Annotated in this window: 52 protein-coding genes, 4 tRNA genes and 1 pseudogene (1 of these 57 running past the window's edge); 33 read left to right on the forward strand and 24 right to left on the reverse strand. The window is 52.6% G+C overall.

The features are described 5' to 3' along the window. Positions 1-73 precede the first annotated feature (73 nt). The 7 genes from ABVT36_RS04400 to ABVT36_RS04430 all read right to left on the reverse strand — a co-directional run bounded on the left by ABVT36_RS04400 (position 74) and on the right by ABVT36_RS04430 (position 9,365). Entirely contained in the window at positions 74-925 is an 852-nt protein-coding gene (locus ABVT36_RS04400; protein WP_368455451.1) for a hypothetical protein, read from the reverse strand. Between the two features lie 117 nt (positions 926-1,042). Next, positions 1,043-1,435, reverse strand: a complete 393-nt coding sequence (locus ABVT36_RS04405) for a hypothetical protein (RefSeq protein ID WP_368455452.1) — start codon at positions 1,433-1,435, stop codon at positions 1,043-1,045. A gap of 19 nt (positions 1,436-1,454) precedes the next feature. Continuing rightward, positions 1,455-3,488, reverse strand: coding sequence for an RHS repeat domain-containing protein (locus ABVT36_RS04410; RefSeq protein WP_368455453.1), 2,034 nt, complete (start codon positions 3,486-3,488; stop codon positions 1,455-1,457). A gap of 95 nt (positions 3,489-3,583) precedes the next feature. Next, on the reverse strand, positions 3,584-4,018 hold the full coding sequence (locus ABVT36_RS04415; RefSeq protein WP_368455454.1) for a hypothetical protein: 435 nt from the start codon (positions 4,016-4,018) through the stop codon (positions 3,584-3,586). Then, entirely contained in the window at positions 4,018-4,668 is a 651-nt protein-coding gene (locus tag ABVT36_RS04420; RefSeq protein ID WP_368455455.1) for a hypothetical protein, read from the reverse strand. The genes ABVT36_RS04415 and ABVT36_RS04420 overlap by 1 nt, the downstream gene beginning before the upstream one ends. A 22-nt stretch (positions 4,669-4,690) precedes the next feature. Further along, positions 4,691-5,260, reverse strand: coding sequence for a hypothetical protein (locus ABVT36_RS04425; RefSeq protein ID WP_368455456.1), 570 nt, complete (start codon positions 5,258-5,260; stop codon positions 4,691-4,693). A 73-nt stretch (positions 5,261-5,333) separates the two neighbouring features. After that, complete coding sequence (locus ABVT36_RS04430; protein ID WP_368455457.1) at positions 5,334-9,365, reverse strand: RHS repeat domain-containing protein; 4,032 nt, start codon at positions 9,363-9,365, stop codon at positions 5,334-5,336. Between the two features lie 104 nt (positions 9,366-9,469). On the opposite strand from ABVT36_RS04430, the gene ABVT36_RS04435 reads away from it, so the two are divergent. From ABVT36_RS04435 to ABVT36_RS04445, 3 genes and pseudogenes are all read left to right on the forward strand, one after another. After that, positions 9,470-10,244, forward strand: a protein-coding gene (locus tag ABVT36_RS04435; RefSeq protein ID WP_368455458.1) for an IS5 family transposase whose coding sequence is annotated in 2 segments (ribosomal slippage) — positions 9,470-9,789 and positions 9,788-10,244 — 777 coding nt in all. Because the reading frame shifts where the segments join, the coding sequence is not laid out codon by codon here. Next, a pseudogene (locus ABVT36_RS04440) lies at positions 10,237-10,689 on the forward strand (IS5 family transposase); the annotation flags it as partial. The gene ABVT36_RS04435 and the pseudogene ABVT36_RS04440, both read left to right, overlap by 8 nt. Before the next feature lie 39 nt (positions 10,690-10,728). Beyond that, positions 10,729-11,046 (forward strand): transposase, encoded by a 318-nt coding sequence (locus ABVT36_RS04445; protein ID WP_368455459.1) that lies wholly within the window; start codon positions 10,729-10,731, stop codon positions 11,044-11,046. A 78-nt stretch (positions 11,047-11,124) separates the two neighbouring features. On the opposite strand, the gene ABVT36_RS04450 is transcribed toward ABVT36_RS04445, so the two are convergent. Continuing rightward, a complete protein-coding gene (locus ABVT36_RS04450; protein ID WP_368455712.1) occupies positions 11,125-11,328 on the reverse strand; it encodes a hypothetical protein in 204 nt (67 codons plus the stop codon). Positions 11,329-12,214: 886 nt separating this feature from the next. Further along, entirely contained in the window at positions 12,215-15,271 is a 3,057-nt protein-coding gene (locus tag ABVT36_RS04455) for a TonB-dependent receptor (protein WP_368455460.1), read from the reverse strand. 1,133 nt (positions 15,272-16,404) lie between these two features. Here ABVT36_RS04455 and ABVT36_RS04460 point away from each other — a divergent pair. Both ABVT36_RS04460 and ABVT36_RS04465 read left to right on the forward strand, forming a co-directional pair. Next, entirely contained in the window at positions 16,405-17,811 is a 1,407-nt protein-coding gene (locus ABVT36_RS04460) for a sodium-dependent transporter (protein ID WP_368455461.1), read from the forward strand. Between the two features lie 17 nt (positions 17,812-17,828). Beyond that, positions 17,829-18,419 carry a carboxymuconolactone decarboxylase family protein gene (locus ABVT36_RS04465; protein ID WP_368455462.1) on the forward strand — a complete coding sequence of 197 codons (591 nt, stop codon included), beginning with the start codon at positions 17,829-17,831 and terminating at the stop codon, positions 18,417-18,419. Between the two features lie 178 nt (positions 18,420-18,597). Here the strand turns inward: ABVT36_RS04465 and ABVT36_RS04470 are convergent, their stop codons facing one another. From ABVT36_RS04470 to ABVT36_RS04480, 3 genes are all read right to left on the reverse strand, one after another. Continuing rightward, positions 18,598-19,470, reverse strand: a complete 873-nt coding sequence (locus ABVT36_RS04470; protein WP_368455463.1) for a TolB family protein — start codon at positions 19,468-19,470, stop codon at positions 18,598-18,600. A gap of 351 nt (positions 19,471-19,821) precedes the next feature. Continuing rightward, positions 19,822-21,012 (reverse strand): M12 family metallo-peptidase, encoded by a 1,191-nt coding sequence (locus ABVT36_RS04475; RefSeq protein ID WP_367150870.1) that lies wholly within the window; start codon positions 21,010-21,012, stop codon positions 19,822-19,824. Positions 21,013-21,058: 46 nt separating this feature from the next. Next, positions 21,059-21,556: a hypothetical protein gene (locus tag ABVT36_RS04480; protein WP_368455465.1), complete on the reverse strand. Its 498-nt coding sequence runs from the start codon at positions 21,554-21,556 to the stop codon at positions 21,059-21,061. Positions 21,557-22,618: 1,062 nt separating this feature from the next. Here ABVT36_RS04480 and ABVT36_RS04485 point away from each other — a divergent pair. From ABVT36_RS04485 to ABVT36_RS04505, 5 genes are all read left to right on the forward strand, one after another. After that, the gene (locus tag ABVT36_RS04485; protein WP_367150872.1) at positions 22,619-23,191 is read left to right on the forward strand and encodes an RNA polymerase sigma factor; all 573 of its coding nucleotides are present in this window, start codon (positions 22,619-22,621) and stop codon (positions 23,189-23,191) included. Between the two features lie 1,258 nt (positions 23,192-24,449). After that, positions 24,450-27,485, forward strand: a complete 3,036-nt coding sequence (locus tag ABVT36_RS04490) for a TonB-dependent receptor (RefSeq protein ID WP_368455466.1) — start codon at positions 24,450-24,452, stop codon at positions 27,483-27,485. A 166-nt stretch (positions 27,486-27,651) separates the two neighbouring features. Next, a complete protein-coding gene (locus ABVT36_RS04495; RefSeq protein ID WP_368455467.1) occupies positions 27,652-29,646 on the forward strand; it encodes a sulfotransferase in 1,995 nt (664 codons plus the stop codon). 71 nt (positions 29,647-29,717) lie between these two features. After that, a complete protein-coding gene (locus tag ABVT36_RS04500; protein WP_368455468.1) occupies positions 29,718-31,172 on the forward strand; it encodes a sulfotransferase in 1,455 nt (484 codons plus the stop codon). A gap of 98 nt (positions 31,173-31,270) precedes the next feature. Next, positions 31,271-31,564: a helix-turn-helix domain-containing protein gene (locus ABVT36_RS04505; RefSeq protein ID WP_368455713.1), complete on the forward strand. Its 294-nt coding sequence runs from the start codon at positions 31,271-31,273 to the stop codon at positions 31,562-31,564. Positions 31,565-31,663: 99 nt separating this feature from the next. Here ABVT36_RS04505 and ABVT36_RS04510 read toward each other — a convergent pair whose 3' ends face one another. After that, the gene (locus ABVT36_RS04510) at positions 31,664-32,254 is read right to left on the reverse strand and encodes a cytochrome b (RefSeq protein ID WP_368455469.1); all 591 of its coding nucleotides are present in this window, start codon (positions 32,252-32,254) and stop codon (positions 31,664-31,666) included. 76 nt (positions 32,255-32,330) lie between these two features. Beyond that, the gene (locus tag ABVT36_RS04515) at positions 32,331-32,921 is read right to left on the reverse strand and encodes a TetR family transcriptional regulator (protein ID WP_368455470.1); all 591 of its coding nucleotides are present in this window, start codon (positions 32,919-32,921) and stop codon (positions 32,331-32,333) included. A 696-nt stretch (positions 32,922-33,617) separates the two neighbouring features. On the opposite strand from ABVT36_RS04515, the gene ABVT36_RS04520 reads away from it, so the two are divergent. The 3 genes from ABVT36_RS04520 (at position 33,618) to ABVT36_RS04530 (ending at position 36,294) form a co-directional block, all read left to right on the forward strand. Then, positions 33,618-34,466 (forward strand): SDR family NAD(P)-dependent oxidoreductase, encoded by an 849-nt coding sequence (locus ABVT36_RS04520; protein ID WP_368455471.1) that lies wholly within the window; start codon positions 33,618-33,620, stop codon positions 34,464-34,466. 1 nt (position 34,467) lies between these two features. Then, positions 34,468-35,538: an MBL fold metallo-hydrolase gene (locus ABVT36_RS04525; protein ID WP_368455472.1), complete on the forward strand. Its 1,071-nt coding sequence runs from the start codon at positions 34,468-34,470 to the stop codon at positions 35,536-35,538. 303 nt (positions 35,539-35,841) lie between these two features. Beyond that, on the forward strand, positions 35,842-36,294 hold the full coding sequence (locus tag ABVT36_RS04530) for a hypothetical protein (RefSeq protein WP_368455473.1): 453 nt from the start codon (positions 35,842-35,844) through the stop codon (positions 36,292-36,294). Positions 36,295-36,345: 51 nt separating this feature from the next. Here the strand turns inward: ABVT36_RS04530 and ABVT36_RS04535 are convergent, their stop codons facing one another. Next, entirely contained in the window at positions 36,346-37,188 is an 843-nt protein-coding gene (locus tag ABVT36_RS04535; RefSeq protein WP_368455474.1) for a glutaminyl-peptide cyclotransferase, read from the reverse strand. On the opposite strand from ABVT36_RS04535, the gene ABVT36_RS04540 reads away from it, so the two are divergent. Next, a complete protein-coding gene (locus tag ABVT36_RS04540) occupies positions 37,170-37,793 on the forward strand; it encodes a DUF502 domain-containing protein (RefSeq protein ID WP_368455475.1) in 624 nt (207 codons plus the stop codon). The two genes, ABVT36_RS04535 and ABVT36_RS04540, sit on opposite strands and share 19 nt — an antisense overlap. Positions 37,794-37,837: 44 nt before the next feature. On the opposite strand, the gene mnmC is transcribed toward ABVT36_RS04540, so the two are convergent. The 4 genes from mnmC to ABVT36_RS04560 form a co-directional block, all read right to left on the reverse strand. After that, positions 37,838-39,826: a bifunctional tRNA (5-methylaminomethyl-2-thiouridine)(34)-methyltransferase MnmD/FAD-dependent 5-carboxymethylaminomethyl-2-thiouridine(34) oxidoreductase MnmC gene (gene mnmC / locus ABVT36_RS04545; protein WP_368455476.1), complete on the reverse strand. Its 1,989-nt coding sequence runs from the start codon at positions 39,824-39,826 to the stop codon at positions 37,838-37,840. After that, the gene (gene fldB / locus ABVT36_RS04550) at positions 39,823-40,350 is read right to left on the reverse strand and encodes a flavodoxin FldB (RefSeq protein WP_368455478.1); all 528 of its coding nucleotides are present in this window, start codon (positions 40,348-40,350) and stop codon (positions 39,823-39,825) included. The genes mnmC and fldB overlap by 4 nt, the downstream gene beginning before the upstream one ends. A gap of 8 nt (positions 40,351-40,358) precedes the next feature. Next, positions 40,359-40,823 carry a tRNA (uridine(34)/cytosine(34)/5-carboxymethylaminomethyluridine(34)-2'-O)-methyltransferase TrmL gene (gene trmL, locus ABVT36_RS04555; protein WP_368455714.1) on the reverse strand — a complete coding sequence of 155 codons (465 nt, stop codon included), beginning with the start codon at positions 40,821-40,823 and terminating at the stop codon, positions 40,359-40,361. A gap of 104 nt (positions 40,824-40,927) precedes the next feature. Continuing rightward, positions 40,928-41,464, reverse strand: a complete 537-nt coding sequence (locus tag ABVT36_RS04560; protein ID WP_368455479.1) for a glycine cleavage system protein R — start codon at positions 41,462-41,464, stop codon at positions 40,928-40,930. 191 nt (positions 41,465-41,655) lie between these two features. On the opposite strand from ABVT36_RS04560, the gene ABVT36_RS04565 reads away from it, so the two are divergent. The 4 genes from ABVT36_RS04565 to ABVT36_RS04580 all read left to right on the forward strand — a co-directional run bounded on the left by ABVT36_RS04565 (position 41,656) and on the right by ABVT36_RS04580 (position 44,032). Continuing rightward, positions 41,656-41,958 carry an MTH1187 family thiamine-binding protein gene (locus tag ABVT36_RS04565; RefSeq protein WP_368455480.1) on the forward strand — a complete coding sequence of 101 codons (303 nt, stop codon included), beginning with the start codon at positions 41,656-41,658 and terminating at the stop codon, positions 41,956-41,958. A gap of 98 nt (positions 41,959-42,056) precedes the next feature. Continuing rightward, complete coding sequence (locus ABVT36_RS04570) at positions 42,057-42,875, forward strand: class I SAM-dependent methyltransferase (RefSeq protein WP_368455481.1); 819 nt, start codon at positions 42,057-42,059, stop codon at positions 42,873-42,875. Between the two features lie 209 nt (positions 42,876-43,084). Next, a complete protein-coding gene (locus tag ABVT36_RS04575) occupies positions 43,085-43,306 on the forward strand; it encodes a YheU family protein (protein ID WP_368455482.1) in 222 nt (73 codons plus the stop codon). A 42-nt stretch (positions 43,307-43,348) separates the two neighbouring features. Continuing rightward, a complete protein-coding gene (locus ABVT36_RS04580; RefSeq protein ID WP_368455483.1) occupies positions 43,349-44,032 on the forward strand; it encodes an alpha/beta family hydrolase in 684 nt (227 codons plus the stop codon). Between the two features lie 2 nt (positions 44,033-44,034). Here ABVT36_RS04580 and ABVT36_RS04585 read toward each other — a convergent pair whose 3' ends face one another. Further along, positions 44,035-44,328 (reverse strand): antibiotic biosynthesis monooxygenase, encoded by a 294-nt coding sequence (locus ABVT36_RS04585; protein ID WP_368455484.1) that lies wholly within the window; start codon positions 44,326-44,328, stop codon positions 44,035-44,037. 176 nt (positions 44,329-44,504) lie between these two features. Between ABVT36_RS04585 and tusA the strand changes: the two genes are divergently transcribed. Beyond that, a complete protein-coding gene (gene tusA / locus ABVT36_RS04590) occupies positions 44,505-44,744 on the forward strand; it encodes a sulfurtransferase TusA (RefSeq protein WP_367150920.1) in 240 nt (79 codons plus the stop codon). Positions 44,745-44,845: 101 nt separating this feature from the next. On the opposite strand, the gene ABVT36_RS04595 is transcribed toward tusA, so the two are convergent. Next, the gene (locus ABVT36_RS04595; RefSeq protein ID WP_368455485.1) at positions 44,846-45,532 is read right to left on the reverse strand and encodes a hypothetical protein; all 687 of its coding nucleotides are present in this window, start codon (positions 45,530-45,532) and stop codon (positions 44,846-44,848) included. A gap of 227 nt (positions 45,533-45,759) precedes the next feature. Here ABVT36_RS04595 and ABVT36_RS04600 point away from each other — a divergent pair, with 227 nt between their 5' ends. The 5 genes from ABVT36_RS04600 to ABVT36_RS04620 are packed head-to-tail and all read left to right on the forward strand — an operon-like array spanning position 45,760 to position 50,458. Continuing rightward, a complete protein-coding gene (locus ABVT36_RS04600; protein WP_368455486.1) occupies positions 45,760-46,341 on the forward strand; it encodes an elongation factor P hydroxylase in 582 nt (193 codons plus the stop codon). After that, positions 46,338-47,243, forward strand: a complete 906-nt coding sequence (locus ABVT36_RS04605; protein WP_368455487.1) for a 5'-3' exonuclease H3TH domain-containing protein — start codon at positions 46,338-46,340, stop codon at positions 47,241-47,243. The genes ABVT36_RS04600 and ABVT36_RS04605 overlap by 4 nt, the downstream gene beginning before the upstream one ends. After that, entirely contained in the window at positions 47,240-48,385 is a 1,146-nt protein-coding gene (locus ABVT36_RS04610; RefSeq protein WP_368455488.1) for a 4-phosphoerythronate dehydrogenase, read from the forward strand. Before ABVT36_RS04605 ends, ABVT36_RS04610 begins: the two co-directional genes overlap by 4 nt. Further along, positions 48,372-49,508 carry an ATP-NAD kinase family protein gene (locus ABVT36_RS04615; RefSeq protein WP_368455489.1) on the forward strand — a complete coding sequence of 379 codons (1,137 nt, stop codon included), beginning with the start codon at positions 48,372-48,374 and terminating at the stop codon, positions 49,506-49,508. Before ABVT36_RS04610 ends, ABVT36_RS04615 begins: the two co-directional genes overlap by 14 nt. After that, positions 49,508-50,458 carry a class I SAM-dependent methyltransferase gene (locus tag ABVT36_RS04620; protein WP_368455491.1) on the forward strand — a complete coding sequence of 317 codons (951 nt, stop codon included), beginning with the start codon at positions 49,508-49,510 and terminating at the stop codon, positions 50,456-50,458. The genes ABVT36_RS04615 and ABVT36_RS04620 overlap by 1 nt, the downstream gene beginning before the upstream one ends. Before the next feature lie 63 nt (positions 50,459-50,521). On the opposite strand, the gene ABVT36_RS04625 is transcribed toward ABVT36_RS04620, so the two are convergent. Further along, complete coding sequence (locus tag ABVT36_RS04625; protein WP_368455492.1) at positions 50,522-50,920, reverse strand: hypothetical protein; 399 nt, start codon at positions 50,918-50,920, stop codon at positions 50,522-50,524. A 20-nt stretch (positions 50,921-50,940) separates the two neighbouring features. Continuing rightward, on the reverse strand, positions 50,941-52,155 hold the full coding sequence (locus tag ABVT36_RS04630; RefSeq protein ID WP_368455493.1) for a pyridoxal phosphate-dependent aminotransferase: 1,215 nt from the start codon (positions 52,153-52,155) through the stop codon (positions 50,941-50,943). Positions 52,156-52,238: 83 nt separating this feature from the next. On the opposite strand from ABVT36_RS04630, the gene msrB reads away from it, so the two are divergent. The 9 genes from msrB to queF all read left to right on the forward strand — a co-directional run bounded on the left by msrB (position 52,239) and on the right by queF (position 57,183). Beyond that, complete coding sequence (msrB, locus tag ABVT36_RS04635; protein WP_368455495.1) at positions 52,239-52,646, forward strand: peptide-methionine (R)-S-oxide reductase MsrB; 408 nt, start codon at positions 52,239-52,241, stop codon at positions 52,644-52,646. Next, complete coding sequence (locus ABVT36_RS04640; RefSeq protein ID WP_368455496.1) at positions 52,643-53,395, forward strand: DUF1499 domain-containing protein; 753 nt, start codon at positions 52,643-52,645, stop codon at positions 53,393-53,395. The genes msrB and ABVT36_RS04640 overlap by 4 nt, the downstream gene beginning before the upstream one ends. Before the next feature lie 198 nt (positions 53,396-53,593). Then, positions 53,594-53,669 (forward strand) — tRNA-Glu (locus ABVT36_RS04645). A gap of 2 nt (positions 53,670-53,671) precedes the next feature. Next, a tRNA-Gly gene (locus tag ABVT36_RS04650) sits at positions 53,672-53,747 on the forward strand. Between the two features lie 107 nt (positions 53,748-53,854). Next, a tRNA-Glu gene (locus ABVT36_RS04655) sits at positions 53,855-53,930 on the forward strand. A gap of 40 nt (positions 53,931-53,970) precedes the next feature. Then, positions 53,971-54,046 (forward strand) — tRNA-Gly (locus tag ABVT36_RS04660). Between the two features lie 590 nt (positions 54,047-54,636). Continuing rightward, positions 54,637-55,563: an ABC transporter ATP-binding protein gene (locus ABVT36_RS04665; RefSeq protein WP_367150905.1), complete on the forward strand. Its 927-nt coding sequence runs from the start codon at positions 54,637-54,639 to the stop codon at positions 55,561-55,563. Positions 55,564-55,567: 4 nt separating this feature from the next. Then, positions 55,568-56,341 (forward strand): ABC transporter permease, encoded by a 774-nt coding sequence (locus tag ABVT36_RS04670; protein ID WP_367150906.1) that lies wholly within the window; start codon positions 55,568-55,570, stop codon positions 56,339-56,341. Between the two features lie 11 nt (positions 56,342-56,352). Continuing rightward, positions 56,353-57,183: an NADPH-dependent 7-cyano-7-deazaguanine reductase QueF gene (gene queF / locus ABVT36_RS04675; RefSeq protein WP_368455497.1), complete on the forward strand. Its 831-nt coding sequence runs from the start codon at positions 56,353-56,355 to the stop codon at positions 57,181-57,183. 96 nt (positions 57,184-57,279) lie between these two features. Here the strand turns inward: queF and ABVT36_RS04680 are convergent, their stop codons facing one another. Beyond that, positions 57,280-57,671 carry the 3' portion of an adenylate/guanylate cyclase domain-containing protein gene (locus ABVT36_RS04680; RefSeq protein ID WP_368455498.1) on the reverse strand. It continues 1,006 nt past the right edge of the window, so 392 of the gene's 1,398 nt are visible here — the last part of the coding sequence; its start codon lies off the right edge, out of view; its stop codon occupies positions 57,280-57,282.

The following is a 57,671-nucleotide window of genomic DNA, read 5'->3' on the forward strand; positions in this document are numbered from 1 at the left end:
TGATAGTGTATTCGGCTTCGGCGAAGGTCAGTTGGCTCATGATTGAATCTGTGTATGTTGGAAATGGGGTAAATTATGCCAGACTGAAGCAGTTTTTCAGAGGTTCCCTAGCTATTCGAGTAGCCTGCCTTTGAGATACAGTTCTTCCAAAACCACCTGATTTCCAAAGAGCTTGGTTGTTGGGTTCCATATGAAATATCTCATGCGCAACTGTATCTAAAGCAATCTCAAATGTTTCGGCCCCACCTCTGAAGACGGTAGCCCCAGTGTAGTTATATATATCCATCTCTGCCAACCTATCATCAGCTACTACATCAACAAACTTAAAACTCAACGCCTTGTTATCAAGTCCGCCTTCTAGATTATCAATAAATTTAAATTCTTCCGGCAGAACTCCTTTTTCATATAGCCTCCTAAATTCTTCCTGCGCAAGCTTCAAATTGGCTTCTTCAAGCGCAGCTTGACTTTCTGAATTTTTTGAGACTTCTTCTTTTGCTGGACCACGACTTTTTTCAAACCCACCCATCACATGCCGGGCCGCAGCGCCCAACAGCCCTCCGGCAAAACCATCCTTAAACCGCCCGCCCAGAGCCTTGCCCGCCACACCTCCGGTCAGACCACCGGCCAGATAATGGCCGGCCACGCCCAGCGAATTGGAGAGACTGGCGCCAAGGGCGCCTCCGATCCCGGAGGTGACCATCCCCACCGCAAAGCCCATAATCACATCCCCCAGGGGCGCCCCGTTGGCCAGACTGATGGCGACATTTAGCCCTGCCATTTCCTTAAAATAAACTCCGGCGGCGGCCGGTGAGGCGACGACGGCGATGGCGATACCAACGACAGTGGAGAGTCCGGGTATCGCGTTGATGAGTTTCCCGACCGCCTGAAGCTGGCGCTTGACGCTTTTAACGACGCCCTTAACCACTTTCTTTACGCCTTGCCAGACCTTTTTACCAGTTTTCTAATTCTTAAAAAATTCCACGGAAATCTGTCGAATTTGAGGATTACTTACATTAAAAATATCCCAAGCCGACCTCACTAGTTATGATATTTTATCAAACAACCATAAAAAAATAGAAAGCCATAAAACAATCACGACTGTAACGATTTTAATATATATTGAAATTCTTGAGCTAAAAACAGTAAAAACTACCAGCAGAAGCGATACTCCTGCAAGCATGAGATGCGCAGTTGTCATTTGGTTAAAAAAATTTGTCGATCTATATAAAAGAATATAAATCAAATTCTCTATTTCAGCATTTGATTTAGAAAATAACTCTAGATTATTCTTCAGCTGGAACACATCTAAATTAATTCTAGAGATTCTATCACACCAAGCTTTGACAAGCGCAGAAAATAAGGCGGAAAGAATCGATATAATCGGCAAGCATAACTGCTGAAAGTTAATACCTCTTTTAAAAGCTTCAAAATTCATTATAAAAATCCTGCATATTTTATTCTCCGTATCTAATTTTTACTTTCTGAGCTTTCAGATGTATTCTCTCGTGCATTGGACCATATCCTATATCATTAGGAATATAGGTATCTTCAAAATTAGTTCGGATTATTCCCCACGTTCCAGATGCACGATGGCCCAATTCGTGAGCGACTGTACCAACAAAGCTTTCTTTCGATGCATAAGCCCTGGCTAATCGAATTTTTAATGACCAAGGAGCAGTATCTCCAGCATTGGAATTAACGAATTCAGATAATCCATCAAATGTAATATTTGGGTTTTCCAATGAGGTATTGTTCAGTAATTCGGGAGAATCCTGTGAAATAAATTTCATAGCATCATTCAAGTCTTGTTGATTTACGGCTTCTAAACTCGAACACGCATTTTCATCCCCACCTTCACACGCTCTCCATAACTTCCAGGTTCCACCCTCATTATCGACCTCAACATTCTGATCCTCTGATACATGCTCAAACCCATCGATCACATGCCGGGCCGCAGCGCCCAACAGCCCTCCGGCAAAACCATCCTTAAACCGCCCGCCCAGAGCCTTGGCCGCCACACCTCCGGCCAGACCACCGGCCAGATAATGGCCGGCCACGCCCAGCGAATTGGAGAGACTGGCGCCAAGGGCGCCTCCGATCCCGGAGGTGACCATCCCCACCGCAAAGCCCATAATCACATCCCCCAGGGGCGCCCCGTTGGCCAGACTGATGGCGACATTTAGCCCTGCCATTTCCTTAAAATAAACTCCGGCGGCGGCCGGTGAGGCGACGACGGCGATGGCGATACCAACGACAGTGGAGAGTCCGGGTATCGCGTTGATGAGTTTCCCGACCGCCTGAAGCTGGCGCTTGACGCTTTTAACGACGCCCTTAACCACTTTCTTTACGCCTTGCCAGACCTTTTTTACCAGTTTTTTGAGCTTCTTGAACAGCTTTTTAAAGAAATAACCGCTGGGATCGGTATAGCTCAGGGGGTTGTTGAGTACATAGCTGTATCGGTTCAGCGCCTGGAGGTTGCTTAGGTCCTGAACAAAGGGGTCGGCGCTGAGAAAGCGCCCGATTTCAGCATCGTATACCCGGCCGTTCATATGGATGAGACCCACGCCATCCAATTGCTCGTGGCCGGTAAAGCTCTTGTTGGTGATGGCGGAGGCCAGGTCCCAGGGATTGAGGGTCAGGTTGTCTTTCTCATAAGACGTCATGCTGGCCCAGGGTTTGTTGAGCAGCTGTTCCAGTTTTGCCAGGCTGGGCGCCCGGCGCTTGCCCCAGGCATCGAAACTGAACTCCTCCAGCAGGTTCATCTGCGCATCGGTGATTGCGGTGATGGATCCCAGGTGGTCTTTGTGCAGGTAGCCGGTATCAGTTGTACCAGGGCTGCTGGTGCTGCGGTCACTGACGGTGACAATCACCGATCCACCGATAAAGTGGCGCTCCTCGACCGCGCCACCGGGTTTTTCCACCTTTTCGTAAAGACCCCCGATATAGGTTGTGGTGGTGGTGTTGCTACCCTCCTGGTCGATGCGCTGATAGCGGCTGCGACCGGGTCCGTATTTGATGGCGGTGCTTTTATTTCCCTTACTAATCAGAGTGGGCTTGTCGAAATAACTGTACTGGATGGTGCGGCCATCACCACTGGTCATATTGCCATTGGCATCGTAGCAGTAGCTGCTGGCTTTGGGGGCGCTGATGGTGGTGACCGCGTGGGGTCCGGCCCGTCTACCGCAGGTGGTGCCGCCGTAGCTGTAGTTGCCCACTCCGGTTTTGCTGAGGATATTGCCCAGGGCGTCATAGGTGACTTGGGTCAGGCGGATATCACCATTGCCGAAGTCGCTGTTGCTGCTGCGCAGGCGGTTGAGATTGTCGTATGTAAAGTTTTCGCTGAAGTTTTGCAGGTAGTCGTTACGCTGGGTCAGGTTGCCGACGGCATCAAAATCAAACTCCAGATACTGCACACTGGGACTGCCGACATCCAGTGGCCGGTAGGTGCCTATACCTTTGACAGCTTTGGAAGTTTCTGCACAACTCAAAGTCAGTGGATATCAGCAAAGCTTCCGGGACTCTTCACTTAATGTGAAATTTCAAAATCTGAATTCTTCGCCCTTGCCACCCCCCCTTTTGTACATCATCTATAAACGGTTTGAACAGCCCACCCGTCTATGGTTTTATGCACTTCAACTTTATCACCTTCATATTTGCCATCTGATCGGAAAGTAAGTTCGGTGATTTTATCTGACACTATACTCGGTCTGCTCAAGCCTAGTGAAACTCTATAGTCTAATTTCTCTTGAGGGTTAAATCTGACATATCTAAATCTCCTCCCTTCAATACCCGACCCTGGTATTGATTGAAGCAATTTAATGGACACCAACTCATCTAGTGACCTTGGCAAGTCATTTTTTTGTTCTTTGTATAACTCTATTGCTTTTACAATTTCATTCCCCGATGCAACAGCTTGTTTAAGTTTATTTTCATCTACTTCAGCTTCATTACAAGCTGAAAGATTTAAAACCAGAATACTGATGGAAAAAGCTATCACTAATCTATGAAATATCATCATTAATTACCTATCGGGTTATTGCAACCGCAACTATGCCTGCTTACAGCATCTGAAAAGGGCACATTTCGAGCACCATCGACCGTAATCGCAATGTCATAATATGAGTCTTTAAAATAGTTTACGCTAAACGTGCTATATCGATCCCCAGTAACACTAACACCAAGTGCATGAAGGAAATTTTTTCCTGTGTACTGAAAAAATTGTCCAATTTCGCCGAGTGTTCTCAAGGTTCCCACTAGCCCCGGTGAACCTACATATTTTCCGTATTGATAAGCCGCTTCTTCATGAGCGTAAGCATTGTAACCAGCCTCGTGGGGCTGATCGGTATCAAAAGCTCTTTCTTGCAGTTCACCAATTTTATCTATATCCCCTGCACGCTTTAACTTATCAAGGAATCCATCCTTTTGTGCACCATCTTCACCGGCCTGATCTTGCCCACCTTCCTGCTCTGCAGGCTCCTGTTTAAACCCACCCATCACATGCCGGGCGGCAGCACCCAACAGCCCTCCGGCAAAACCATCCTTAAACCGTCCACCCAGAGCCTTGGCCGGCCACGCCCAGCGAGTTGAATATACTTGATTTGCTCCCTGAATACCTCTGTTCGGCTGGCAGGATGTTGGTAACAATTTTATCAGCAGCCAGATAGGCATCCTATTGATACAACTGCAACACTTACTGCCTGTGCATCAACTCTATTTCACCATCTTCTTTCATAATCGCTTCAATATTCTTAAGATTGGAAGATTTGTAATTTTTGGGAAACAACCAAGCTTGCATATCAAATAAAATTTTAGAATCATTTACAGGAAATTCGATAGTATTCTCTGAATCAACCGTGTAGCTTTGGATAAATTGATCGCTACTAGTTAAAATTTCTCTTTTCCCATAGACACTATCCGTTTTAGTAACATAAAACATCGTACGGTCGGATTCCCCTGACCACTCCACCGCTGTCACCTTCACAATCCAAAATTCATATAAGTTAGCTCCTATCTTTGTTCTATCTAAGTTCAAAATTTCATAGTTAATTCCTCTAGCTTTAACCGCAAATCTAGCTAGATAAACGTCAGTCTCAACCCAAGGATCAACCCAAAGTTGAACACCCCATTCATCAATCAATTTTTTAAAAATAGCTTCTTTTCCTCTTTGTGAGAAAGTTCGTATACCTTCCTCGATCACCCACACCGAAGCTTGCTTTAGGCTTTCTATCGACTTCTGCTTATAAAATTCGTCATCTTTCATGTCGCTATTACCAGAAGCTGTGACTAACGTAAAAATAACCAGGAATAATTTTTTAACTATGCAATTCATTACGTTAATTCCCCCATTTCAAATAAGGATCAACGTCTGCTAGTTTGTGTGCCGAGGCATTGCTAGGGCCGTAGAAATTAAACGTTCCTCCATACCTATTAGAAACATCAATAGTTCCACTACGACGATTATATACGCCTTCTAGATGCCCTCCAGGCCCAACCCATTTGGAATTACTAGCTGGATTATGAAATAAACTTTTAAAAAAACCTAGCTTTCTAAATCCTGCAGCCTGAGCAGCAGCACTAGTTTGGGGGACATTGGAATTCAATATACGTCGATAGATCGTATGCAGATTTTTATTCGCTAATAATTGTTCGTTTGCATACTGGGGATCGCTGAAAAGGCGTTGGATTTGATCAAGTGTGAGCGTTTCACCAGTCTGTGCCTCGTAAAGTGCAATAGAGTCCTCAACCGTCATCCCTGTAGTATCTTGAAATCGCTCCTCAAAACTCTGTTGCGCATCAGCTTCACCGGCCTGATCTTGCCCACCTTCCTGCCCTGCAGGCTCCTGTTTAAACCCACCCATCACATGCCGGGCGGCAGCACCCAGCAGCCCTCCGGCAAAACCATCCTTAAACCGCCCGCCCAGGGCCTTGGCCGCCACACCTCCGGCCAGGCCACCGGCCAGATAATGGCCGGCCACGCCCAGCGAATTGGAGAGACTGGCGCCAAGGGCGCCCCCGATTCCGGAGGTGACCATCCCCACCGCAAAGCCCATAATCACATCCCCCAGGGGCGCCCCGTTGGCCAGACTGATGGCGACATTTAGCCCTGCCATTACCTTAAAATAAACTCCGGCGGCGGCCGGTGAAGCTACAACGGCGATGGCGATACCGACGACAGTGGAGAGTCCGGGTATCGCGTTGATGAGTTTCCCGACCGCCTGAAGCTGGCGCTTGACGCTTTTGACGACGCCCTTAACCACTTTCTTTACACCTTGCCAGACCTTTTTTACCAGTTTTTTGAGCTTCTTGAACAGCTTTTTAAAGAAATAACCGCCGGGATCGGTATAGCTCAGGGGGTTGTTGAGTACATAGCTGTATCGGTTCAGGGCCTGGAGGTTGCTTAGGTCCTGAACAAAGGGGTCGGCGCTGAGAAAGCGCCCGATTTCAGCATCGTATACCCGGCCGTTCATATGGATGAGACCCACGCCATCCAATTGTTCGTGGCCGGTAAAGCCCTTGTTGGTGATGGCGGAGGCCAGGTCCCAGGAGTTGAGGGTCAGGTTGTCTTTCTCATAAGACGTCATGCTGGCCCAGGGTTTGTTGAGCAGCTGTTCCAGTTTTGCCAGGCTGGGCGCCCGGCGCTTGCCCCAGGCATCGAAACTGAACTCCTCCACCAGATTCATTTGTTCGTCGGTGATTGCGGTGATGGATCCCAGGTGGTCTTTGTGCAGGTAGCGGGTATGAGTTGTACCAGGGCTGCTGGTGCTGCGGTCACTGACGGTGACAACCACCGATCCACCGATAAAGTGGCGCTCCTCGACCGCGCCACCGGGTTTTTCCACCTTTTCGTAAAGACCCCCGATATAGGTTGTGGTGGTGGTGTTGCTGCCCTCCTGGTCGATGCGCTGATAGCGGCTGCGACCGGGTCCGTATTTGATGGCGGTGCTTTTATTTCCCTTGCTAATCAGAGTGGGCTTGTCGAAATAACTGTACTGGATGGTGCGGCCATCACCACTGGTCATATTGCCATTGGCATCGTAGCAGTAGCTGCTGGCTTTGGGGGCGCTGATGGTGGTGACCGCGTGGGGTCCGGCCCGTCTACCACAGGTGGTGCCGCCGTAGCTGTAGTTGCCCACTCCGGTTTTGCTGAGGATATTGCCCAGAGCGTCATAGGTGACTTGGGTCAGGCGGATATCACCATTGCCGAAGTCGCTGTTGCTGCTGCGCAGGCGGTTGAGATTGTCGTATGTAAAGTTTTCGCTGAAGTTTTGCAGATAATCGTTGCGCTGGGTCAGGTTGCCGACCGCATCAAAATCAAACTCCAGATACTGCACGCTGGGACTGCCGGCATCCAGTGGCCGGTAAGTGCCGATACCTTCGACACGGCCGGTAACGGCATCGTAAACCCGGAATGTATTCAGGCCGTTGCCGAGGTTTTCCTCCAGTACATTGCCGCGGGCATCGGTTTGGGCAACCCTGTAGTAGGTCTGGTTGCTGGCGGCATTTTTGATTTCCACCGGAAAGCCGGCGGTATTGTAGAGCGTTTTCACCCGCAGGGGATTAGTTGCACCCGGGTATGTGACTGTCTCGGGTCGATGCAGGGTGTCGTACTGGGTTTTGACCTTATAGGTTTCCCCGGCAACCACCCGCTGGGTTTCGATTACACGGCTGTAGTGGTCATAAATATGGGTTTCCTGGTAATCGGAATGACCAATAACACGGTGCAACTTGCCCAGCCCATTGCCCGGCGCTGTGTCGTATATCCAGGTGGCTGTCTGGCTGCCCGAACCCGGGTTGGTGCAGCCGGCGCTGGCATTACTGGCTAGACCCAGCCCGGCGGGCAGGCCACCCTTGTAGTTGTCCACCCGCTTCACCATGCGGCCAAGGAGATCATAGGCGTTACAGGTGACTTCGCCCCTGGCATTGGTTTGGGTGAGCAGTTCACCCAAACCATTGTAGGTGTAACGCCAGATCCCCTTGTCGGGGTCGTCCATGGAATCCTTTCGACCCAGGGGATCGTAATCGATGCGGGTAACGTGACCGACGGCATCGGTGACCGAAGTCATACTGCCGGAACTGTCATACCGGTATGTGATGCGCTGGCCCGCATTGTCCCTGACTTCAATCAGGTTGCCCAGTCCATCGCGAATTTCTATTTTTTCCTGGTTAAGGCCGTGAATGTCGTTGCGGGAGGTCCGGGTCAAGCCGCTATAAGCTACCGTATCCACCTGGCCATCGGCATCCGTCGACCGGATTACCCGACCCAGCGCATCGTATTCGATGCTGGTGGGGTATTCCGGTTCCCCATCAAAGTGCGGCTCGGAAACACTGTGATTGTAACCCAGCGCGTTGTAGCCATTGCTCACATGGGCAAAGCGTCCATCGAGCGTTTGTGTGCTCCGCTTGACCTCCCGCCCCAGCTGATCAATAAAAACCCGGCTGGCGGCCCCGGTATCGGAGGATTTGGTAATACCATACACTGCCCCAGTGGGACACAGCCCCTGCATATCGTCACACCACTGGAAGCTGGTGCGGTTGCTGACCGGGGAATCGGAGCCGTGGGCACTGGTGACGGTCGTGGTTCGGCCAAAGCTGTCGTAGCTGTAGTGGGTAGCGACCTGGTTACTGTCGGTGGTTGTTTTCACCATCCCCGCGTTGATATGACCATCGGGATAATAACTGCTGGCCACGCTATGTCCGAGGGGATTGGTGGCGCTGACCACAAACCGGCCGGTGGAGTCGAAAACAACCGTACTCTGCCGCGTCGCGAAGTCCGGGCCGGTGACGCGGGTGCGCCGATGGTTGCCAAAGGCGTCTATATCCTCGTAACGGGTTTCATTCAAGACAGCTTCCGTATCCAGGTGCAGTATTTTTTCGCGAAGCCCTTTGCCGGTATTGGTGTCGTAAGTCCAGGCGGACTTGCGCGTGTGGGCGGCTTTGCCGGTGGCCTGGGAGCTGACCGTGGTTTTTTCCAGCATGCCCAGTATCCAGCGGTTACCGGAATTGTTGATATAGCGATTCGTGGTATCGGTATTGCGCAACAGTTGCCCGGCACTGTCGTAGTTTGCTGTGGTGAGGCCTGTCAGGTTGTCGAAGTTATCATAGCTATAGTTGTTGGCCTCCCGGTGCAGGAAGCTATTGTTCAGATCACGCTTAGTGACTTCGGTACTTTTCAGTTGGGTACGATAGCGCCGGTTAGCACCGGAACCCTGCTTGATCACATTCCATTGATTTGAAGTGAAAGACAGCTCCGCGCCATTGCCCGCTATGGTTACGACCTGATCAATGGTGCCATGTTTGTGAGTGCTATACTCCTGGTTGAAGGAAGTGGTTGTGGTAATACCCGTGTTGTCGTTTTTTGTTGTCATCAACTTAAAACCCAGGCTGCCCAAACCGGCAGCGTGGACCTTAAGCCCCGTATAGGTATAACTGCTAGGGCCTGTTAACACTAATTTTGATAAAATCTGCGTTTATGGAAATCACAAAATCGCAGTTCAAAATTATCGAACACCTGCTGCCTTTACAGCGGGGCAACGTCAAAATACCGAATATCCAGGTCATAAACGCTGTTTTGTACGTGGCTGAGCATGGTTGTAAGTGGCGAGGGCTGCCTGAGCACTTTGGTAATTGGCACAGCATCTACACCCGTGTAAATCGCTGGGCTAAAAATGGTGTATTGGATCATGTCTTTGGTGTCCTTCAAGATGCCGATGTGATCAACATTCAAGTGGATGAAGTTTCTCTGGACAGTACGATCATTCAAGTCCATCCAGACGGCACAGGCGCATTAAAAAAACGGCCCACAAGCCATTGGAGAATCAAGAGGTGGATGGTCAACTAAGATTCACATGGTAGCGGCAGATGACCGCACTGCGCTGACCTTTTCCTTGTCCCCCGGTCAATCTGGCGATGCACCAGAGGGCCGTAACTTGCTGAAGAGGCTAGAAAACTGCGGTTGGGAAGGTGCCAGCGTCATCATGGATAAGGCCTACGAAGGCAATGACACTCGACAACTCGTTTTGGATTTAGGTATGACGCCTGTCGTACCTCCGAAGGTCAATCGACTGACACCTTGGGAGTACGACAAAGAGATGTATAAAAAGCGAAATGAAGTAGAGCGTCTGTTTCGCCGCTTGAAAGGTTTCCGAAGAATATTTAGTCGATTTGACAAGTTGGATGTCGTTTTTAAGTTCTTCATCAACTTTTCACTGATCGCTGACCGGCTAATTAGTGTTAACAGGCCCTAGNCAAGCCATTGGAAAATCAAGAGGTGGATGGTCAACTAAGATTCACATGGTAGCGGCAGATGACCGCACTGCGCTGACCTTTTCCTTGTCCCCCGGTCAATCTGGCGATGCGCCAGAGGGCCGTAACTTGCTGAAAAGGCTAGAAAACTGCGGTTGGGAAGGTGCCAGCGTCATCATGGATAAGGCCTACGAAGGCAATGATACTCGACAACTCGTTTTGGATTTAGGTATGACGCCTGTCGTACCTCCGAAGGTCAATCGACTGATACCTTGGGAGTACGACAAAGAGATGTATAAAAAGCGAAATGAAGTAGAGCGTCTGTTTCGCCGCTTGAAAGGTTTCCGAAGAATATTTAGTCGATTTGATAAGTTGGATGTCGTTTTTAAGTTCTTCATCAACTTTTCACTGATCGCTGACCGGCTAATTAGTGTTAACAGGCCCTAGAAAAAAGTAGCGTTATTACACACCCTCTGTTGACACNACTTGCTGAAGAGGCTAGAAAACTGCGGTTGGGAAGGTGCCAGCGTCATCATGGATAAGGCCTACGAAGGCAATGACACTCGACAACTCGTTTTGGATTTAGGTATGACGCCTGTCGTACCTCCGAAGGTCAATCGACTGACACCTTGGGAGTACGACAAAGAGATGTATAAAAAGCGAAATGAAGTAGAGCGTCTGTTTCGCCGCTTGAAAGGTTTCCGAAGAATATTTAGTCGATTTGACAAGTTGGATGTCGTTTTTAAGTTCTTCATCAACTTTTCACTGATCGCTGACCGGCTAATTAGTGTTAACAGGCCCTAGTGCAACAGGTGGCTTGATGCCGAAAATACCTGATTTGGTCTTTTTATGCCAAGACATTTCCTCGGTCAATTGCTGAATTTATCCACAACGCGCTGTATATAACTGACTAGTGATAGTGGTAAAGTTGCAACCGTTGGGGAAATATTGCGGGATAAGGCCGTTCTTATTTTCGCCTAATTCACGATCCCAGGAACTATAGGGATGCGCAAAGTAGAAATTGGTATCGAGTGCCTCGGCAATGACTTGGTGACAGGGAAATTCCCTGCCGTTGTCGGAGGTGATGGTATGGACATGACCCGCCCAAGGTCAGAGCAGCGTTATCACCGCGTCCTTGGCACCTTTGGTCTGTGGCGGGTAATTTGGCGATGAGTGCCAACCGCGATTTGCACTCTGTCAGTGAAACGATGACTTGCTTGTGATGCTTACCAATAATGGTATCGAGTTCCCAGTCACCAAGGCGGGTACAGTGCTCTACAATCTTCGGGCGCTCTTGATAGGTACCGAGATCCGGTGTGAGGAATATGGCCTCCGATCATAGCTGCCGTAATGTTTCCGGCGGGCTTCTAACAACGCAGATGGCGATGAGGTGTACCTCCCTGGCGTTTTTCTTCAAGTGCGTACAGGTAGATCCATTCGTGGCTGGTATAAACCTGTTCCTCCTGAGCCACCAAAAGCTAATTTGCTCGGGGCTCCAGCCCTCACGTAGCAGCCACTCAACCCGGTGCCAACTATCGGTGCGGGGCTGCCCCTTGGCCTAGCGGCGTATAATCGCTCACTGCTTGGCCCGTTTGGACCGATAACCTTTCAAGCCGCGGTTGCGCCTTGATTCCCGACTGACTGTGGACTTTTGAACGCAATGAAAACGACGATCGCTGTCTGGCTAAGTTCGGCTTTCATTAGGGCGTAAATTTGGTATCGTTATTCTTGGGTAAGCTGTGTGTAGTGTCTCATCTGTGCTTCTCACTCTTGCGGGAACGAAAAGCGGAGATGCTATCGAAACTTGCTCTTCATTCCGGCCGATTGAGTTGCATTTACTCGTTGAATCTAGGAAATAATAATGAGTGCTATTATTAGAATAAAGTGCTATGCAAAATATCTGTGACAAAAGTAAAAGATAAAAATGGCTGTAGCAGAAATGCCACAGCCAGTCATAAAAAATTGATGATGTTTAGAAACCTTTGTAGAGGCTAAATCCCACAATGCGCGGGTCCAAGGTAAATACATTAGTACTTAGGCCCGTATCATCACTATTGGTAAAGAAATCAGTAATGGGTGTATCATCAAATACGTTCTTGACGTATAGCTGCATTTCCAGATTCCATACCGGCTGAATAAAGCTCGCTGATATATTAAGATTACTCCAGTCCTCTAGTCGATCATACTCGGTATTGTAAACCCGGGCATAGCTTTCGGACTGGCGGTAATAGTCCGCACGCAGCTTTAATTCCCAATCACGTACCGGAATCTTATGTTCGAGTCCAAGATTAGTAGTAAAGCGTGGTGCATTGGGCAGCTCGTTACCACTTAAGTCAGCAGTAAAACCTCTACCGCCGTTGGGTGCGTCGTTTAGTGGATTATATGAATAACCTAGATTATAAATTAAATCCAGGCGCCTAAATACGCCCTCTACGTCTTCTGAATATGCACCCCCGCGTAATGATCCAGCGCAAACCTGGCTGAGATCGGCACTTGAAACTCCAGCATTAAGAAGATCTTCAATTAACTGGCGTGGCGCAATACAGTTGGAAGGTACCTGAATATTGGGGCGTACCAATATCCAGTCTTCATTGCCTTGGGTGCGGTCCATTACATCAATAGATTCTTCACCATCAGCGATCCGAGTTTTTAAATAGCCAAGATTAAAATCCAGGCGAGTATTTGGGGTTAACTGCCAGGCGCTTTCCAGCTCAAGTCCCCAGGTTTCGGTATCGAAATTTTCGTTAAAGGAAATCCGATCGACAATCTGTGAGACCTGGTAATCCTCATAGTCATAGTAGAAGGCAGTGGCATTGAGAGTCAGACTGCCATCCATCAGAATATTCTTAGCCCCCAATTCAAAGGCATTAACAAACTCTGGTTTAAAAGTATTGGCTAATGGCTGATATTGCACTACTCTCGGGTCGATATCCACCCGCGGTGGATTACTTCCGCCCCCCTTGTAGCCGTGGGCGTAGGAGGCATAAAATAGTGTCTCATCGGTAAAGGGGGTATCAGCGCGCCAATCCAGCACCAGCCGGCCCGTATATTCCTGCCATTCCTGCTCGATGTCTTCGCCCCGAGGATAGCCGCGCCGAACTTTGCCTCCCGAAGCGCCACCGGGTTGTTCTCCCGTAATGGTATTAATTTCCGTACCCAGTAATAATTGGCTGGGGACGGGCGTAGCGGTTTTCTTATCTTCGGTATAACGTAGACCGGCAGTAAGCTTGACGTCGTCTGTCATCTGCCAATAAATTTCACCAAACAGGGCGCGGGAGCGGGTCTTGACCAGGTTGCGGCTTAAAAAGTAGTTATGACCTTCGTCATCGACCTCCTCCAGGGAGTTATAGTCCACATAGAAGCATTCTTTGGTAACGGTTTCATCGCAGGGGCCTCCGGTAAGAGGCTTCCAAAAGTCGTCAAACCCCAACACTTCGTCTTTTTCAAAATGGACGTTATAAATCATCTCAGCGATATAGGTGAAGGTATTGTTAAAGACGTAGTAGTCATCCTGGGATTCAAAATCCAGCGTATTGGCACCCAATGAAAAATTAAAAGGGCCATCGAAGGAAGATTGCAGGCGTAACTCATGGCTCATCTGGCGGTTATCGGATTGGCTGATATCCACTGCGATCATACGGTCGGAAGGACCTAACTGCGGATCGGTATAGATACCTCCTGGAGTGGGGCCGGGTTCAATACGTGGACGGCCGAATAAACCAATCAGACCTTCGGAGTCGTTAAAGATGGGATCAGAAACGTAGCGATTGTAGTCCTGAGAACTATAGTAGTCGTCCTTGGCATAGGTGGATTGGGTAAAAAGACGCAGGGAATCTCCTAATGCCAGCTCTAAATTTAATTGCGCCACATCGTTTTCAGCGCGAAAAACCGGATCGTAGCTAGTATTGATCTCGCGCAAATCTCGGGATTGCTCGACGCTACCATAAGGGTCAACCCCAGTTTTTATAAATGGAACCAGCAAGCCTTCTTCATTGCGCCCGAGTCCCGCAAAAGGTCGGTCGAATACACGAATAAAGGCGAGGCTGTTTCCATTGGGAGCACCAAATGCATCGTTTTCGTATAAGGATCCGGGCAGGCAGCCCTGGCTAAAGCTTGCTTGCAAATTTTCTGGTACCTCTATTTCTCCGACCATATCGAGACCAGGATCGCGCGTGCAAAGTTGCTTGCCGGTGCGGGAGCGACTATCGTCCTCCTCAAAATGCTGCCAGATCAGATTGGCGCTAAAGGCTTCAGAAGGCTGCCATTCCAAAATTGTACGAGTGGAGTAGAGATCCCTGTCATTGACATTATTTTCCGTGAAGGTGTTATAGTCGTATCCGTCTCGCTTGGTCATGGCACCGGAAATGCGCAGTGCCAGACTGTCCCCCATAGGTAGATTGAACATACCGCTGGTACGTCGGGTATTGTAGCTGCCCACCTCCAGCTTGATATCTGATTCAAACTGATCTGAAGGCATTTTCGGTAGCATATTGACTACCCCGGCGGTGGCGTTGCGGCCGTATAGGGTGCCCTGGGGACCACGCAGTACCTCCACTCGCTGGACGTCGAAGAATTCCTGTTCGTAGAGGCGGTTGCGGATCATGGGGGAGTTGTTAAAACTCACTGCCACTGCCGGGTCTGTGCTAGCCGAGATAGCCTTGGTTCCCACACCGCGAATGGAGAAGTTATAGGTACTGAAGTTGGCTTTGGAAAAGTTGACATTGGGCACGACGCGCACCAGTTCGTCGCCGCGCTCGATTTTCAAGTCCTGCATACCGTCGCCGGTGATGGCGGATACGGCGATGGGCACGTCCTGAATGCTTTCCTCGATTTTCTGCGCGGTGACGGTGATCTCCTCGATGGCCTGGCCGCTGGGCGCGTCGGCATCGCTCTGGGCCAGAACCGGCGCGGCGGCCATGGCCAGGCAAGCCATAGCGGCACGGCGCCAGAGGGGCCTGTGGTTCATTTGATTGGCTTGTCGAATCGCCTGCGCGATTAATTTTTGCGGTTTACAAAAATCCAACACCATAATTATGTCTCTCTCTAATTATTTTTCTGTCAGTCAGAAGTTGTTGAGTTCCCGGGCAGGGTGCCGGGTTGGCGGGAGAAATGCTCCCCCTGCCAGGGCCGACTGTGAACACCACTGATAGGCTCGCGACCGCAAGCCGTGCCCCGCTTGGCGGCCGGAAGCGGGTGTTCCTCCGGGCACCGTTAACTAAAGACGTAAAAGAAGCCTTCTCGGGGGGATTGAAGTTATTGATTTTTCGCGATTTTTTGATAATTTCGGTGACTGGTTGGGCAGACTCTATGGTCTGTTTTGGCGCCAAATATTGATCGAATATTTTTTGTGTGATGAGTTCCTGGTCAATTTGTAGAAATTCGCGCCTGTTTTTTTGTGAAAGTTGGTGAAAAGATGTGAGGCCAAGAGGGTTAGACTGGCCACCAAATAGTACATATGTCCAAGTTGGTTTTATCGTGACTCCGGGTACCAGGGCTGAATGAAAGCAGAAAACTAAGGATTGATGCTGTGAAAATCTGGATTTAGTTACCGGTGTCCTTGCCGCTGTCCCAGTGAAGAAATACTGAATAAGGTGTCTTGGCGGAAGAGTGTAAATTTAATCTATATCAAGTGCTTTTGCGTTGAATAAGCTTGAAGGTTCCTGGACTGGTAACAAATTGACTGCGATTTTGGGGTCTGGTCCTAAAATGTCAGCATTAATAGCAATATCAGCAACCGTGCCTCCAAGAAGATCCTGTTAAGAATGGTAGTAGACGGCACCTTGAATCAAGCCTGGGCTTCGCACAATAGCTATCGCCATAAAGATGACACTAACGAGCCCCCTGCGGGCGGTGGTCGCAACCGCGAAGCGAACTTCCACGGTTAAAAGCGCAGTAACGTTACCCGCGAGTCGAAGACGAAAGTGATGCGCGGATGGCCAGGAAAGGCACTGGTTAAAAAGGCCAAGCTGTCCTACGTGGGTCATACTGTGATGGAAAACCGTAACGGTCTGATTGTTAGGGCCTGTTGACATTAGCGGAGTTCGCCCTGTTGTGACAGAGAAGCTGGAAAACGATATTTCCGAATGCTAGGTCCCGTTCGTTGAATTTGGTAAAAAAGGGTGTTTATATTCCCTTTTCCCAAACCAACAAAGGCATGCAGGAATGGAACAGGTCGCCCAGAAACCTGCAAGGACGGAAGAGGTCGCCCGCAGTGGGCACGAGCAGTGGTCTTCGGACATGGTCTTCGTGCTGGCCGCGCTCGGCAGCGCCGTCGGCCTGGGTAATATCTGGCGATTCCCCTATGTTGCGGGGGAGAACGGCGGCGGTGCCTTTATCGCCGTCTACCTGCTATTCGTGCTGGGCATAGGGCTGCCGGCGCTAATCGCAACCATTATGGTTGGTCGCCGCGGGCAGGCGAGTCCCGATCACTGCTTCGAGCGCATTGCCGCCACCGAAGGGCTCAGCCGGCGTTGGCGGCAACTCGGCTGGCTGCTGGTCCTGACCACATTCCTGTTACTGACATTTTTCAGCGTGGTCGCGGGCTGGATCTTCGATTATCTGTTCAAGGCATTGAGCGGCCGCTTTGCCGGCCTGGAAGCAGGCACCTCGGCGGCGCTGTTCGATGCGCTGAAAGCCGACCCGCTGCGCCAGGCCCTGTGGCACGGCGCCTTTATGAGCTGCACGTTAGTGGTGGTTGCGTTCGGCATCCGCCGCGGTATCGAGGTTGCGGTCAAGTGGATGATGCCGGGGCTCGCCCTGCTGCTGGTGGTGCTGGTGGTGCATTCGATGTCGGTCGGCGACGGCGCGGCAGCGGCGCGTTTTCTGTTCCAGCCGGATTTCTCCGAACTCGACGCCGACGTGCTGCTGCTTGCTGTTGGCCAGGCCCTGATCAGCCTCAGCGTCGGCGGTGCGGGCATGGTCGTCTATGGCTCTTACCTGCGGCGCGAAGCATCGATTCCGCGCACCGCGAGCGTTATCGCCGGCGCGGATACCCTGGTCGCACTCCTGACCGGGCTGGTGATATTTCCGATCGTGTTCGCATTCGGTCTCGAACCTTCTGGCGGGCCCGGAATGATCTTCGTAACGCTGCCCGTCGCTTTCGGACAGATCCCGGGAGGCGCGCTCTTCGGCACCCTGTTTTTCGTGCTGTTGCTGCTCGCGGCTCTGACGTCGGCTTTTTCCATGTTCGAGCCGGCCGTCTCCTGGCTTGAACAGCATCGCGGCCTCTCGCGTAAGCGCGCTGCGCTCAGTGCCGGGGCCGTGGCCTGGTTTGTGGGATTGTCGACGGTGTTTTCGTTCAATATCTGGTCCCATGTGCGGCCGCTCGCGTGGATACCGCCCTGGCGGGACATGTCGATTTTCCAGGGACTGGAGCACCTGGTCGCTAATCTCGCCTCGCCACTCGGTGCGCTGCTGGTATCGATTTTCGTCGCCTGGAAGGTTGGTGAGCGGTTGCGCCGCGAAGAGTTCGGCAGCACCGACGGCATGCTGTATCCAACCTGGAGGCTGCTCGCCCGCTACTTTGTGCCGGCCGCTATCGCGGCGATCTTTATCGCCAGCCTTTTCTGAACAAAAATGGAGGCCATATGCCGCTGATCCCCCCTCTCTCCCCCGACGACAATGAAGAAGTCGCCAAGCTCGCCGCCTTCTTCAATGAGACTCTCGGCTTCTGTCCCAACAGCGTCCTCACGATGCAACGGCGCCCGGAGATCGCCAAAGCCTTTATCAATCTCAACAAGGCGGTGATGGAGAACCACGGGCGCGTCACCAGTGGCCTGAAACGAATGATCGGCTATGTCGCCAGCCATGCCGCTGGCTGCCAATACTGCCAGGCCCACACCATCCGGGCCGCCCAGCGTTACGGCGAGCCGGACGAGAAACTCGAGCAGATCTGGGAATACCCCCAAAGCCCGTTGTTTACCGACGCCGAACGCACGGCACTCGACTTCGCCATCGCGGCCTCCTCGGTACCGAACGGTGTCAACGAGGAGATTGACGAACAACTAAGGAAATATTGGGACGATGGCGAAATCGTCGAAATTCTGGCTGTGGTTGCACTGTTTGGTTATCTGAACCGCTGGAACGACTCGATGGGTACGGAGCTGGAGACGCCCGCTGCGAAGTCGGGGCAGCGCTACCTCGCCGAAACGGGTTGGAATCCTGGCAAGCACGGCTGACGCTGCAGGCACTGTGCCCGCTAAAAGGCCCGATCCTCCAGTTGCTCTGCCCAGACATACTCGAGCAAGCGCCGGATCATGCTCTGCTACTGAAAAAAGCGGATAGATCCAGCTGAAAAACTAAGACAAATCAAACCGCTAGTTAATAGAAGATTCATATTTTAACTGAAACATTGGGCTAGGGCGCTTCGAAGCTGTAGATACCACCTCCTAAGGAGTTGAATACGATGCTGGTCCCGTCGCGGGACCACTCAGGGTGGTTTGCGTCATAGGACGGATCGGTGAGGGGTGTGACCACGCCGCCCGAGGCGGGAATCAGAAATACCTGGTAGCTGGAACCACCGCGGTTGGATTCAAACACTATGGAGGCGCCATCCGGCGACCAGTTGGGCGACCGCCCCTGATCGGGGTCGAGCTGGATGGGGCCGGAGGGACTGTCTGGCTCAACGATCCAGATCTGGTTGTGCTGCTGGTTGAAGCTGCCCTGGTTGCCGGCGAAGGCGATCTGGCTGCCATCGGGCGAGACTGTCGGGCGCCCGGCATAGACCTGGGAGGCGTCGGTAACGGCTCCGGCGTAAACCGGGTCTGTGGAACCTGGAGAATAGTCGCTCAGATCGATCACCAGGATAACCGGCGCAGGTCCGCTGGCGGTCTTGGTGTAGTTGACCGCAGCCAGGGCGAAGATACCCTGGTTTTCGTACCAGGAGGGATAGAGGATCTGTGTATAGGGGTCGCCAGACACTATGTCCACCACATTCAGCCGGTAGACCTGATTTGCCGGGTCCGATGGGCTGACGATGTACAGGTAGGATTCACCACCCGCCGTGCCGCTGAAGGCTATCCAGTTGGGGTTCCAGGACCAGTCGGGGCGCGAGGCGTTGACACCGCTGAGGGAGGTAAGGGCTGTAGCGGTGGGGTGGGGGTTCGACTTGGTTGGCGTGGCGACGATCCACAATTGCCCGCTGTCGGTAAAGACGATCTGTGATCCGTCGGTGGAATAAGATGGCCAGGCACCGGTGGGCCAGTTTTGGAAGGGTGTTTTATAGGACATGTTTCCTCTTCCCGGTAATCTGTGATTCTTTTCTTTCAGGATGGTCTGATAAATTGCCTGAGCGTGTGGAGTTTTGGGCTCCTTAACCCATCAACTTGCTGAGTTACCGGGTGAATATACTAAAAACTCTATACATGGAAATACCAGGGGTATACCCAAAAATGGTCGCGTAAAACTCCCTCGGTCTATCCATAACCGTTGCTACGGAGTATCAAGTGCAGTGCAAGATGGCTGCGGAGGGTCGTATGAAAAGGGGGCATTGCGCCCCCTATAACAACATTCCCGATACAAACGCAGGTACTTTAATCCGGCTTTGTTAGATATTAACCTGCATATCAGATTTAGCCAGGCTCAGATATTCAAGCAGCTGACACTGTTGGCCCAGGAAATAATAGCGTTTTCGGACCCTACACCGAACCGGTTGAGTATCCCGGTGCAGCCGCCGATACCAGAACACATGATGGCACAGTCACTCTGGCCATTGCAGTGGTTTGCGCTCCAGTTATGGCCAAGTTCGTGAGCCGTGAGTGCCACACGGGCGGCGAAGTTACTAGTGAATCTGGACTGGGACAGACCGTAACCGATATTGAAATTGCAAACAGCGCTGAGGTATGCGATACCGATCACATTGCCGTCAATATTTTTTCCGGTCATTAAATGGGCTGTATCCCGGGGCACCCCCGCTTGAGTGGTAAGCCACTCATTGCGGAATTGGGAGAGCAGTCCAGTTGGGCTTGTGGAGGAGTAGGGGTCGGCTCCGGTGCGCACTATGATTTGACCGATATTGTACCCAATGTCAGTCTCATTCAGGTAGATCGACTCCACCGCATTCATGACGCTTTCGATATCTGAGACGGTGGCGGCTACAGAACTACCGTTCAGGTTGTAAAACTCGGTATCGGCATCGAACGCGACGTCCGCGAAACGGGTAACCAGGCGGCTCTGCTTCACACTGCCGGGGCCCCCGTGCAGGAAATGCGTAAATGGCTCCTCATCGGCACCGCAGGCCCAATCCCCTGGCAGAATATCGCTGCTGCGATACACCACATGGAGATTAGAGCCTACATTCGCTGCGGCGTCGGATAGTGGCTGTACGGCCCAGATTTCACCGGACATCTGGATCCAGGCCTTGAGCTGGCCCGTTTCACTCAGGGATGCTGCAACACTGGCATCCTTGACTCCCCTCAAACTGCCCTGGTAGGTACGTATGGGCGGCGCTGCCACTTGGCGTTTTACGCCGTTACCGTCGACCGTGTATACCTCCAGGTCGGGGCTGCGCACCGAGTGGGGGGACAGCAACATCTGTACTGGCCTGCCGTCCAATATCAGGTCCACACGCAAATCAGCCGCCCCCGAGCGAGCATCTGAACTGACTTCGGTTCCGATGCGCTGGACACTATACTGATCGAGGTTCAGGTTTACTTTCAAGGTTTCGGACACCGCTGCTTCGAGTTCAGCCTGCACACTTTGCTCGAGCCCCGCCTGTGCAAAGGCGATACTGCTGAAAGCGCCGATTGTTACCAGTGCTATGTATCTTGCCATTTTTATACTTGCTTTTAGCATTTTAATTCCCTCCATATCTTTTGTATTAGTGTTGTTTAAAGCAATTTTTAACTTCTCCCTCCATGAAGCGGACTAGGGGACCAATGGCACAAAGGCCTGACATGACCTGCGACTTCACTATCAACTGCGCAAGAAAACGCCGAATTTCTTCCCGAACTGAATAGGAGCCGCTGCTGCTATGACTGAGCAAGGCATTTGGAGTTGTCGTGCTTTGCGAGTCGAGGTCGGTTGCGTCACTCACCGGAAGTGAGCACTCGGAACTGGCCTCTGTAAGCGGAGGATAAAACAGGGCCGTTCCATAGCCATCGACTGCCAAGTCGGATCTCTCGTACCATTTTAAATTTTTAATGTCAACGAACGATCTGAAAATTTGAAAAGCTGACGGGCTAATTACTTTTAAGCAGTAAACAGGCGCCATTAACAAAAAAAATTCCAAATGCTTATTGCCAGCTAATAGTGGAGTGGCAGAGCGTTCGCAGTCATTGATGGAGACGTTGGGCCCAGCCGAATGGGAAGTTTTCATTCGTGACTACGCTGTGGGTCGATATGAAAAGACATGGGGGTTTTATGTTTGTTCAATTTCGGGGCAAGTCAGCATAGAAAAATTTTTATTATTGGCAGAGTAATATCCAATACGGGAGTTTGCTCAGTCGATTGATGTGGGAGGCACATGCAAAAAAATATGGACGATTCAGAGTAGGGCTGTTGCCGGTTCTGACAATAATCATTGTACTTTTGGCAGACAGTAGTTGCTGGCGAATCATGTAGTGAGAGGAGGGGGAAAAGCCTTATTTGGGTGCATAGCAAAAGGCTGTTACGCACCTGGCAGCCGCCAAATAGGCTTATTCATCAGAAATGACGGGGACTGAACGGTCAACTGGACAATGAACCAATGACTTTTCAGTCATTAAAAGCTGGTAAGTGAGGTAGCCTAAAGTCCTCATAAATAAGTAGGAGATAGAAGGACATAAGAGCGGCCCTAGTCGAATAATTTTTGCAATTTGGGAAAGATTGGCGCGAAAATTATCGCAAAAAATAGAATTTTCATTTATTAAAAAATCCGTTAGCGCTATTCTGGCGCAGTAAACTTTAAGTAATAAAAAATTTATAAGGAAAGGCGGTTGCAGGGCTGATTATTGTGCCATTCGTGGGCAGCCGTGATTGATATTGTAACTTGCTCTATTTCAGCTTTACCTTGTTTCGGAAGCAGGCTCTGAAGATCGAATAGAGCATCAGCACTAACACTTGGGCCCAACAGGCAAGGATTAGCAGTCGGCAGTAAATATATGAAAGACCCCGCCACTAATAAGGATTTATTCGCAAATACCAATAGTGACTCCAGCAATACCGTCTGAAGGACCGGAATTTTTATCGTAACCGGGTCGTAAAGAAGCGCAAAAAGCCCTCTTTAACGCACCCTATTAACCTGAATTCGCCATTGTTCATAGAAGGGGGTCGCTTTGTCTGAGGATATCTACCGCGTGTTGAAAGCGTGCGCCGAAGATCCTGAGCGGAATCCTTCGGTACTACCGCTAGTTGTCCCCGGATGTGCGATTTTTACTCAAATCGAAGGTCTGCCTGATCTATGAGAGAAAATTGTGAAAGGGTTATTACTAACTGGGTGGACGAATACGGTTCTGGTCTGCGCCGCTACTTTGCCCCGCGGGTGAATATCGCTGATGTGGATGACTTGGTGCAGGAGGTTTTCTTTCACTTGCATCTACACATAAGGCAGCGTGAGACAAAGATCAACAATCCACAGAGTTATATCTTTACCATTGCCAGGAACCTATTGGTCAGTCGCAGTCGCTATAATAAGGCACGTCGTGGAAGTTTTCACGATTCACTGGAATGTGAAATGGAAACACCGGACTCTATTTCACCGGAACGTGCTGTGATTGGCATGCAGGAATATCACCGTGCAGTGAAGGCGATTGTAGGTTTGCCACCACGCGCACGTACAGCTTTTGAATTTCACCGCTTCGAGGAGATGACCTATCAGGACATCGCCGAACGTATGAATATCTCCAAAGAGTCCGTAAAAGAATTGATTCAACGCGCTCTGATACGGATCAGGAGTGCTATGGAAGATGAAGTTCAGTCCAAGAAAACAGATAATCATGTTCCCATATCCGCGTTAAGTGGAACTGCTGATTAATGCTTAATTTATCTTTGGTTTATTAGAAATCACATTAATATTATGGGCACCACGCAAATCGAAGAAGCTATTTGTAAGCATAAAACAATAAGCCCTGACAGACAGGTTTGGGGGATTCTACCGGAGGATTGGCGAAGAAAATCTGCTGAACGATATGAAAACTGCTATTCGATCGGATGCTTTGGTCGATGCAATAGAGCCTTTTACGATAATCTACGGGTGCTGGTAGTCATTAGCAGGTTGTTGAAAAAGACATCCTGCCTGTTTCAAAACACGAAAAGAGAAAAATGTAATTTTCACTTTTCTCTCAAAATCAGCGACTTTGGCATCGTCGATTTTGACGGAACATCCATATTCCTGTACCAGGCGTCGAAATTCTTCGAATTTCAACAGCCTGCCAGGATAATAGTCTGAAAGTCAACCGGGAAATTATTATTGACGCCATCACCAGTAATGCACCAAGCGCTACCAAGAACAGGAGGAGGAAATGTGATCTGGATCTGCGTTACACCACGAGTGGCGTTTAGTGTTATTCGGTACAAGGACTCAGATTGCTGGGAGCATAAAAAAGACGAAGCTGATTCACCATATCACGACCACATCTGCTGATGTTTACGAGTGAGTTGTACTTGGGGAACGCTGCACGATGGGTGGCGATATTTGTGCCTGGAGTGATTTAGTTTATGTAGGTAAGTGCGAACGTCAAGGTCAAATGCGTGCCAATGCGTAGCATAACTTTCTGGATGAAGCGAAAGCTTGTTCACCACGATGTGGTACAAAGCATAGACGAAGAACGCGCATCACCCCTTTGCATCCTGTGCATTGGTGAACTCTGTGATACTGAAATGGCGCTACCGGGGCAAAACCTGTGTGGCATGAAACCCATATTTCACCTGCCGCACAGCCACTGGGCAGTAATTCCCAGATTTGATTGGTTGATAAGGCTTCAATAGGGGTAAAAGTGGACGATAAAGGTGGAATAATTCGAAGAATTTGTTGATTCTATGCTCATGCAGCTTAGTTATACTGATCTCGATTAATTAGTTATTAGAGGATACCCGTTCAGCAGTTAATAAAGAATTTGGCGACATAATTTATGCATAACCTGCCAAAAATTGCTGTTTTGTAATAAAGCTTAAAAAACTGTTGTACTATGAACAGCCTATTCTTTGTTAGATCCTATCGTTGGAAAAATGACTAACAAGGGTAGCCTATAACTACTAAACTAGACAATCCAATAATAAAGGGGACTTCCTATATGATTTGCTCTAATTTTAGTAAAGGTCTGCTTGCAATGGCCATTAGTGGCCTGGTATCAACCACGGCTGTCTCAGAGGACTATACGACTGGAACATTGCGGGGAACGGTCCAAGATCAGTCTGGCAGCCCAGTCGCAAATGCGGAAGTGTTGATAACATCTGATAAGGGTGTTCGCCGTACGACTATTACGGATAGCGAAGGCAGTCTCCGTATTCCGCAGCTGCCAGTAGGCCAATATAAAATCTCTATTTCTCAAGATGGATACAATGCACTAACTGCTGAAAATGTTGCCATTCAAATTGGTAAGGCTGCCGCTTATACATTTACTATGGAATCCCTTGATAACACTATTGAGGAAGTTTACGTAACAGGTGTTAAACAGGGATCTTGGGACTTTAATTCAACTACTACTGGAATAACGGTGGATGTCGGTGAGATTTTTGCACGCACGCCGATTGCCCGTGATGCAACCTCAGTAGCATTATTGGCGCCAGGAACAAGTTCTGGTGACTCCGCATTCTCTACAGGTGTATACGGTGGATCCGGAAATGTCGCCTCCTTTGCAGGTTCCTCTGTTGGTGAGAATGTATACTATGTAAATGGTATGAATATCACGAATTTCCGAAATTTCGTTGGGGGATCGACCATTCCTTTTGAACTTTTTGATCAAATTGAAGTTAAAACGGGTGGTTACCAGGCAGAGTTTGGCCGCTCAACTGGGGGAGTGTTAAATGCGGTAACTAAATCTGGTTCAAATGATTTTCATTTTGGGGCAAATATGTTTTATGAACCAGAAAGTTTTTATGAAACATCCCCGGCGACCTATACCTCAGCGAACCAACATGATGAACGCAGTAAAGCGGATTACAATATCTGGGCTTCTGGGGCTATCATTGAGGATAAATTGTTTTTCTTCGGACTGTATAATCCTCGTGATATTCGCTCCTTTGACTGTTTTACCGGTAGTTGTGAAGAGGAGACTCAGACTGATCCATTCTATGCAGTTAAGTTAGACTATGTTCCCCTTGAGGGGCATCGTTTCGAATATACATTATTTTCAGATGATCAGACACGTAACGTAAAGACTTGGCGTTTTACTGATGCAGGCAACGACCGTATAGGAAGTGCCAGTTTGCTTGGTAGCGCACCGCTCACGGAGCTACAAGGTGAGCGCCTAGTAGACAGCAAGTATGTGAATGGCGGTGAAAATCAAATTTTCAAGTATACTGCTGCGTTAGCGGATTGGGTAACTATTTCGGCGCTGTATGGAGAAAACCAATATAGTCGTGAAAACTTTTCGGATTCAGAGCCTCCATTACTTCGTGATAGACGCAGTAGCACGCCTGGTATCAATGGGAGTACTTTCGATATTGGGTCCTGGTCTGTAGGTCTATTGGAGCGTGGTGAAGATGAGCGTAAAAATTATCGCTTTGACGCAGATTTTTATTTTGATGCTATGGGTGAACACCATATTCGCGTAGGAATGGATAAAGAGGACTTGAGTTCCAGTACCGAGGCCCATTACTCTGGTAATCTACGAGCGCGACTAGAATATAATGATGCTTATACCTCCGGCATGCGTTGGCGTACTCGCCAATATTATAATGAGGGGGCGTTCAATACTATTCAAACAGCTTTCTATTTACAGGATAGTTGGCAGGTGCTTGACAATCTGATTCTCAACTTGGGGATTAGAAATGAGACTTTCGATAACAGAAATATCGAAGGTGACACGTATGTAGAAATAAAGAATCAGTTAGCTCCAAGGCTAGGATTTTCCTGGGATCCATTCCGGGATGGAAATACCAGAGTCTTCGGTAGTTATGGTCATTATTATTTGCCTATAGCTTCCAACACTAATATGAGATTAGCAGGTCGGGAAACCTATTTCCAGGAGTATTTTGAAGCAGTTGACGCTGATGGCGATGGTGAGCCGGATTACGATGCAAACGGATTTCCTGTATTTGGTGCAGTGGAGCCAAGGCTCTATTTCGCCGATGGCACAATGCCTTTCGGCGATGCTACACACGACGCGGATCTTGACCCATTTTATCAGTCCGAATATATTCTAGGTTTTGAGCACACCTTCTTTGATGAGTGGACTTTTGGCATGCGATATATTCATCGTAATCTTGAAGGTCTGATTGAGGATGTAGCTATTGATGCTGCTGTCATCGAGTGGGCCAATGAAAATGGCTATGGAGACGATCCCGCTTTAGAAACCTACTCTGGGTTTCACCAGTATGTACTAATAAACCCTGGGAAAGATGTGCGTGTTGCATTAGTCGAAGATTTTGGTAACGACGGAATAATTGATTGGGCTGATTTATCTGCCGAGCAACTCGGATATCCGGAAGGAGAGAGAACTTATGATGCAATTGATCTGACTCTTGAACGGATCTGGGACGGTCAATGGTATTTGTCAGCTAATTATACCTGGTCTAAAAGTGAAGGAAATTACGAGGGCGCGGTTAAATCTGAAAACGGCCAAGACGATGCGGGTCTTACACAAGACTTTGATCAACCAGGCTTAACCGATGGTGCCTTTGGTCCATTACCAAATGATCGCCGGCACCGGTTGAAGGTACGGGGTGCCTATGCCATTAATGACCAACTGAGTATAGGCACAAATCTGAACGTTGAAGCTCCACGAAAAATGGGATGTGTAGGTGAACATCCGAGTGATTACTTCGCCTGGGCTTATGGGGCGGCTTCTTGGTACTGTGGAGGCGAACTGACTCCGCGAGGTTCTCAAATTGAAACCGACTGGAATAGCACAGTTGACCTTAGCCTGATGTGGTCTCCAGAACTTGGTGATATACTCGGTAATGGTGATCTAACTTTGCGTATGGATGTTTTTAATATTTTTAACTCCGATGCTGTTATCGATCGTCGTGAGTTTGGTGATGTTGGATTTTCTACAGATTTGCCTTTTGGTGGAACAGACTTACCCGAGCCTGACCTCGATTATGGAAAACCCACGAGATACCAAACACCTCGGCATGTGAGGCTTAGTGCTACTTATAATTTCTAGTATATTTAGACGCATGTAAAGTAGCTTAATTTAATTTATCAAAGCTGTGGCTGTGAAGTCGGCCACAGCTTTTTTGTTATAGAATTAAAATCAAAACTATAAATGTCTTTTGCGCTATTTATAAGTATATTATTTCTATTTTGGCAGATTATGCTAGTGATAAAAAATGTACAATCTTATTTCTGAATTTAATAAAGCTATAAAATTTCTTGAATCTGATGATTCAAATCAAGCTGAAAATATTTTACTGGAGCTTTACAGAAAGTCTCCAGGTAATAAGGGAATAGGGCGGGCATTGGGATTTGCCTATATGCAGTCTAATAAAATTGAGGAATTATTAAAACATTTATCTGAACTTGTAAATGCAACAGACCAAGACCCAATATGCATACTCGACTATGCTAAGGCTCTTAGATTAAATAGAAACTATGACCAGGCTATTCAACAACTTACAGAAGTACTGGCAAGGGTTGAAACACTTACACCTGGCTGGTTTCTTTTGGGAGATATCTTGGTTGAACATGAAAGATTCGAACAGGCCTGTAAAGTTTATAGAAAGGCAGAGTTAAACGATCCATTCAGTATTCAAATAGAACAAGTTAAAAAGTGTCTTCAATCTTCAGATTCCACAAAGGCTAAACGTATTCTGACACATATTTTAGAGCAAGATCCAAAACATATTGAAGCACTATCTGGTATGGCAGTATTAGCCATGCAAGCAGGAAAGAATATACAAGCAGAAAAGTACTTCAACGAGATATTGACGAGAACGACCTATTGGCCGACTCTACTTTTGGGATTGTCTCAGCTTTTTTTAACGACTTCGCGGGCCGAAGCGGCTAGTGAAACGTTGCGAACTTTGCTTAAGGTAAATCCACAGTCAGTTATAGCCTGGAATATGCTTGGAGCTGCAAGAGAACTGTTAATGCAACATGAGCAAGCCATATCTGCCTACCAACAATCATTAAAAATAAATTCTAATCAGCCTCAAGTTAACGTATCTATTGGCAACGTATATCGAATTATAGGAAATCGCTATTTGTGTGAACAGTTTTATAAATATGCGCTTAAATATGCAGGTGCTAATGGTGAAGCTTACTGGGCCTTGAGTAATTTAAAAGATTATATTTTTTCTGAATATGAATTTAATTTAATGGAAAAGGAATTTTTTGCAGCCAATAAATCTCTTCATCAAGCAGCCCCATTATCCTTCGCTTTTGCAAAAGCAGTTGAAGATCGCAAACAATACCAAAAAGCTTTCACCTTATACAAACAAGCTAACAACTTGCAAAAAATTTATTCTACATTTGACGTGGATACATATAATAAAGAAATTGATAGTTTAAAATGTATATTTGACAAAGAATTTATTTTTAGAAATAAAAGAAACAAAATTTTTCAAGTTAATCCAATTTTCATTGTTGGAATGCCCAGGTCAGGGTCAACACTTATCGAACAGATGCTTTCTAATCACTCTAAGATAGATGCTACGATGGAGTTGCCTTTTATTGGACAATATGTAAAAGAAATTAATGAAAAACTATCAAGTATTGGTGAATATCCGGAATCCCTACGTTATATAGAGCCAGATTTGTTTGATGATATGCTTGTTCGTTACGTCAAGGATTCTAAAGTATATACTAATGGCGCATTATATTTTATTGATAAAATGTCAAGTAATTTTGCACATGTAGGCCTAATAAAAATCTTGTTTCCATCAGCCAAGATAATTGACATGAGAAGACATCCAATGGATACTTGCTTGAGTATCTTCAAGCAGCGATTTATTCAGGGCCATTCCTATAGCTATGATCTTAATGATATAGCATGTTATTATATCGGGTACTGTTCGTTGATGAGCCATTGGCGTAATATATTCCAAGAACAAATCCAAACTGTATACTATGAAAATCTTGTCCACAGGCCAAATCATTCTATAAGAAACTTATTATTTCAGATCGGTTTGGATTTCGATTCTGAATGTCTTTATCCACAAAACAATAAGCGGCCAATTCGAACTGCAAGTTCTGAACAAGTGAGAAAGGGCTTATATAAAGATGGTATTTCTTATTGGCGGAATTTTAATACGGAACTTAAAGGATTAAAGAGTCACCTTAATTATTACATACAAGAATATGAAGAACAGTTACAATTGGAATAAATTTTTCTGTGGTCGACATGATATTTATTTAGTAAAAATCTGAAAAGTATTAATATTATTTATATAAAATTATGGATGTCAATTGTCTTGTAAAAAAAATATTAAATACGGTAGCTCATGGCGATCGAAAATATGCATTAACGTTACTTTATAGGCTAATAAATGATTGTAGGTTGACGGATAAATCAAAGCTATCAGTTGCCCGCATTGCTATAATGTTAGGTGAATTTTCTATAGGAAAATATTTAGCATCAAGTTATATAAGTTCTGAAGAAACGTTTAAAGACAAAATAATTGAAGCACTTTCTTTACTTGCTGAGTGTGGCGACTATACTAGTGCATTAAATTATATTCAAACCAAAAAATATATAGAAAATCAAACCACAAAAATTTTGCATTTTACTGGAACTATCTTACAACAATTGGGGCAGTATAAAATTGCTGAAAAGTATTTAGTCAAGGCACTCGACGCTTGTGATTCGTTAAATGGACCGACTTGGTTAACTTTATCAGCACAAATAGATTTTTCAAATAACGAATTATTTTTTGAAAAAATTATTAATTCAGAAAACAAAATTAAAAAATTAAATAATGAATATCAAGCTTCATATTTTTACGCCCTTGGAAAAGCATTATTAGACCGAAATCAATTTGATTCCGCATTTAATAAATTTAATGTAGCCTCAAAGTTGTCTAATAAATTAGTTCCTATTAAAAAGCAGAATGAGGCTGAATACATAGATAAGCTAATTTTAAATTATGCTGATAATACATTTCTTCCGGACTTCCAAGAAGTGTCAGTACCAAAAAATCCTATCTTCATAATTGGACTTCCTAGATCTGGGACTACTCTTCTTGAGCAAATTTTGGTAACCCACAATGAAATCAATACTGGAGGAGAGTTTGGCGGCATACGTATCGCGACTTTGCATCTCGGCAAAGCATCAGACATAAGCTCTCAAAGGATTAAACAACTGAATTCAACTAATACAAAATTAAGAACGATAACTCAAATATATACTCATGTAACTAAAGAAAGATTTAATTCTTATTGTGGAATTGTTGATAAGTCGATAAATAATATCTATTACTTGGGCATTATTGCGGCCGCTTTTCCAAAATCTCCGATTATTATGATAAAGAGAAATCCTGCTGATGTCGCATGGTCCTGCTTTCGCACCTGTTTCAATCAAGGTATGGCCTGGAGTAACTCTTTACATGATATCGCTGAACATTTCAATAATATTGATCGCTTAACGACTCATTGGCTAAACCTTATTGGAAATCGAGTCTTAGAAGTAAGCTATGAGAACCTGATCGTCGATCCTTTGAAAGAAATATCAGCTATTTTAATGGCATGTGGCCTTGAGATGGATAACAATGTACTCAGATTCTATGAAAATAATAGGGTTATAACAACCTCTAGTACTGTTCAGGTAAGAAAACCTCTTTATACTTCTTCAATTGCATCACATGAATCTGTAGCACATAGAATGCATGATTTTTTTAATGTATATAAGGGGTGAAATACATATACCGCGGTTTCGGAAAATAAGTTCAATTGGATAAGTTGAGGCGGCAGCTGGTAGGCTCGCACTTCTTCCAACTACGAGATAAAGCGGTGATGAGTTGCCGCCAGCTGAACAAAGAAGAAAGATACCAGATTTACGTATTATTAAACGCAGAGCATAATCAGAGGAAGCTTGCGGATTTGTTGACATACTCACGTTCAACGATCAGTCGGAAATTGAAGCGAAATAGTGGCTTGATAAGTTATAGGTCAGCCCAGGCACAGCGCTTCAGTGATACTCGAAGAACAGAGGCTCACAAGGAAGTCACGGATGAAGAGGTGCAAGCGGTGATGAATCGACTCAACGATCGTCCGAGAAAGACGAGGGGTTGTCGATCGCCAAACTAACTATTGATGGGGCAGCGAGCAGATTTACTCGCTACGTAACGAAATTGCAGTTATTACTTGAAACCGCGATCAATTATTTTTGCCCTATCCCGAAGTAAGTTAACTATTTCCGATCGTCATTCTTATAAGGGTTTTATCTTTTTTGAAAAAATGATGGTATAGTGCTGCTGCTACATGTGCCAAGATCAGAAGCCATACAATCCATTCACCAAATAGGTTTGTATGGATGAAATCAATTGGCTGTTCAAATTCTTCGAAAGAAATTCCCATTCCTTGAGTCACTAGAACCTCATACAGCTTGGTGGTTTCAAACTTTGGGATATCGAACAGGAAGAAATATTCTGTATCTACGGAGGTGCCTATATATCCTGTAATAGGCATAATAATCATGATCGCATATAAGGCATAATGGCCGACGTGGGTAGCCAGGTGTTCAAGCCTGGTGCCCGGCTCTAAATCCGGAGTTTTGTTAGTCATACGCCAAAGAATTCTTAGGGCTATAAAAGCTGCTAAGGTTATGCCAATTGACAGGTGGAGCTGAAGTGCAATCCAGTTTTCCGGGGTTTCTTCCGCTGTAAACCAGTGCCGGTAATAGACGCTCACATAGGAACCAAGAAAAAATATAGCGATTGTCCAGTGTAACCACTTCGCAATCGAACCGTAACTATTTGCTGTATTTCTAGTGTCCATTAAATCCTCCTTGATTTTAAAGTACTGTCACAACTATATAAAAACTACCGTTGTTGATATATTACTATTTGGCTATTTAATTTGATTTTAGAATGGCTCGCTCTAATAGGAAAAAAAGGTCCTCAAAATCTTTTTTTATGTTTTTATTGCCCCATTCATCGGAATGAATGGGATGGTGGTAGCGATAGGTGGCATGAAACAGACATCTGGCTGTGATAGCACAATCTTTTATTTCGAAGGAGCCATCTTCTACGCCATCTAAAAGTATTTTTTCCACTTGCTGTATCATCAGTTCTAGATGTTCGAATATAATATGCTTGGGAATAGTTTGCGCAAGTAAAGCATAAGATGCAAACATTTCAGGATCTTCAGTGGCTTTTTCTCGCTTTATATCCATCAGCGCTTTAAACCAATCGTGCAGTCGTTTCTTTGGGCTGGAGGTTTTATTTGAAATTTCTGCCAACGGTACCATGGCTCTCTCCAGCCAGCGGCTGGTGATGGCCTCGTGAAGTGCGGATTTTGTATCGAAATGTCTATAGACAGCGCCATGACTGACGTTTAGTGAGCGGGCGATGTCCACGACAGTAATTTTTCGCGGCCCAAACTTTCGTAACACATCTTCAGCAGCATCTAATATTTTTTCCCGTGTAAGTATTTTTTTAACCATTTCAAACTATTTCCGAATCGCCTTTTCACATAAGTCCCAATCGTTTTGGGTTGGCAGTTGATAATTCCAGTAGGGGGTCTGGCCATCTGTAAATGAATAGAGGGCTCCCGCAAAACTGCTTCCTCTAATCAGATCTTTATCAGCGGGCCCTATGGATCGATGGCCAGGAGATCCCTTGCCAGCCGACTGAATAAGTGTTTTAGGCCATAGTTCAGACGTGGTCGCCGGATATTTTTGTGGCTTATTGGTCACTTAGGCTGCCTTTCCGATTTGTTTTGCTGCGGTGCTTAATTTAGTGGTCAGGGCTCCTGAACACAAATCAACAGGTGCCGGACCTGGGCTGGCTTTGACCGGTATTTCCAGGGGCTACCGGAGTGCCTGCGCCTCCGCTTCGAAACTGGGACTGCCCCATTCATTCCGGGCAGATACTTGCTTCATCCCTTCAGATGGCCTTCCTTGACCAGCAGATAAGTAACAAGTATTGTTAATTGTCACTCCAATGTCAATCGGATAGACTGCATTGAGTGATCGGCGCGGCAGCTGCCGGCGTAGGTTGTTGCGGAGTCCGCCTTACGGAGTGAACGGAGTAAGTTAATGTCTATTGATCTCACGGCCAGAGCCCCTGCTTCCAGCGGTTCTGGCCGCCTTCTCGCCTGTATCCTTGGCCAGAAGAGAAAAAATCGTCGCTGCCCCGGGATGCCGCGCCTCCAAGGCAAGAGGGCACTTGTTACTGGGGGAGCCGCGGGTGTGGGTGAGTATGTTTCGCGGGGACTGCTGGAGCGTGGAGCCGAGGTGATTACCCTGGCCCGGGGTCTTTCACAGGGTAGCGGTACGATACCGGAGGCTGAAGCCCTGAACACGGACCTGGCGGATCCCGCTAGTATCATCACCGCCGTTGATAGTTTGGGCGATATGCCCTTTGACCTGGTGATATGCAATGCTGGTCTGGTGTTGCAAAGCCCTGAGTCCACGGTAACCGGGGTGGAAAAGACTTTTGGCGTCAATGTTCTGGGCCACCACCTGTTGTACCGGCTGCTGATCGAGCGGGATTTATTGACAAAAAACGCCAGGGTCGTATTGACCACCGGTGAGGCTTATGTCCTGGCAGAGGACTGCTCTGCTGATGCTCCCTTTGATTCCACACAGAAAGCCTATGCCCGCAGTAAACTGGGGAACCTCTGGCAAGTTGCAGAACTGAAAAACCGCTATCCGCAGCTTCATCCGATCGCTGTTCATCCGGGTGTGGTTGCGAGTGGCCTCGGGGGGGCCAAAACCGGCTTTCTGGCCCGCTTGAGAAGTCTACTTCTGATTTCCGAGGAGGCTGGCGCTCAAGCTTCGCTGATAGGTGCGACTCAGGATCTGCCCCGTGGTGCTTACTGGCATAACACCCTGGGCCTTGTGGAGTTTCGAGCGGACGACCCGGCCCTCGATGCCAAGGGCTCAGCACACCTTTGGAATCAGCTGGAGACCCTTGCGGCTCCTTTTCTGGCTCAATCTGAGCGGACTGCCTCCTCGACAAAAGTATTACGAAGCAGGTCCTGCTGATATGAAAATAATTGTGATTCCAGTGGCTGTCATTCTATTGGCGCTTGCTATCTTACTGGTCTCGTGTGCCACGAGTTATGCGGATAAGAGAAATAGGTCTCCAAATTTCCAGGGTGGCGAATTCAAAAATACAAACCCTATCAAAATGCATTCTTTCTGGAAAATAGCATGGACGGCTCTGACTACTGATATTGACCGAGCTGCCTGGCCCAAATGGGTTGATACCAAGGCTGATAACGCTCCCCGAGCACTGGTTCGCGACGGTGATATTCGTATCACTTTTATCAATCACGCGACCTTTCTTATTCAAGCGGGGGGCTTCAACATATTGACCGATCCGGTTTTTTCACAGCGAACCAGCCCGGTTTCTTTTGCCGGGCCGAAGCGCGTTCATAAGCCGGGTATAGAGATGGACGAATTGCCCTCTGTGGATGTCATTATCATCAGCCATGATCACTATGACCACTTGGATTTGGATTCGGTTAACCAGTTGATGAAAAGAGACAACCCCAGGGTATACCTGGGGCTTGGTGTCGGGCGTCGCCTGGCAGCTTCTGGAAATGTGGTTGAGATGGACTGGTGGGAAAGTGCTCAGGTTGCAGAGAACTTCGAGCTCTGGTTCCTGGACGTGCAGCATTTTTCCGGCCGGTCACTAACGGATCGAAACTCGACGCTATGGGGCGGCTTTCTTTTGCAACTTGGGGACAAGAAAATCTATTTTGGCGGTGACAGCGGTTATGCCGACCACTACAAACGTACCTACGAGCGTTTTGGCCCAGTGGACATCGCGTTTCTGCCCATAGGGGCTTATGCCCCCAGAAGCATGTTCAAGTCGGTCCACCTGGATCCTTTTGAGGCGGTGCAGGCACATATCGATTTGCAGGCTGACCTGTCGATTGGTATGCATTACGGCACCTTCCAGATCAGCGCGGAATCGCGCAGGGAGCCCATTGAGCTGCTTGAGCAGGCCAGGCGACAAGCTAATGTGGATTCCTCGGCCTTTATAACCCTGGAGGTTGGAACGCCGTTTGAATTAACCACCAGCAATGAAGCTGCGGCAGTAAGTTTTTGATGGTTAGTTTTGGCTAATGTTTTCCTGTGGGAGCAGATCAGGGAGAGAGGTGCGGGACCATCGGCAAGGTACTGATATCGGTAGGCCTTGCTGGAACAGTTTGGCTCAATCCACTTGGTAATTGGTACTACTAATTGTATTCACTCTGTGCTTACTAACAAGAAATAGTTTCCATATGACCGAAACTGCTGCTGGATGTATGTGTTGTGAGTGGGAGGGCTCTGATCTGCTGGAGGTCGCGCAGTTCAACCCGGATTTTTCCCACCGGCTCAGATGCTGTGTTTATAATCGAGGGGAGAGACAATGACAGACATAGATACGGATAAAGCTATGCGTTTTCTCATATTCATGGTTTTAGGGTTGGTGGGGCTGTCGACAGGATGCTCCTCGCCGTCACCACAGACACTGGTGCAGTCAGCTCTTGCGGGTACGCACCTGGGCTGGCAGCAGGCGCCGGAAAACCAGTTGTCCTTCTCACTGGCCACAGCGACGGGTATTGCGCGTGTGGCGCTTCGTCCTCTGCCACCGAATCTGGAGGTGCTCACTCTCAGTCTGCCGGGTATGGATGCGGTTGAAGGTGTGCAATGGCGGGGAGAGGACGGCAATGAGGCGATGCTGCTGAATAACGGTCGCGGTGAGGACGGGGTGCTTTTGCAACAGCTCCGCCGGGGATTTCGTTTGCAGATTTCGGGCGGGGCGTTGGAATTGGTGCGTGGGGGAGGCCAGCTCACCGTAATCGACCGCTATCGCAACTGAATATTATTAGTGTCAACAGGCCCTAACCCGACAACTCAAGAAGTTGCCGCGTTAATCACGGGCCGGGGATACGTCGCTGTCCCCCTGTGCGAAATCCAGCTGCTTTGGCCTGATCAGGTACAGTTTTGGCCAGAACTTCCCGGTTATCCAAAGCCCTTTGCGCTGTTCGTCCCAGGCTATGCCATTGGCCACTACGTCCGGATGCCTGGACGGGGGTGCCAGTGCGGAGATATCCAACTGGGCCCTGACCAGCCCCGTTTGAGGGTCTATGGCAATAATGCGGGTATCCTGCCAGATGTTGGCCCAGATCAGCCCCCGGGCAAACTCCAGTTCATTGAGTTGACTCCACTGCCGGCCGCCGCCGCGGACCTTCAGCCGACGCTTGATAGCGAAGGTCTGCGGATCCCGGAATGTCAGCTCGTCGCTGCCATTGCTCATGATCAGATCCCTGCCGTCACTGGTCAGACCCCAGCCTTCCCCCGCATAGTGGCGAACCCCAAGGGGGGTCAGATCCTCACGGCGGAACAGCAACAGTTCACCGGCCCGGTAGGTCAACAGATAGACCTTATTACCCAGTACCGTGAGACCCTCTGCGAAACGGTCTTCGGCCAGCCACTTCCGTCTTAGGGGATTGGCGGTGGGGTCGGTATACTCGGCAATCCAGGAACGGCCGTAGAGGCCACTGCTCTCCCACCAGCGTGCGCCATCGAAAAACAGGCCCTGGGTAAAATGATCGGCCGGGCGGTTGCGCTCGGCGATGATCTCGAAAGGGGTATCAGTCAGACCGCTGTCGGCCCAGGCCGCCGCGACCTGCAGTCCCAGCAGGGCGAGCAGCGCACAGCGCAGATTATTGAACTCGGATAAAAGTAGGCGCGATGACCCGAATAAAGACATTTATTACCCTGACGTTGCTGGGGGGGCTGGCGGTGGTGCTGCCCATTGCCATTTTCATTTTGTTGTTCCAATGGCTGTTTGGCCAGGTCAGTGAACTGGTTGCACCTGCGGTTCACTGGCTGGAATCCCACAGCCGGGTCAAGGATACCTTTGCCCGGCTGCTGGTGATAGTGCTGATCTTGGGGGGATGCTTCGCCATCGGCCTGCTGGTCAAGACCGGTACAGGCCGCTGGCTGCACAGGCACATGGATCACTGGCTGGGCCGGCTGGCGCCGGGATACAGCACTATCAGAGAGCTGGTGGTGCAGTTTATTGGCGGTACTGGCGACAGTGTGCTGTCCGGGCCAGTGGCGCGGGTCAGGATTTTGGGTGCCGACAATCCCCTCTCGGTGACGGCGATAGTCACTTCGCGCCACGAGAATGGCGATTTCACCGTCTATGTACCCACGGCGCCGGTGCCAACCTCCGGTTTTGTCTATCACGTCAGCGCCGACTGTGTAGAAATATTGCCGCAGGTCACGGTGGAGGCGGCAATGAAGTCGGTGATTGCTTGCGGCGCCGGCAGTAATCTTTTATTGAAACCGGGTCGCGAATCAGGCGTGTAGCTGCTTGATTTGTCGTGGAGGGCTTTTCAACAAACCGCCAGACCTCAGGACCTGTGCCTGCCCAGCGCGCGCACGGCGAAACGCGCCGGGTGGAGGGCCTTGACCAGTGCGCTGTCCACCGGCGGCGCACCGCCATCGATCCACGCTGCCACCAGTTCCGCCGCCAGTGGTGCGTAGGTAAAACCGCGGGAACCCAGGCCGGCGAGAACGAATAGCCCGCGCTGATAGTGGGTGCGGGTGGGGATCAGGGCTTTGCGGTTTTGGCGCAGGTGGGCATAGGTTTCGGCCAGCGCTTCCCAGTCCGGCACCGGGCCGGCGATAGGCAGGTAGTCCGGGGTCGCCGCGCGCACCGCAGCGCGACCGGTAACTTCCCGCCCGGTGAGTTCGGCGGCCAGGTCCGGGTGCAGCCCTTTCAGCACGGCGAGGTTTTCCCCGTGTTCCGCCTGGCGCAGGTCGGTGGAGCTGTCTTTGAGCTTGAAGGTGGCGCCAAAACTCTGCCGGCCACGATAGGCGGGGGTTAGATAGCAGTCCGCGCACAGGACTGTGTGCACCTCGGCAGCGGCTGCGTCGGCAATACTGACCTGGCCGCGAATGGGCTGCAGCGGCAGCGGGGCTGTCTGGTGCAGCTGGCGCAGACCGGTGGCGCTGCAGACGATCACCGCATCCCAACCGCTGGTCCCCTGGTCGGTTTCCAGGTTCCAGGTGTCGCCGCTCTGTGCCAGGGACTGAACGCTGGTGTTGCAGTGTACCCGCACCTTGTCGTGCTGCAGCAGCAGGCCACACAGGATACGCGGTTGCAACCAGCCGCACATGGGGAAAAACAGCCCCGGACAACCCAGTTCAATACCTGCCAGTGCACTGGCTTCGCGGGCGTTCACCGGCCTCGCCAGTGTCTGCCCCCGATAGGCAGCGAGCCGCTCAGCAACCTGCCGCTGCAATATTTGTTCACGGTCGCTGCGGGCCAGTTGCAGCAGCCCGCAGCTATGCAGGGCGGTGGGGCAGCGGTCGCGGTAGTAGCGCTGGGCGAACATCAGCGCGTGCAGATTGAAGTCGCCGTTGGGGCCTGGCTGCGGCGACAGCTTGGCATACAGAATACCCTGTTCATTGCCCGAGGCCCCGTGCCCGGGTTGGGGGCCGCACTCGAAGACTTCCACTCTGCAGCCGCGTTCTGCCAGAGCGCGGGCGCAGGCGGCACCTGCAATCCCGGCGCCGACCACGGCTACTTTTATTCCACTGCCCAGGGGCGGGTAGTCCGGCTGGTGCCATGGAGTGTTGCTGAAGGACTCTCCCGGCGGCTTTTCCCCAGCTTTCAGCTGGCCGCGCAACATGTCCCGTTTGCGACCAAATCCCGCTACTTTCTGTACCGCGAAACCCGTATCCTGCAGGCCGCGTTTAACCGAGCCGGCGCTGGTGAAGGTGGCAAAACTGGCCCCGGGTTTGCTGAGTTCAGCGATTTGGCGGAACAGCTCCGGGGTCCACATGGCGGGATTTTTGGCCGGCGCGAAACCGTCCAGAAACCAGGCATCGACAGAGGCGTCGTAGGCCGGGTGTTCGGTGCGCAGGGCGGCGAAGGCCGCGCTGGCGTCGCCGATGACGAAGGTCAGGCTGATGCTGTCGAAGTGTAAACGGTGTACTCCGGGAGCCAGCAGGGGGGGATACTGCTCGCGCAGGCGTTCGGCGTACTCCTGCAGCTGTGGCCAGAGGTCCAAAGCGCGGTCCAGATCCCGCGGGTGCAGAGGATATTTTTCCACCGAGACGAAGTGCAGGCGAGCACCGGCGGGCGCCGTTTCATGCCACAGGGCGCAAGCGGCGAGGAAGTTCAGCCCGGTGCCAAACCCGGTTTCGCCGATGGTGAATGTGGCCCCGCCGGCCAACGAGCGCCAGCGTGCGGGCAGGTCATTTTGCTGTAAAAAGACATAGCGGGTCTCCGCCAGGCCGGAAGCACTGGAAAAGTAGACATCGCCAAAGGTGCGGGATACCGGCTGGCTGTCTTGGCGCCACTCCACCTGCGCCTGGTGGTCGTCGCTGTTCACTGCCGCAGACCAAACTCTGCCATGACCTGCGCGCACCAGCGGGAGATACGCGCATCGCTCAGCTCAAATTCGTTTTCCTCGTCCAGGGCCAGTCCCACAAAGTGGCCGCCGTCCTCAGTCAGTCCCTTGGACTCTTCAAACTTATAGTCCTCCGCGGGCCAGTAGCCCACGGCTCTGGCTCCCAGCGCAACTACTTGCGCGTGCAGATAACCCAGGGCGTCCTGGAACCACTGCGGATAGCCTTCCTGGTCCCCGAGGCCAAAGAGGGCCACGGTTTTGCCGCGCAGGTCGAGCCCGGCCAGGTCTTCCCAGATGGACTCCCAGTCCTCCTGTAGTTCGCCATAGTCCCAGGTAGGTATGCCGAAGATCAGGAAGTCGTACTGCAGTACGAGGGAGATGGGGTCCGTGGCGACATTGTGGAGCTGGATCCAATCGGGGCCTATGCACTGGCGAATCTTTTCCGCCGCCATTTCCGTGTAACAGGTGCTGGAGCCGTAAAAGAGTCCTATCCGGGCGCTGTTCATGGTCACTGCTATCCGGCGCCCTGGAAGCCTAGCTGCCGCCAGGCTTCGTAAACCACCACTGCGGCGGCGTTGGCCAGGTTGATGCTGCGGCTGTGCGGCCGCATGGGAATGCGCAGGGTATGCGCCGGCCCGGTGCGGGCGATAAACTCCGCCGGCAGGCCCCGGGTTTCAGGCCCGAAGACGATGGCGTCATCCCCCCGGAAGCGAAAATCGGTGTGGCTGCGGCTGCCTTTGGTGGAGAGAGCCACTATTCTGGCGGGCTGCTGCGAGTCCAGGAACGCCTGCCAGTCCCGGTGCCGCACCACCCGGCTGTACTCACTGTAGTCCAGGCCGGCGCGCCGCAGGCGCTTGTCGTCCATGGCAAAACCCAGCGGTTCGATCAGGTGCAGCCCGGCCCCGGTGTTGGCGCACAGGCGGATGATGTTGCCGGTATTGGGGGCTATTTCCGGTTGGTAGAGAACAATCTTGAACATTGCCTGGGAAGTGTACAAAGCGGGGCGCTGAGCCATAATTTGGAGCGGCACCGGGGGATGGAACCCGGTTAGCCAGGGCGCCTATTATTCCACAGTTGCGCTACTCAGTCAGTATGTTCATCTGCGGCCAGGTCACAGTCGATGTCCACTCCCAACTCATCGGCGATTTCATCCAGTTCGTCGCGCAGGCCGTCCAGGTCCGTATCCTTTGCGACGCGGATTCTGCACTGGGCGGTGAACAGGGGTTCGCCACTCCAGGGCGTGCTGTCACAGGCGGTGTCGAGCTGCTCGACGTTGATCCGGCGTGCGGCCAGGGTGCGCGCGACTTCTCTGACGATACCGGGGCGGTCATTGCCCACCAGCCGAAGCTGCAGTGAGCGCATGGCGCTGGCGGGTACCGCTTGGGAATCCTCGATCACCAGCTTGTAGCCTTCGTCTGTCAGTGCGCCGAGGGCATCCTTCAGGCCCTGAGAGGATTCGCTGGCGACGCTCACACGGAGAATACCGGCAAATTTCCCCGCAAATTGCGCCATGCGGCAGTCTTCCCAGTTGCCGCCATGGTCAGTCACGGCAGCGGAAAGCTTTTCCACTATGCCGGGTTTGTCATCGCTGATCAGGGAAATCACGAGATGCTGTTGCATGAAGTATTCCTTTGCTGCGGAGATGGGGGTTACACTGAGATGCATTGTAGTCACTGCTGGCGCAATTGATAACGGTTTCTCATGATCCCGCGGGTCTGTGCGCCGGCAGAGCAGCCAACAACTACGCGTAATTAATTACATTTTTGGTATCCACTGCCGGTTTGACCGAGCGCTTTGCGATGGAGAATGGTATGAAGGTGCATGCGGATCTGTGTCTCATTCCGATCGGCGTGGGGGTTTCGGTGGGGACCTACGTGGCCGAATGCCAGCGTATCCTGCGCGAGGCGGGCCTAAGCCACCGGATGCATGCCTATGGTACCAATATCGAAGGCGACTGGGATCAGGTGATGGCGGCGATCAAGCGCTGCCATGAGCGAGTGCATGAAATGGGCGCGCCGCGCATTACCACCAGCCTGAAATTGGGAACCAGAACTGACCGGGAGCAGTCCCTAGAGGATAAGCTCGATAGCGTCCGGGCACAGTTGGACCAATAACTTGTCTGTGAGCGCCCGCAGCCCGAACGTATCACCGGCAGGAGGCAACAGAGTTTTTCGACCGCTGGATTAAAAACGACAACTAGAGAGGAGAGTGTATGAGGACTAAACATTGGCTGGCGGCCTTTGCCGGCGTTGTCAGCGCCATAGCCTACGCCGGGGCAGTACAGGCTGAGGATCTCAAATCCGTCATCGACGGCAAGCAGCGTACAGAGGCCTATGTGGCCCGGGACCGCTACCGCCACCCGGAGGAAACGCTGAAGTTTCTGGGCATCAAACCGGATATGACGGTGGTGGAGATTACTCCCGGTGGTGGCTGGTATACAGAAATTCTCGCCCCCTACCTCAAGGAAGGCGGCCGTCTCTATGCGGCGCATTTTCCTGCGCAAAGCGAGTCCAATTACTACCGCCGTTCCCTGAAGGCATTCAAGGAAAAAATGGCGGCGGACGAGGGTAGCTATAGCGAGGTGGTTCTGACGGAATTCAATCCCCGGGCCGGCGTCGAGATAGCGCCACAAGGCAGCGCGGATGCGGTGGTGACATTTCGCAATGTGCACAACTGGATGCGTCACGAGGGCGATGCGGACAAGGCCTTCGCATCTTTCTACAAGGCGCTCAAGCCCGGCGGCATCCTCGGTGTGGTGGAGCACAGGGCGAAGCCGGGCACCAGCCAGGAGGGTATGATCGAGAGTGGTTATGTGACCCAGGACTATGTCATCAAGCTGGCCCAGAAAGCCGGTTTTGAGCTGGAGGCCACCAGTGAGGTCAACGCCAACCCCCAGGATACCGCCGACCACCCGCGCGGTGTATGGACGCTGCCGCCATCGCTGCGACTGAAGGACCAGGACAAGGCCAAATATCTGGCGATCGGCGAGAGCGACAGGATGACGCTGCGTTTCCGCAAGCCTGAAAACTGAAGTTAACCCATCTGGGATTTGCCTTTCTGACGGCCCGGGGTAAAACCGGGGCCGTCATTGTTTTTCAACAGTCTGTTGTTCCGAACAACGATCTTGAAGCCGTCAATCAAGCGTATAACCGCTTGATTGACGCGGACGGACATGGGTCGCAAACCCGGGTTAAGGAAAGCCAGGGGAGGCTTTTTCAACAATCTGTCAGGTTCCATAATATGATCATTCCTTTTACTGAACTGGCCCCCGATACCCTGCGCAACCTGTTGGAGGAGTATGCAACCCGGGAGGGCACCGAGTATGGGGAGCGCGAGATCGGTCTCGACCAAAAGGTGACGAGCCTGCGCCGCCAGTTGGAATCCGGTGAGGTGGTGATCTGGTTCGAGCCGGGCGAGGAGTCCGTCAATCTGGTGCTGGCGCGGGAGCTTGATGGTCTATGAAACCTTTGATTAGATCAGTACTGCCTCAGCGGAGACTGACCAGTGTCAACAGGCCCTAACTCTGCCGTGCACGGCGAGGTATTGCTGTACGACCGGCCGCAGTGTGTGGCGCGCGCTCGCTTCCTGTTTGCCCACGGTGCCGGGGCGCCCATGGACAGTGAGTTTATGCGGGTGATCAGCGCCGGCCTCAGTGCCCAAGGCGTCGAGGTCTGGCGCTTTGAGTTTCCCTATATGGCCGCGCGGCGAAGCGGCGGTCCCAAGCGCCCGCCGAATACCATGTCGCAGTTGCTGGACAGTTTGCGCGGGGTTTTGGAGCGTGCGGATACCAGTGCAGTAGGGATACCACTCCTGATAGGCGGCAAGTCACTGGGGGGCAGGGTTGCCAGTCTGCTGGCCGACGAACTGTACGCTGAGGAGCGGATTGCGGGACTGGTGTGTTTTGGGTATCCGTTCCACCCCCGCGGCAAGCCGGACCAGTTGCGTACCGCACACTTGCGGGCACTGAATTGTCCCACCCTGGTCCTGCAGGGCAGCCGCGATCCCCTGGGTAGCAGGGGAGAGGTGGCCGGTTACGACCTGAGTGCAGCCCTGGGTTTTCGGTGGCTGGAGGATGGAGACCACGATTTCCGGCCGCGGATCGCCAGTGGATTCTCCCAGGGGGAGCACTGGCAGACGGCAGTTGAGGCAGCGGCCGGGTTTATGCTGTCGGTGACGCCGGTCACTTAGTGTCAACAGGCCCCGGCCAGCTCCAGTATGGTGATGCGCTCTTCCCTGCACAGCATGGGTTGTAGCGCTGCCATCTGGGCGCGTCGCTCCTCGCTGGTGTACCAGTGCTGCCAGTGCAGATCCGACTGCCATTGGGGCAGGGTGAAGCGCCGCAGGTGATTGTCCTTGTCGGTAAAGGTCTGACCGTCGACGAACCCCACGGTGCGATAGGCATTGGTGAGCAGCTTGTGCGCGGCGTCCTCATAGGTGCTGCCCATTTCCGAAGTGATTTCCCGCTCAATCAACACGTAGATCATGGTTGGTCCCGCACAGTCTTTGAGTGGATTCTAGCGCGGCTCCACTCTGGGCATGTAGGCAAATTGGCCGCCAGCTTCCCCGTTTAGGCCGCTGTGGTTGTCGATATGTCCGACAGGCGGCAAACGATCCTGTGAAGGCGGGTGACGGCGGTATTCAAATCATCGAAAATACACCGATGAAGTTTGACCATACCCTCGACACCCGGGGTCTGCTGTGTCCCGAACCCGTGATGATGCTCCACGCCGCCGTGCGCAAGCTGGGCGCGGGGGAAGTATTGCAGATGCGCGCCACCGACCCCTCAACCCAGCGGGACGTTGCCAAATTTTGCCAGTTCCTCGGTTACGAGCTGGTGCAGCATCTGGAGGAGGATGACGAGTTCATCTACTGGATTAAAAAGGCGGGGCCCGACGCCTGAGTCGCTGCTGCGAAGGTCAACTCCGCGTGGTCCCCCAGCTTTTCAAAAGTGGCAATCCAATCGAGGAATGATTATCGATTGGATTGCCGGTGTTACGGGACTCAGGGTGAGGTGACCAGCGCCGCAATTGCCGCCAGTGCTTCAGGGTCTTCGGATTTGATCTTGTTGGCGATATGGTGTTGAAAGAAATAGTGGAAGTCGGTGGTCCCCTGTGCCGGGTATAGACAGTGATCTCCCGGCAATACGGGGGTGGTTTCCACTGTGTCGTGATTGATCAGCATGCCGTGAATCTCGCCACTGCCGTACAGCCGCCAGCTGACCACTTCGGTCAGGGTGAGATTTTCCCGTTGCTCGTCCATAAACACCGCGTGGGTACCTATGGTGTCGGGAATCTCCTGCATCACTTCTTCGGCCTTGCCTTTCTCGAACTCGAAATATTCCGCCGCAGTTTCCAATTCGACGATTTTGTGAATGGGGGCTTCGTGAAAAATCTCCTCGATGCCTGGGTCGAAGTAGCCCTCGAAACGCCCGTCCAAAGGGTCCTTGATTTCCGGACAGGCCACGATGGAGTTCAACCAGGGCACAAGGCCGACGACGTCGCCGTTGGCTTTGAGTCCCCAGCAGAGAATTTTCAGAGTGTAGAGATCCGAACCGTTTGAGCTGTTTGAGTAGAGCATTTCCAAGCCATCAAGCTCCGGCGCCAGGCGAATAACCCGCCTGTTCGCAGAAGTTTCGATCGGCTCGCCGGTGAAGAGGTCAACCACGTTGCGGTAGCTGTGGTCGGTCATAGAGCACCTCCTTGCAGGGCCGGTTGTGGTGCAGGAGGGGGTTGGACGACTTATTCCCCTCCTCGGGGAACCGGCGCTAGGGCATGGCCCTATACCGGCATCCCTGTGTCTAAAGGTATATGCTGATATATGGAAATACAACCAGTGATTGCAGTTTTCTCCTCGTCGCTTTGCAGTGGCCGGGCACATTGATATAGTCCGCGCCTTGCAGTCAGTGCGGGGTCGCAGTGTCAGTCCAGCTCAATACCAGCCGCGGGTGGAACCAGTTGACCACGGCGGATCGCATAGCGGCGGTGTTCGATCGCTGCTTTGCCGCGCCAGACTGTTTCAATACGCGCTTGTGCGGCGGCGCCGCCGAGCCTTTTTATCGCCCGGCGGGGGCGGGGTGCAGCTATCACAGGATCGAGTTCACGCGGGATTACCCGGCCAGCGCCCGGCACGAGGCCGCCCACTGGTGCGTGGCGGGCGCCCGCCGCCGCCAGCTGCCGGACTATGGCTACTGGTACCAGCCGGATGGCCGCTCCGGGGAGCAACAGGCTTTGTTCGAGCAGGTGGAGGTGAAACCCCAGGCACTGGAGTGGATCTTTGCCCGCGCCTGCGGTGCAGGGTTTCGCGCCAGTGCCGATAACCTGGCATCCGGTCTTGGCCCGAGTCGGTCTTTCCGGCAAGCCCTCTGGCATCAGGTCCAGTCCTACTGCCGCCAGGGGGGCAATGGGCGCGCGGAGCAGTTCGCATACGCTTTGGCCCGCGCTTTCCACCGCCCTGACCCGCTGCAGGGCGGCCAATACCGGTTGACGGAGCTGCTGTGAGTGAGGATCGCCCCAGTTACCTGGTAGACGCGTCCGTCTATATCTTCCGCTATTATTTTGCCCTGCCGTCCAACTGGGTCAGCCGCGATGGCTACGCCACCGAAGCTGTCTACGGCTTCAGCAATTTCCTGCTGGATCTGCTGGGGCGCCGACCCCGGCGTATAGCCTGCGCTTTCGATGAATCCCTTGGCAGTTGCTTTCGCAACCAGCTCTATCCACTTTACAAGTGCAGCCGGGCTCTGCCGGACGAGGCACTGGCCTATCAGCTCCAGGCCTGCCGGGAGATGGCCGCGGCACTGGGAATTGCCTGTTTCGCCAGCGAGCTCTACGAGGCAGACGATATTCTCGCGACGCTGACGCGCCGCTACCGGCGCTATCACCCCATTGTTATCAGCCGCGACAAGGATCTGGGACAACTGCTGGACCGGGGGGCGGCTTCCCTGTGGGATTTTGCCGCTAACCGACACCTGGATAGGGCGGCGATACAGGCCAGGTTTGGGGTACTTCCGGGCCAGATCGCGGATTTTCTCGCCCTGGTGGGAGACAGCAGTGACGATATTCCCGGGGTGCCGGGGGTAGGCGCCAAAACGGCGGCCGCCCTGTTGGGCGAATTCGCCAGTGTCGAAATTCTGCTGTCGGCACTGGAGCGGGTAGCGGAGCTGCCCCTGCGCGGTGCCAGGGGCATTGCCCGCAGATTGCACGATCACAGCGATCAGGTGCTACTGGCCAAGCGGCTGGCGTCGCTGGAAGAGTCAGTGCCACTGTCGCTGGAACCCCAGGGTATCAAGTGGCGCGGCGCCGACGTGAATCTGGCGGTGGCCCTGGCGGGGGAATTCGGTATTGGTGGCCTCAAGGCTAAAATCCAACGGACCCTGACCGAGACAACCGGAGAATTGGCGTGACCCGCTCCGCACCACAGCTGAACATTGTCGCTGATGAAAATATTCCTGCCCTGGAGCACTATTTTGGTGGGCTGGGCAGCATTCAGCGGCTGCCTGGCCGCCCTCTGTGCCGCGCACAGCTGGCCCAGGCCGACGTACTGCTGGTGCGTTCAGTGACGCGGGTGGACGAGCAATTATTGCAGGGTACACCGGTGAAGTTTGTGGGCAGTTGCACCATAGGCACCGATCACCTGGATACCGACTGGCTGGAACGCAACGGCATTGCCTGGAGCGCCGCGCCGGGCGCCAACGCCAACTCAGTGGTGGAATATGTGTTTTGCGCGCTGGCGGCTCTCGGGTGCGACTGGCGCGAGCGCCGCTTTGGAATCGTCGGGTGCGGCAATGTGGGCGGACTCCTGCAGCGCCGCCTGCATCGGCTGGGTGTCCAGTGCGCAGTCTATGATCCCTGGTTGCCGGACAACCCGGACTCGACCCCACTGGAGCGGGTGCTGCGACAGGATGTGGTGTGCCTGCATGCGCCGCTGGTAACTGGGGGGCCGCACCCCAGCCGGCACCTGCTGGGAGAGCGGCAACTGGCCAGTCTTCCGGACGGGGCGGTACTGATCAGTGCCGGGCGGGGTGCGGTGGTGGACAACAGTGCGTTGCTGGGCTTTTTACGCGGTGGTGGCCGTGTGACTACGGTGCTGGATGTCTGGGAGGGTGAGCCCGCCATAAACACGGCGCTGCTGGAGCTGGTGGATATAGGCACGCCACACATCGCCGGCTACAGTCTCGATGGCAAACTGGCCGGTACACGTATGATTCGCGCGGCAATGGGGCTGGCCCTGCTCGGCGAGGGCAACTCGGGGCAGGCCACCAGCGAAGAGGGGCAGGCCCATACTATCGCAGTCGGGCCCGGTGCCGAAAAGGGCGGCTTCGGGCAACTGGCTGACCTGCTGTTGCAGATTTACGATCCGCGCAGTGACGACACCCGGCTGCGTCAGGCGGCCAGGGGGGCGCTGCCGATGGCACAGGCGTTTGACCTGCTGCGGCGGGAATACCCGCAGCGGCACGAGTTCCACCACTACTGCATTGACGATGCCCGGCTGGATAAGGCCCAGCGGGCGCAACTGGCAGCTCTGGGGTTGTATGAAGCTGAGTAAACTCGGACTTGTCGTCAATCCCTGGGCCGGCGTGGGCGGGCCTGCGGGGCTAAAAGGCAGCGATGGCGCCGACACTGTGGCGCGGGCGCTGGCAGAGGGCGTGGAGCCGCGGGCGAATGCGCGCGCGGCGGTGACGCTGGCTGCGCTTCGGGAAAATGTGGAGCGCGTGGAAATCCTGTGTTTCGGCGGCGATATGGGAGAGAGCGTGGCGCGGGACAGTGGACTGGCTGTCCGCGTCGTGGGTTGCGCTGCGTCGCAACCCTCCACTGCCGCGGATACGGAGCGAGCGGCGCGGGAGATCCGTGCCGCCGGGGCGGATTTGATCGTGTTTGTGGGCGGCGATGGTACTGCGCGCAATATGGTTAACGCCCTCGGCGACGATTTCCCCGTACTGGGAATTCCCGCCGGAGTAAAAATGCATTCAGCGTGTTTTGCCATTTCGCCAACGGCGGCCGGTGAGGTATTGCGGCGGTTACTGGCCGGCAGACTCGTCGATCTGCACGAGCGGGAGGTGCGGGATATCGATGAGGGCGCCTTCCGCGAGGGCCGGGTGAGTACCCGCTATTACGGCGAGTTGCTGGTGCCGGAGGAGGGCCATTTCCTGCAGGCGGTGAAAAACGCCGGGCGGGAGGTGGAGGAGCTGGCGGTGGCGGATATCGCCGCGGAGGTGGTGGAGGGACTGGAGCCGGGCACACTGTATCTGGTGGGGCCGGGCTCCACCACTCTGGCAATTCTCAATGAACTGGGCCTGGAGGGAACCCTGCTGGGGGTGGATCTGCTCTGTGATGGCCAGCTGATCGCCCGCGATGTGAGTGCGAAGAGGATCCAGGCGGCACTGGCCAGCCACCGGGGGCCGGCGCGCCTCATAGTCACGGCGATCGGTGGTCAGGGGCACCTGATCGGCCGCGGTAACCAGCAGTTTTCCCCGGAGGTACTGCGCGCCCTGGGACGCGACAATGTCACAGTGGTGGCCACTAAAACCAAAGTTACCGGACTTCAGGGCCGCCCCCTGCTGGTGGACAGTGGTGACCCGCAGCTGGATGAGCAATGGAGCGGATTTATCCGGGTGATCACCGGCTATCGCGATGCGATTCTCTATCCGCTCAGCAATGGTGATTTATAGTGACGGACTGGACGCAACTGCTGGAGCAGGCGGCGGGTAAACTGGTTGAATCCACAACCAATTCTGCACCTCTATCGGTACCTGACAGCCGGCGCCTGTTCCACGGCCGCGGGCGCTGTTTTGCCGGGTTGGAACAGGTTTGCTTGGACAGTTTTTTCCCCGTACTGCTGGTGACTCTGTTCGAACCCTACGCGAACGAGAGTGAACTGTGTGAGGCGCTGTGGGAAATGGTCGCTGGACACGGCTATACCGGCGTCGCCGTGCAGCGCCGTTATCGACCGGGGGCGCCGGTTGAGTGGGTCTGCGGGCGGCCACTGGCGACACCCGTGGCGCGCCGCGGTGAATTGCGTTTCCCGCTGACTTTTGCACGGCAAAATGTGGGTTTCTTTCTCGATATAGAACCGGGCCGGCGCTGGCTGGAGGAGCAGGTGCGGGCCGGCAACGGAGAGCTGAAACTGCTGAACCTGTTCGCCTTTACCTGTGCCTTTTCGGTGGTGGCGCGGGCGGTCGGTGAACTGGGTATCGTGAATGTGGATGTGAACCCCGGAGTGCTCAACCGCGGCCGCGAAAACCACCTCTATAACAAGCTGCCGCTAAAGGGTATCAAGTTTCTGCAGCTGGATGCCTTGCGGCAGTTCAATCGCTTCGACCGGCGTGGCCCCTTTCAGCTGGCAGTGGTGGACCCACCCACACGGCAGAAAGGGCGCTTCGATGTGAACGAGAATTACGATCATTTGCTGCGGCTGCTGCCCGACAGCCTGGCGCCGGAGGCGGAGCTGCTGGTGGTGCTGAACTCTCCGCGCCACAGTGAGGCGCAGTTTCGCGATTTGATCGAACAGGCCGACAAGCGCTATCGGATAGTGACCCGCCTGCCGCAGAACCCCGATTTTCCCGACCGGGATGAGGATGCGGCCTTGAAAATGCTACACGTCAGTTTTCGTCATTATTAAGCGGTAAGCCACTCGACAAGCCCTTCTCTGTTGAATGGCCGGTTAAAAAATAACCCTAAGGCCTCACAGCTTGCTGAACCTCAGCATCAGCTGTTGCATCAGTTCCTGCAATTGTGGCGAGGAGCCGTCGCGGACGGCGCGGGCCAGCAGTTCGGCGTTGCTCAGACCGCTGTCATCCAGAGCCACCAGCAGCAAAAAGCCCCGGTGGCTCAATACCGCCTCTTCCACCGCCTCCTGGCGCACCAGCTGTGCAAACTGAATATAACCGCTCTGCTGCAGCCAGGTTATGGCGCCCAGACAGGCCAGGTGGCGGGGCGAGTGGAGGCCGAACTCGTCGGCTTGGTCGGGACCGGCAATATCCTCTACATACACCGTTGCGGGTACGGGAAACTGGTTGAACAATGTCAACAGGATTCCGCCGGCATCGCGAAAAAAATCGTTGATGTGCAAATCATTCAGCATTGGCGATCACTGTCCGGCCTTCAGGCGGAATAGCTTTCTAGAAACTGCCCCAAACGCAAAATAGCTTCGGAAAGATCTTCGGCGCGGGGAAGAAAAACGATACGCAGGTGATCAGGCGCGTCCCAGTGAAAGGCACTGCCCTGAACCAGCAGAATCTTTTCCTGGCGCAGGAACTCCAGCACCAGGTGCTCGTCACTCTTGATCCGGTGATGGTCCAGATGCAGGCGGGGAAACAGATATATCGCCCCCCGGGGTTTGACACAACTGACGCCGGGAATCTCGTTCAACATCCGGTAGGCCAGATTGCGCTGCTGCCGCAAGCGGCCGCCCGGCAGCACCAGATCGTTGATGCTCTGGTAGCCCCCCAGAGCGGTTTGCACCGCAAACATAGCCGGTACATTGCCGCACAGCCGCATGGAGGCGAGGATATCCATTCCTTGGATAAACCCCTTGGCTCGCTGCTTGGCTCCGCTCACCACCATCCAGCCGGAGCGGAAACCGGCCAGCCGATAGGATTTGGACAGGCCGTTGAAGCTCAGGCACAGCACATCCTCAGCGAGGCGGGCGATGGGGGTGAACTGGGCATCGTCGTAGAGTATTTTGCTGTAGATCTCATCGGCGAAAATAACCAGGTTGTGGGCGCGGGCCAGGGCTACGATTTCCCTCAGCAGCGCCTCCGGGTAGACTGCACCGGTGGGATTGTTGGGGTTGATGACCACTATGCCCCGCGTGCGCGGGGTGATCTTGGATTTGATATCGGCGATATCCGGCAGCCATTCGGCCTGTTCGTCGCACCGGTAGAGTACCGGTGTCGCTCCGGTCAGGTTGGTGGCCGCCATCCACAGGGGGTAATTGGGCATCGGCAGCAGCAGCTCATCACCGGCATTCAGCAGCGCCTGGGTGGCCATGGAGATCATTTCGGATACGCCGTTACCCAGGTAGATGTCATCTATATCCACATCCGCGATGCCCAGGTTCTGGCATTCCTGCATAATGGCCTTGCGCGCGGCGAACAGGCCCTTGGACTCGACATAGCCCTGTGCATGGGCGAGATTGTGGATCACGTCCTGGATGATTTCATCCGGGGCATTGAAACCGAAGGGTGACGGATTGCCAATGTTCAGTTTGAGGATACGGTGGCCTTCCTCTTCCATGCGCTGCGCCTGCTCCATAACGGGGCCGCGAATCTCGTAGCAGACGCCGTGGAGCTTGTCCGATTTAAGAATGTCCTTCATGGTATGAGTGTAACCCTCGGGGCGGAATACTGTGGGTGCGCCGGTTAGCCGCTCCTACAGAGAGGCGATAAAGAGGACAGAGTATGTCAAAAGAGAAAGACGATAACTACTGGCGCGACAGGCTGACGCCGGAAGAATTTCATGTTCTGCGTGAGGCGGGCACCGAGCGGCCCTTCAGCGGTGAATACTGGGACTGCTTCGCCGACGGTGTCTACCGCTGCCGGGGCTGTGGCCAGACGCTGTTCCACTCGGATGCCAAGTTCGAGTCCGGCTGTGGCTGGCCCAGCTTCGACGCCGAGGCCCAGAGCGGGGTTGTGGCGGAGCGCGCGGACAACAGTCTCGGCATGCAGCGCACGGAGATTGTCTGCGCAAACTGCGGCGGCCACCTGGGCCATGTGTTTCCGGATGGGCCTACGGACACGGGGCTGCGCTACTGCGTCAATTCGCTCTCGGTCAGGCTGGAAGCGGAAGGAGAGGAGGGCGGCCAATGAAACACGCTCACTGGAGCCGCTGGCTGGTGCGGGTACAGCTGTTGCTGTTGACCGTCATCGTCCTGGCAGGTCTCGCGTTGCGCCTGGACCTGCTGGGCTTCCGGGTGGTTTTTCAAGTGTTCAAATACGCCGGTGTGGCGGCTCTGGCGGTGGCATTGATCAGTCTGCTGGTATTTGTCTGGGGAATGGTGAAACGTCACGCCGACAGCCGCCGCGCGGCGATATGGGGCGTATTGCTGGGCCTGCTGCCGGTGGCGCTACCGCTGCTGACAGTGGGGAAGGACAACTTCGATGTCCCCCCCATTCACGATATCAGTACGGATTTGCACAATCCGCCGCAGTATGAGGAAGTGTTGACCCTGCGCAGGGAGGGTGACAACAGTGCGGCCTACGGCGGCGAGGCATTGGCCGAAGCCCAGCGGGGAGCGGATATCTATGCGGACATGCTGCCCTTGCAGGTGGACCTGCCGGTGGCGAGGGTCACGGAACTGGCGGCGGAGGTGGCCGCTGAACTGGGCTGGCGGATTGTGGCCGAGGACCCGGAGCGGGGACACCTGGAAGCTGTCGACCGGACCCTGCTGTTGGGATTCAGGGACGACGTAGTGGTGCGGGTCACGCCATCCGGTGAGGGCTCCCGGGTGGATGTGCGCTCCAGTTCCCGGGTTGGTGTCAGCGACCTGGGCGCCAATGCCCAGCGTATCCGCACTTTTCTGCGGGAACTGGAGGAACAGGTTGCGGAGCGGCAATAATCCCTGTGACCCCCTCGTTTCCACGGGTTTTATGGCAGTTCTGGGAAACTGGTAAGTGCCTGACTATAAAAGGAAAAAGCACCAAAAAAGTTTTCGGCTAGGTGTTGACAGCCCCCTGGGTGCTACATAGAATGCGCCCCACTTCTGACGCAGAGTGAAGCCATAAGGCGCCAGGCAATGCCGATGAAGTGAATCTGGGTCCCCTTCGTCTAGAGGCCTAGGACACCGCCCTTTCACGGCGGTAACAGGGGTTCGACTCCCCTAGGGGACGCCACTGCGGGAATAGCTCAGTTGGTAGAGCGCAACCTTGCCAAGGTTGAGGTCGCCGGTTCGAATCCGGTTTCCCGCTCCAATTGATGACAAAGCGGTTCCCAATGTCACCGGGTCCAGGAAGGTACTGTTCGCAGTTGTACCTGAACTATGTGGCAGCTCTCGGCGAAGGTCGGGATGCTAGTTTTTGTCCCCATCGTCTAGAGGCCTAGGACACCGCCCTTTCACGGCGGTAACAGGGGTTCGACTCCCCTTGGGGATGCCAAACAGGGCCCGGCAGCGCTGCTGCCGGGCCGGCTCAAACTGCGGGAATAGCTCAGTTGGTAGAGCGCAACCTTGCCAAGGTTGAGGTCGCCGGTTCGAACCCGGTTTCCCGCTCCAGATAAAAAAGCCGCTCAAGTCAGCGGCTTTTTTATTGCTCGTTGAACTGGCGCAGTCCCCGCGCAAGCATGCCCACCGCTTCCCCCTGGTGCCTTGCCGGGTTAATAGTCACTACCTGAGGGCCTGTTCACACTAACTGAGATAGCCCTGCTGCCACTGGTTTTGTGGCCTGCAAGGCAGGAATTGCGCAGTGTGGTGGGTCCACATAAGCAATTTCTAACACCGCAGGGCGCGAAACCAGGAGCAGCCCTTCGGGTTGTGTCGGAAAAGGCGCCACTCTTCGTTGCTCGTCGCTCATTTGGAACAACCAAACCGCGCTCCTCTTGCCTCGATTGGCACCTTTTCTGTCACAACAGGGCCAACTCCGTTAGTGTGAACAGGCCCTAACAATATGCCCTGGGCTAAGCTGCTGCGTTGAGTTGACTCAGGTCAACCGTTGCTTGGCGGTGGACCTGCCGGTGGGGGTATACAGCCAGTGTTCGAGACGGCTAGCGTGGCCGACGTACAAGGGCGCGGTGGCTTGCGCTGGTCCGCTTGCAATCATCGACATAAGCGCGTTGAATAGGCGCCCCCGTTCCCAGGAGGTGGTAATGACCGCGGCGCTTTCCATCAGCAATCTCGAGAAAACATACGACAATGGCTTCAGGGCGCTGAATGGAATCAGTTTCGAGGTAAAACCCGGAGACTTCTTTGCCCTACTGGGACCCAATGGTGCCGGTAAATCCACCACCATTGGGATTATCTGTTCCCTGGTGCGCAAGACCGCCGGCAGCGTCGCCATTTTCGGCGTCGATATCGACCGGGATTTCGCTCGCGCCAAGCAGCTGCTGGGCGTGGTGCCGCAGGAATTCAATTTCAGCCAGTTCGAGAAAGTCTTCGACATCGTCTGTACCCAGGGCGGCTTTTACGGTATGTCCCGTAAACTGGCGCAGGAGCGCACAAAAAAATACCTGCAGCAACTGGGCCTGTGGGAAAAGCGTGATACCCAGGCACGTATGTTGTCCGGGGGCATGAAGCGCCGGCTGATGATTGCCCGGGCGCTGATCCATGAACCCAAGCTGTTGATCCTGGACGAACCCACCGCCGGTGTGGATATCGAGTTGCGCCGCTCCATGTGGGCTTTCCTGCAGGAGATCAACGCCGGGGGCACTACCATTATCCTCACCACCCACTATCTGGAAGAGGCGGAGAGCCTCTGCCGAAATATCGCCATCATCGACCGGGGGGACATTGTCGAGAATACCTCCATCAAGTCGCTGTTGAAGACCCTGAGCCGGGAGACCTTTATTCTGGATATCCGCGATGCCATGCCCACCTGTCCGGACCTGGGGGGCTTCGAGGGCTGGTTGAAGGATGAGCACTGTCTCGAGGTGACAGTGGCGAAAGGGCAGTCCCTGAACGACCTGTTTACCCGCCTGGGAGAGCAGGGTGTGGCGGTGGTCAGTATGCGCAACCGGGCCAACCGCCTGGAGGAACTGTTTGTTTCGCTGCTGGCGGAAGATAGGACGGGGGAATAGGACCATGCGGACTCTGGCTATCTGGACTTCCTTTTGCACTATTCTGCGCCGCGAAGTGCGCCGGTTTATGCGTATCTGGCCGCAGACGCTGGTGCCGCCGGTGATTACCATGTCCTTGTATTTTGTCATCTTTGGCTCGCTGATCGGCAGGCGCATCGGCGAGATGGGTGGCTTCAGTTATATGGAATTCGTGGTACCGGGGCTGATCATGATGGCGGTGATCACCAATTCCTACTCCAATGTCGCCTCCTCGTTTTACAGCGCAAAATTTCAGCGCAACGTGGAGGAGTTACTGGTCTCGCCCACGCCCAACTGGGTGATCATGGCGGGCTATGTGCTCGGCGGTGTTTCGCGGGGCCTGATAGTGGGTTGTGTCGTCACCCTGATAGCGCTTTCCTTTACCAACCTCCAGGTGCAGCACCTGGGCCTGACCATCGCGATTGTCTTCCTGGCAGCGATATTGTTTTCCCTGGCGGGGTTTATCAATGCGATGTTTGCCAACAGTTTTGATGATATTTCGATTATTCCGACATTTGTGCTGACGCCCCTGACCTATCTCGGTGGTGTGTTTTACTCTATCGACATGCTGTCGCCCTTTTGGCAGGGGCTATCCAAACTCAATCCGGTTTTGTATATGGTGAATGCCTTTCGCTACGGTGTACTGGGCGTTTCTGACATCAATGTGGCCTGGGCGTTTGCCGGTGTGTCGGCGTGTATCGCCGGCGTATTCGCCTGGGGATTGCACCTGATGCGTCACGGCAGGCGGTTGCGCAACTGACGGTTAGCGTTATGGACAGAGATGACTGGCAAAAGCTGCCGCTGGGCAGGGAAACCAGCTACGAGGCCAGCTACAATCCGCAGCTGTTGTGCCCATTGGAGAGGCAGGTTTCCCGCGCACTTTTGCGGGTCCGCGATGATGAGCTGCCGTTTTTTGGTGTGGACGAATGGTGGGGCTTCGAGCTTTCCTGGCTGAATCCCAAGGGGCTGCCCCAAGTGGCCGTGGGACGTTTCACTTTTCCGGCCGAGAGCCCGTCGATGGTGGAGTCCAAGTCCTTCAAGCTGTACCTCAACTCCTTCAACCAGACCCAGTTCGACTCTGCCCGGGTGGTGCAGGACATATTGGTAAGGGATCTGAGTACTGCCTGCGGCGCCGACGTGGGTGTGGCCCTGTTCGGCGTTGAGGACGCCACACTGGCCGTGCATCAGCCCCGGGGTTGTTGCCTGGATACGCTGGATATCGAAACCCGTCGATACCAACCGGATGCGGCCCTGTTGAAGCTTGAGCAGTCGCGCGGGGAAGTGGAAGAAACCCTATACAGCCACCTGCTGCGCAGCAATTGTCCGGTTACCGGGCAACCCGACTGGGCGACTGTCAGTATCAGCTACAGGGGGCCGGCGTTGCAACGCGAAAGCCTCCTCGCCTATATCGTCTCGTTCCGCGACCACCAGGACTTTCACGAACACTGTGTAGAGAGGATTTTCTGTGACCTGCAGGGACTGGCGGAATTTGACCATCTGACCGTCTGCGCACGCTACACCCGTCGCGGTGGTTTGGACATCAACCCCCTGCGCAGTACGCTACCGGATGCGCAACTGCCGCCGCGTTACGGACGCCAATAGGCCGGCCCCCGCTGCGGAAGTCCTTGCTCTATCGAAAAGGTGGGAATTGGTGGCTGCGCTGTTTTTCCGGCACATCCGTGAGCAGCGGAAACCGGATCAGATAATGACTTTGCTTTTGAGGGTCTTGAGGGCTTTTTCCAGGGACTGGACCACCTTGTCCTTGTCATAGTTGCGGATCTTGTCCAGGTCCATATGCATGGAGAATCCGGGGGCGTGATCCTCCACATAGCTCTGCTGTCCACCGAGGTTTTTGCGCAAGTCGGCGACCTGATACACCTTTACCGGATTGCTGAAGCCTTTTACGTTGATAAAACCTTTGTCCCGGCACATCACCGAGTGTTTGGTCAGTGCCCAGGTCTCGTGGCTGATCAGGATTTCACCCGGGTCAGCCGCACCTTCCAGGCGCGCGGCCAGATTGACGTGAGTGCCCATCACCGTATAAGACTGGTGGTTGGCCGTACCGAAAATCCCCACAGTGCAATAGCCGG

The sequence above is a fragment of the Microbulbifer sp. TYP-18 genome (assembly GCF_040932045.1).
Classification (GTDB): Bacteria; Pseudomonadota; Gammaproteobacteria; order Pseudomonadales; family Cellvibrionaceae; genus Microbulbifer.

Bases quoted from the DNA above. Each gene is read 5' to 3' on its own strand.
- ABVT36_RS04405 (WP_368455452.1), bottom strand. From the start codon at position 1,435: ATGAATTTTGAAGCTTTTAAAAGAGGTATTAACTTTCAGCAGTTATGC.
- ABVT36_RS04415 (WP_368455454.1), bottom strand. From the start codon at position 4,018: ATGATGATATTTCATAGATTAGTGATAGCTTTTTCCATCAGTATTCTG.
- ABVT36_RS04420 (WP_368455455.1), bottom strand. From the start codon at position 4,668: ATGCCTATCTGGCTGCTGATAAAATTGTTACCAACATCCTGCCAGCCG.
- ABVT36_RS04425 (WP_368455456.1), bottom strand. From the start codon at position 5,260: ATGAAAGATGACGAATTTTATAAGCAGAAGTCGATAGAAAGCCTAAAG.
- ABVT36_RS04430 (WP_368455457.1), bottom strand. From the start codon at position 9,365: ATGACAACAAAAAACGACAACACGGGTATTACCACAACCACTTCCTTC.
- ABVT36_RS04455 (WP_368455460.1), bottom strand. From the start codon at position 15,271: ATGGTGTTGGATTTTTGTAAACCGCAAAAATTAATCGCGCAGGCGATT.
- ABVT36_RS04460 (WP_368455461.1), top strand. From the start codon at position 16,405: ATGGAACAGGTCGCCCAGAAACCTGCAAGGACGGAAGAGGTCGCCCGC.
- ABVT36_RS04465 (WP_368455462.1), top strand. From the start codon at position 17,829: ATGCCGCTGATCCCCCCTCTCTCCCCCGACGACAATGAAGAAGTCGCC.
- ABVT36_RS04470 (WP_368455463.1), bottom strand. From the start codon at position 19,470: ATGTCCTATAAAACACCCTTCCAAAACTGGCCCACCGGTGCCTGGCCA.
- ABVT36_RS04475 (WP_367150870.1), bottom strand. From the start codon at position 21,012: ATGGCAAGATACATAGCACTGGTAACAATCGGCGCTTTCAGCAGTATC.
- ABVT36_RS04480 (WP_368455465.1), bottom strand. From the start codon at position 21,556: ATGAAAACTTCCCATTCGGCTGGGCCCAACGTCTCCATCAATGACTGC.
- ABVT36_RS04485 (WP_367150872.1), top strand. From the start codon at position 22,619: ATGAGAGAAAATTGTGAAAGGGTTATTACTAACTGGGTGGACGAATAC.
- ABVT36_RS04490 (WP_368455466.1), top strand. From the start codon at position 24,450: ATGATTTGCTCTAATTTTAGTAAAGGTCTGCTTGCAATGGCCATTAGT.
- ABVT36_RS04495 (WP_368455467.1), top strand. From the start codon at position 27,652: ATGTACAATCTTATTTCTGAATTTAATAAAGCTATAAAATTTCTTGAA.
- ABVT36_RS04500 (WP_368455468.1), top strand. From the start codon at position 29,718: ATGGATGTCAATTGTCTTGTAAAAAAAATATTAAATACGGTAGCTCAT.
- ABVT36_RS04505 (WP_368455713.1), top strand. From the start codon at position 31,271: ATGAGTTGCCGCCAGCTGAACAAAGAAGAAAGATACCAGATTTACGTA.
- ABVT36_RS04510 (WP_368455469.1), bottom strand. From the start codon at position 32,254: ATGGACACTAGAAATACAGCAAATAGTTACGGTTCGATTGCGAAGTGG.
- ABVT36_RS04515 (WP_368455470.1), bottom strand. From the start codon at position 32,921: ATGGTTAAAAAAATACTTACACGGGAAAAAATATTAGATGCTGCTGAA.
- ABVT36_RS04520 (WP_368455471.1), top strand. From the start codon at position 33,618: ATGCCGCGCCTCCAAGGCAAGAGGGCACTTGTTACTGGGGGAGCCGCG.
- ABVT36_RS04525 (WP_368455472.1), top strand. From the start codon at position 34,468: ATGAAAATAATTGTGATTCCAGTGGCTGTCATTCTATTGGCGCTTGCT.
- ABVT36_RS04530 (WP_368455473.1), top strand. From the start codon at position 35,842: ATGACAGACATAGATACGGATAAAGCTATGCGTTTTCTCATATTCATG.
- ABVT36_RS04540 (WP_368455475.1), top strand. From the start codon at position 37,170: ATGACCCGAATAAAGACATTTATTACCCTGACGTTGCTGGGGGGGCTG.
- ABVT36_RS04535 (WP_368455474.1), bottom strand. From the start codon at position 37,188: ATGTCTTTATTCGGGTCATCGCGCCTACTTTTATCCGAGTTCAATAAT.
- fldB (WP_368455478.1), bottom strand. From the start codon at position 40,350: ATGAACAGCGCCCGGATAGGACTCTTTTACGGCTCCAGCACCTGTTAC.
- trmL (WP_368455714.1), bottom strand. From the start codon at position 40,823: ATGTTCAAGATTGTTCTCTACCAACCGGAAATAGCCCCCAATACCGGC.
- ABVT36_RS04560 (WP_368455479.1), bottom strand. From the start codon at position 41,464: ATGCAACAGCATCTCGTGATTTCCCTGATCAGCGATGACAAACCCGGC.
- ABVT36_RS04565 (WP_368455480.1), top strand. From the start codon at position 41,656: ATGAAGGTGCATGCGGATCTGTGTCTCATTCCGATCGGCGTGGGGGTT.
- ABVT36_RS04570 (WP_368455481.1), top strand. From the start codon at position 42,057: ATGAGGACTAAACATTGGCTGGCGGCCTTTGCCGGCGTTGTCAGCGCC.
- ABVT36_RS04575 (WP_368455482.1), top strand. From the start codon at position 43,085: ATGATCATTCCTTTTACTGAACTGGCCCCCGATACCCTGCGCAACCTG.
- ABVT36_RS04585 (WP_368455484.1), bottom strand. From the start codon at position 44,328: ATGATCTACGTGTTGATTGAGCGGGAAATCACTTCGGAAATGGGCAGC.
- tusA (WP_367150920.1), top strand. From the start codon at position 44,505: ATGAAGTTTGACCATACCCTCGACACCCGGGGTCTGCTGTGTCCCGAA.
- ABVT36_RS04595 (WP_368455485.1), bottom strand. From the start codon at position 45,532: ATGACCGACCACAGCTACCGCAACGTGGTTGACCTCTTCACCGGCGAG.
- ABVT36_RS04615 (WP_368455489.1), top strand. From the start codon at position 48,372: ATGAAGCTGAGTAAACTCGGACTTGTCGTCAATCCCTGGGCCGGCGTG.
- ABVT36_RS04625 (WP_368455492.1), bottom strand. From the start codon at position 50,920: ATGCTGAATGATTTGCACATCAACGATTTTTTTCGCGATGCCGGCGGA.
- ABVT36_RS04630 (WP_368455493.1), bottom strand. From the start codon at position 52,155: ATGAAGGACATTCTTAAATCGGACAAGCTCCACGGCGTCTGCTACGAG.
- msrB (WP_368455495.1), top strand. From the start codon at position 52,239: ATGTCAAAAGAGAAAGACGATAACTACTGGCGCGACAGGCTGACGCCG.
- ABVT36_RS04640 (WP_368455496.1), top strand. From the start codon at position 52,643: ATGAAACACGCTCACTGGAGCCGCTGGCTGGTGCGGGTACAGCTGTTG.
- ABVT36_RS04665 (WP_367150905.1), top strand. From the start codon at position 54,637: ATGACCGCGGCGCTTTCCATCAGCAATCTCGAGAAAACATACGACAAT.
- ABVT36_RS04670 (WP_367150906.1), top strand. From the start codon at position 55,568: ATGCGGACTCTGGCTATCTGGACTTCCTTTTGCACTATTCTGCGCCGC.
- queF (WP_368455497.1), top strand. From the start codon at position 56,353: ATGGACAGAGATGACTGGCAAAAGCTGCCGCTGGGCAGGGAAACCAGC.